Origin of the sequence: Blattabacterium punctulatus, from assembly GCF_003226695.1 — a bacterium.
GTDB lineage: Bacteria > Bacteroidota > Bacteroidia > Flavobacteriales > Blattabacteriaceae > Blattabacterium > Blattabacterium punctulatus.
On sequence record NZ_CP029808.1, the window covers coordinates 173,015 to 230,685 of the forward strand.

At 22.9% G+C, this 57,671-nt stretch carries 55 protein-coding genes and 1 tRNA gene (2 of these 56 running past the window's edge); 32 read left to right on the forward strand and 24 right to left on the reverse strand.

Features of this window, described 5'->3' with window-relative positions:
- Positions 1-3,303 carry the 3' portion of a DNA-directed RNA polymerase subunit beta gene (rpoB, locus tag DM780_RS00860; protein WP_110548943.1) on the forward strand. 507 nt of this gene lie to the left of the window's left edge, so only the last 3,303 of its 3,810 coding nucleotides appear in the window; its start codon lies off the left edge, out of view; its stop codon occupies positions 3,301-3,303.
- A 66-nt stretch (positions 3,304-3,369) separates the two neighbouring features.
- The gene (rpoC, locus tag DM780_RS00865; protein ID WP_110548944.1) at positions 3,370-7,605 is read left to right on the forward strand and encodes a DNA-directed RNA polymerase subunit beta'; all 4,236 of its coding nucleotides are present in this window, start codon (positions 3,370-3,372) and stop codon (positions 7,603-7,605) included.
- On the opposite strand, the gene glnS is transcribed toward rpoC, so the two are convergent.
- Positions 7,600-9,291, reverse strand: a complete 1,692-nt coding sequence (gene glnS / locus DM780_RS00870; protein WP_110548606.1) for a glutamine--tRNA ligase — start codon at positions 9,289-9,291, stop codon at positions 7,600-7,602. The two genes, rpoC and glnS, sit on opposite strands and share 6 nt — an antisense overlap.
- 79 nt (positions 9,292-9,370) lie before the next feature.
- Between glnS and DM780_RS00875 the strand changes: the two genes are divergently transcribed.
- On the forward strand, positions 9,371-10,630 hold the full coding sequence (locus DM780_RS00875) for a bifunctional folylpolyglutamate synthase/dihydrofolate synthase (RefSeq protein ID WP_110548607.1): 1,260 nt from the start codon (positions 9,371-9,373) through the stop codon (positions 10,628-10,630).
- A gap of 20 nt (positions 10,631-10,650) precedes the next feature.
- Positions 10,651-10,726, forward strand: a tRNA-Val gene (locus DM780_RS00880).
- Here DM780_RS00880 and miaA read toward each other — a convergent pair.
- The 7 genes from miaA to DM780_RS00915 form a co-directional block, all read right to left on the reverse strand.
- Positions 10,686-11,621 carry a tRNA (adenosine(37)-N6)-dimethylallyltransferase MiaA gene (gene miaA, locus DM780_RS00885; RefSeq protein WP_110548945.1) on the reverse strand — a complete coding sequence of 312 codons (936 nt, stop codon included), beginning with the start codon at positions 11,619-11,621 and terminating at the stop codon, positions 10,686-10,688. The genes DM780_RS00880 and miaA overlap by 41 nt on opposite strands.
- Entirely contained in the window at positions 11,618-12,703 is a 1,086-nt protein-coding gene (aroC, locus tag DM780_RS00890; RefSeq protein WP_110548608.1) for a chorismate synthase, read from the reverse strand. The genes miaA and aroC overlap by 4 nt, the downstream gene beginning before the upstream one ends.
- Before the next feature lie 27 nt (positions 12,704-12,730).
- A complete protein-coding gene (locus DM780_RS00895) occupies positions 12,731-14,416 on the reverse strand; it encodes a DEAD/DEAH box helicase (protein WP_110548609.1) in 1,686 nt (561 codons plus the stop codon).
- A gap of 105 nt (positions 14,417-14,521) precedes the next feature.
- On the reverse strand, positions 14,522-15,796 hold the full coding sequence (locus tag DM780_RS00900; RefSeq protein ID WP_235611997.1) for an MATE family efflux transporter: 1,275 nt from the start codon (positions 15,794-15,796) through the stop codon (positions 14,522-14,524).
- A gap of 107 nt (positions 15,797-15,903) precedes the next feature.
- Complete coding sequence (gene gcvT / locus DM780_RS00905; protein WP_394336188.1) at positions 15,904-17,004, reverse strand: glycine cleavage system aminomethyltransferase GcvT; 1,101 nt, start codon at positions 17,002-17,004, stop codon at positions 15,904-15,906.
- Positions 16,991-17,401 carry a 6-pyruvoyl trahydropterin synthase family protein gene (locus DM780_RS00910; protein WP_110548611.1) on the reverse strand — a complete coding sequence of 137 codons (411 nt, stop codon included), beginning with the start codon at positions 17,399-17,401 and terminating at the stop codon, positions 16,991-16,993. The genes gcvT and DM780_RS00910 overlap by 14 nt, the downstream gene beginning before the upstream one ends.
- 15 nt (positions 17,402-17,416) lie before the next feature.
- Entirely contained in the window at positions 17,417-17,959 is a 543-nt protein-coding gene (locus DM780_RS00915) for an isopentenyl-diphosphate Delta-isomerase (protein ID WP_172540212.1), read from the reverse strand.
- A gap of 263 nt (positions 17,960-18,222) precedes the next feature.
- Here DM780_RS00915 and DM780_RS00920 point away from each other — a divergent pair, with 263 nt between their 5' ends.
- Complete coding sequence (locus DM780_RS00920) at positions 18,223-18,591, forward strand: PaaI family thioesterase (protein WP_110548613.1); 369 nt, start codon at positions 18,223-18,225, stop codon at positions 18,589-18,591.
- A complete protein-coding gene (locus DM780_RS00925) occupies positions 18,588-19,670 on the forward strand; it encodes a chorismate-binding protein (RefSeq protein ID WP_110548614.1) in 1,083 nt (360 codons plus the stop codon). The genes DM780_RS00920 and DM780_RS00925 overlap by 4 nt, the downstream gene beginning before the upstream one ends.
- Here the strand turns inward: DM780_RS00925 and DM780_RS00930 are convergent.
- On the reverse strand, positions 19,663-20,955 hold the full coding sequence (locus DM780_RS00930; RefSeq protein WP_110548615.1) for an NAD(P)/FAD-dependent oxidoreductase: 1,293 nt from the start codon (positions 20,953-20,955) through the stop codon (positions 19,663-19,665). The genes DM780_RS00925 and DM780_RS00930 overlap by 8 nt on opposite strands.
- 101 nt (positions 20,956-21,056) lie before the next feature.
- On the opposite strand from DM780_RS00930, the gene DM780_RS00935 reads away from it, so the two are divergent.
- Entirely contained in the window at positions 21,057-21,752 is a 696-nt protein-coding gene (locus DM780_RS00935; protein WP_110548616.1) for a zinc metallopeptidase, read from the forward strand.
- 5 nt (positions 21,753-21,757) lie between these two features.
- Here the strand turns inward: DM780_RS00935 and DM780_RS00940 are convergent, their stop codons facing one another.
- From DM780_RS00940 to nusB, 4 genes are read right to left on the reverse strand one after another with little or no spacing between them, the layout of a single operon-like run.
- Entirely contained in the window at positions 21,758-21,859 is a 102-nt protein-coding gene (locus DM780_RS00940; RefSeq protein ID WP_110548617.1) for a 30S ribosomal protein THX, read from the reverse strand.
- Positions 21,852-22,457, reverse strand: a complete 606-nt coding sequence (gene coaE / locus DM780_RS00945; protein ID WP_110548618.1) for a dephospho-CoA kinase — start codon at positions 22,455-22,457, stop codon at positions 21,852-21,854. The genes DM780_RS00940 and coaE overlap by 8 nt, the downstream gene beginning before the upstream one ends.
- A complete protein-coding gene (gene yajC, locus DM780_RS00950; RefSeq protein ID WP_110548947.1) occupies positions 22,454-22,813 on the reverse strand; it encodes a preprotein translocase subunit YajC in 360 nt (119 codons plus the stop codon). The genes coaE and yajC overlap by 4 nt, the downstream gene beginning before the upstream one ends.
- 54 nt (positions 22,814-22,867) lie before the next feature.
- On the reverse strand, positions 22,868-23,806 hold the full coding sequence (gene nusB / locus DM780_RS00955) for a transcription antitermination factor NusB (protein WP_110548619.1): 939 nt from the start codon (positions 23,804-23,806) through the stop codon (positions 22,868-22,870).
- An 82-nt stretch (positions 23,807-23,888) separates the two neighbouring features.
- Between nusB and DM780_RS00960 the strand changes: the two genes are divergently transcribed.
- The 3 genes from DM780_RS00960 to DM780_RS00970 all read left to right on the forward strand — a co-directional run bounded on the left by DM780_RS00960 (position 23,889) and on the right by DM780_RS00970 (position 26,697).
- Positions 23,889-25,643, forward strand: a complete 1,755-nt coding sequence (locus DM780_RS00960; protein WP_110548620.1) for an ABC transporter ATP-binding protein — start codon at positions 23,889-23,891, stop codon at positions 25,641-25,643.
- A 72-nt stretch (positions 25,644-25,715) separates the two neighbouring features.
- Entirely contained in the window at positions 25,716-26,105 is a 390-nt protein-coding gene (locus tag DM780_RS00965; protein ID WP_110548621.1) for a DUF3276 family protein, read from the forward strand.
- A gap of 91 nt (positions 26,106-26,196) precedes the next feature.
- Positions 26,197-26,697, forward strand: coding sequence for a KdsC family phosphatase (locus DM780_RS00970; RefSeq protein ID WP_110548622.1), 501 nt, complete (start codon positions 26,197-26,199; stop codon positions 26,695-26,697).
- 72 nt (positions 26,698-26,769) lie between these two features.
- Here the strand turns inward: DM780_RS00970 and groL are convergent, their stop codons facing one another.
- From groL to pncB, 7 genes are all read right to left on the reverse strand, one after another.
- Positions 26,770-28,410 (reverse strand): chaperonin GroEL, encoded by a 1,641-nt coding sequence (groL, locus tag DM780_RS00975; RefSeq protein WP_110548623.1) that lies wholly within the window; start codon positions 28,408-28,410, stop codon positions 26,770-26,772.
- A 69-nt stretch (positions 28,411-28,479) separates the two neighbouring features.
- Positions 28,480-28,758: a co-chaperone GroES gene (locus DM780_RS00980; protein WP_014246136.1), complete on the reverse strand. Its 279-nt coding sequence runs from the start codon at positions 28,756-28,758 to the stop codon at positions 28,480-28,482.
- Positions 28,759-28,878: 120 nt separating this feature from the next.
- Positions 28,879-29,118, reverse strand: a complete 240-nt coding sequence (secG, locus tag DM780_RS00985) for a preprotein translocase subunit SecG (RefSeq protein ID WP_110548624.1) — start codon at positions 29,116-29,118, stop codon at positions 28,879-28,881.
- 10 nt (positions 29,119-29,128) lie between these two features.
- Positions 29,129-29,611 (reverse strand): hypothetical protein, encoded by a 483-nt coding sequence (locus DM780_RS00990; protein WP_110548625.1) that lies wholly within the window; start codon positions 29,609-29,611, stop codon positions 29,129-29,131.
- A complete protein-coding gene (locus tag DM780_RS00995; protein ID WP_110548626.1) occupies positions 29,601-30,875 on the reverse strand; it encodes a sigma 54-interacting transcriptional regulator in 1,275 nt (424 codons plus the stop codon). The genes DM780_RS00990 and DM780_RS00995 overlap by 11 nt, the downstream gene beginning before the upstream one ends.
- 17 nt (positions 30,876-30,892) lie before the next feature.
- Positions 30,893-32,284 (reverse strand): tRNA (N6-isopentenyl adenosine(37)-C2)-methylthiotransferase MiaB, encoded by a 1,392-nt coding sequence (gene miaB, locus DM780_RS01000; RefSeq protein WP_110548627.1) that lies wholly within the window; start codon positions 32,282-32,284, stop codon positions 30,893-30,895.
- Positions 32,285-32,371: 87 nt separating this feature from the next.
- On the reverse strand, positions 32,372-33,547 hold the full coding sequence (pncB, locus tag DM780_RS01005) for a nicotinate phosphoribosyltransferase (protein WP_110548628.1): 1,176 nt from the start codon (positions 33,545-33,547) through the stop codon (positions 32,372-32,374).
- 167 nt (positions 33,548-33,714) lie between these two features.
- Between pncB and DM780_RS01010 the strand changes: the two genes are divergently transcribed.
- From DM780_RS01010 to DM780_RS01030, 5 genes are all read left to right on the forward strand, one after another.
- The gene (locus DM780_RS01010; protein WP_014246142.1) at positions 33,715-33,984 is read left to right on the forward strand and encodes an RNA recognition motif domain-containing protein; all 270 of its coding nucleotides are present in this window, start codon (positions 33,715-33,717) and stop codon (positions 33,982-33,984) included.
- Between the two features lie 103 nt (positions 33,985-34,087).
- Entirely contained in the window at positions 34,088-34,960 is an 873-nt protein-coding gene (gene dapA, locus DM780_RS01015; protein ID WP_110548948.1) for a 4-hydroxy-tetrahydrodipicolinate synthase, read from the forward strand.
- Positions 34,961-34,982: 22 nt separating this feature from the next.
- Entirely contained in the window at positions 34,983-35,510 is a 528-nt protein-coding gene (locus tag DM780_RS01020; RefSeq protein ID WP_110548629.1) for a ferritin, read from the forward strand.
- A 6-nt stretch (positions 35,511-35,516) separates the two neighbouring features.
- Positions 35,517-36,164, forward strand: a complete 648-nt coding sequence (gene bamD / locus DM780_RS01025; RefSeq protein WP_110548630.1) for an outer membrane protein assembly factor BamD — start codon at positions 35,517-35,519, stop codon at positions 36,162-36,164.
- Positions 36,164-36,475: a hypothetical protein gene (locus DM780_RS01030; protein WP_110548631.1), complete on the forward strand. Its 312-nt coding sequence runs from the start codon at positions 36,164-36,166 to the stop codon at positions 36,473-36,475. Before bamD ends, DM780_RS01030 begins: the two co-directional genes overlap by 1 nt.
- Here DM780_RS01030 and fsa read toward each other — a convergent pair.
- The gene (gene fsa / locus DM780_RS01035; protein WP_110548632.1) at positions 36,468-37,130 is read right to left on the reverse strand and encodes a fructose-6-phosphate aldolase; all 663 of its coding nucleotides are present in this window, start codon (positions 37,128-37,130) and stop codon (positions 36,468-36,470) included. The genes DM780_RS01030 and fsa overlap by 8 nt on opposite strands.
- Positions 37,131-37,228: 98 nt before the next feature.
- On the opposite strand from fsa, the gene lpdA reads away from it, so the two are divergent.
- From lpdA to obgE, 3 genes are all read left to right on the forward strand, one after another.
- The gene (gene lpdA, locus DM780_RS01040) at positions 37,229-38,611 is read left to right on the forward strand and encodes a dihydrolipoyl dehydrogenase (RefSeq protein WP_110548633.1); all 1,383 of its coding nucleotides are present in this window, start codon (positions 37,229-37,231) and stop codon (positions 38,609-38,611) included.
- Between the two features lie 122 nt (positions 38,612-38,733).
- Entirely contained in the window at positions 38,734-39,315 is a 582-nt protein-coding gene (locus DM780_RS01045; protein ID WP_110548634.1) for an adenylate kinase family protein, read from the forward strand.
- 15 nt (positions 39,316-39,330) lie between these two features.
- On the forward strand, positions 39,331-40,329 hold the full coding sequence (gene obgE / locus DM780_RS01050; protein WP_110548635.1) for a GTPase ObgE: 999 nt from the start codon (positions 39,331-39,333) through the stop codon (positions 40,327-40,329).
- On the opposite strand, the gene clpX is transcribed toward obgE, so the two are convergent.
- Complete coding sequence (clpX, locus tag DM780_RS01055) at positions 40,315-41,535, reverse strand: ATP-dependent Clp protease ATP-binding subunit ClpX (RefSeq protein ID WP_110548636.1); 1,221 nt, start codon at positions 41,533-41,535, stop codon at positions 40,315-40,317. The two genes, obgE and clpX, sit on opposite strands and share 15 nt — an antisense overlap.
- Before the next feature lie 238 nt (positions 41,536-41,773).
- Between clpX and DM780_RS01060 the strand changes: the two genes are divergently transcribed.
- Both DM780_RS01060 and yidC read left to right on the forward strand, forming a co-directional pair.
- Entirely contained in the window at positions 41,774-43,399 is a 1,626-nt protein-coding gene (locus DM780_RS01060; protein WP_110548637.1) for a CTP synthase, read from the forward strand.
- Positions 43,400-43,413: 14 nt separating this feature from the next.
- A complete protein-coding gene (gene yidC, locus DM780_RS01065) occupies positions 43,414-45,243 on the forward strand; it encodes a membrane protein insertase YidC (protein ID WP_110548638.1) in 1,830 nt (609 codons plus the stop codon).
- Here yidC and DM780_RS01070 read toward each other — a convergent pair.
- Positions 45,240-46,004 (reverse strand): biotin--[acetyl-CoA-carboxylase] ligase, encoded by a 765-nt coding sequence (locus DM780_RS01070; protein ID WP_110548639.1) that lies wholly within the window; start codon positions 46,002-46,004, stop codon positions 45,240-45,242. The two genes, yidC and DM780_RS01070, sit on opposite strands and share 4 nt — an antisense overlap.
- 93 nt (positions 46,005-46,097) lie before the next feature.
- On the opposite strand from DM780_RS01070, the gene rsfS reads away from it, so the two are divergent.
- The 4 genes from rsfS to DM780_RS01090 are packed head-to-tail and all read left to right on the forward strand — an operon-like array spanning position 46,098 to position 49,920.
- Positions 46,098-46,421: a ribosome silencing factor gene (gene rsfS / locus DM780_RS01075; protein ID WP_262494726.1), complete on the forward strand. Its 324-nt coding sequence runs from the start codon at positions 46,098-46,100 to the stop codon at positions 46,419-46,421.
- Positions 46,422-46,461: 40 nt separating this feature from the next.
- The gene (gene ftsH, locus DM780_RS01080) at positions 46,462-48,408 is read left to right on the forward strand and encodes an ATP-dependent zinc metalloprotease FtsH (protein WP_110548640.1); all 1,947 of its coding nucleotides are present in this window, start codon (positions 46,462-46,464) and stop codon (positions 48,406-48,408) included.
- 14 nt (positions 48,409-48,422) lie between these two features.
- Positions 48,423-49,229, forward strand: coding sequence for a phosphatidate cytidylyltransferase (locus DM780_RS01085; protein WP_110548950.1), 807 nt, complete (start codon positions 48,423-48,425; stop codon positions 49,227-49,229).
- 13 nt (positions 49,230-49,242) lie between these two features.
- On the forward strand, positions 49,243-49,920 hold the full coding sequence (locus DM780_RS01090; protein ID WP_110548641.1) for a phosphatidylserine decarboxylase family protein: 678 nt from the start codon (positions 49,243-49,245) through the stop codon (positions 49,918-49,920).
- Between the two features lie 38 nt (positions 49,921-49,958).
- Here DM780_RS01090 and dnaK read toward each other — a convergent pair whose 3' ends face one another.
- A complete protein-coding gene (dnaK, locus tag DM780_RS01095) occupies positions 49,959-51,866 on the reverse strand; it encodes a molecular chaperone DnaK (RefSeq protein ID WP_110548642.1) in 1,908 nt (635 codons plus the stop codon).
- A 190-nt stretch (positions 51,867-52,056) separates the two neighbouring features.
- Between dnaK and rplM the strand changes: the two genes are divergently transcribed.
- The 8 genes from rplM to rpsG all read left to right on the forward strand — a co-directional run.
- The gene (rplM, locus tag DM780_RS01100; RefSeq protein WP_110548643.1) at positions 52,057-52,497 is read left to right on the forward strand and encodes a 50S ribosomal protein L13; all 441 of its coding nucleotides are present in this window, start codon (positions 52,057-52,059) and stop codon (positions 52,495-52,497) included.
- A 6-nt stretch (positions 52,498-52,503) separates the two neighbouring features.
- Positions 52,504-52,878, forward strand: a complete 375-nt coding sequence (rpsI, locus tag DM780_RS01105) for a 30S ribosomal protein S9 (protein ID WP_110477482.1) — start codon at positions 52,504-52,506, stop codon at positions 52,876-52,878.
- A 28-nt stretch (positions 52,879-52,906) separates the two neighbouring features.
- Positions 52,907-53,629: a 30S ribosomal protein S2 gene (rpsB, locus tag DM780_RS01110; protein ID WP_110548644.1), complete on the forward strand. Its 723-nt coding sequence runs from the start codon at positions 52,907-52,909 to the stop codon at positions 53,627-53,629.
- The gene (tsf, locus tag DM780_RS01115) at positions 53,626-54,441 is read left to right on the forward strand and encodes a translation elongation factor Ts (protein ID WP_110548645.1); all 816 of its coding nucleotides are present in this window, start codon (positions 53,626-53,628) and stop codon (positions 54,439-54,441) included. Before rpsB ends, tsf begins: the two co-directional genes overlap by 4 nt.
- On the forward strand, positions 54,442-56,013 hold the full coding sequence (gpmI, locus tag DM780_RS01120; protein WP_110548646.1) for a 2,3-bisphosphoglycerate-independent phosphoglycerate mutase: 1,572 nt from the start codon (positions 54,442-54,444) through the stop codon (positions 56,011-56,013).
- 4 nt (positions 56,014-56,017) lie between these two features.
- A complete protein-coding gene (map, locus tag DM780_RS01125; RefSeq protein ID WP_110548647.1) occupies positions 56,018-56,839 on the forward strand; it encodes a type I methionyl aminopeptidase in 822 nt (273 codons plus the stop codon).
- Positions 56,840-56,927: 88 nt separating this feature from the next.
- On the forward strand, positions 56,928-57,308 hold the full coding sequence (gene rpsL, locus DM780_RS01130; RefSeq protein WP_110548648.1) for a 30S ribosomal protein S12: 381 nt from the start codon (positions 56,928-56,930) through the stop codon (positions 57,306-57,308).
- 12 nt (positions 57,309-57,320) lie between these two features.
- Positions 57,321-57,671 carry the 5' portion of a 30S ribosomal protein S7 gene (gene rpsG, locus DM780_RS01135; protein ID WP_110548649.1) on the forward strand. 126 nt of this gene lie beyond the right edge of the window, so the window shows 351 of its 477 coding nt (coding positions 1-351); it begins with the start codon at positions 57,321-57,323; the stop codon falls past the right edge of the window.

The following is a 57,671-nucleotide window of genomic DNA, read 5'->3' on the forward strand; positions in this document are numbered from 1 at the left end:
ATTATTCCTTTTAAAGGATCTTGGATTGAATTTGCTACAGATATCAATAATATTATGTATGCGTATATTGATAGAAAGAAAAAATTACCAATGACGACTTTACTTCGTGCTATTGGATATGAAAGAGATAAAGATATATTAGAAATATTTAATCTTGCGGAAGAAGTTAAAATAATAGAAAATAATCAGAATATTTTAGATAGAACTATTGCTGCTAGAATATTAAAAATATGGCATGAAGATTTTGTAGATGAAGATACAGGTGAAGTAGTATCCATAGAAAAAAATGAAATTTTAATAGATAGAGATATTATTATAAAACAAGAGCATATAGATCTCATTATTCAACATGAAATAAAAACAATTCTTTTGCATAAAGAAGGAGGAAAAAAAAAAGATTATTCTATTATTTACAATACTTTGCAAAAAGATCCTACTAATTCTGAAAAAGAAGCTGTAGAATATATATATAGACAACTTAGAAATACTGAACCACCTGATGAAGAAACTGCTAGGGGAATTATAGATAAACTTTTTTTTTCAGATTCTAGATATAGTTTAGGACCTGTAGGAAGATATCGTTTAAATAAACGTCTTAGTTTAGATATAGATCCCAATTATTTAGTTTTAACTAAAGAAGATATTATTGCTATAGTTGAACATTTGAATGCATTGTTTAATTCTAAAAAAGAAGTCGATGATATCGATCATCTATCTAATAGACGTGTAAAAACTGTCGGAGAACAACTTTATACTCAATTTAGTATTGGATTATCTAGGATGGCTAGAACTATTAGAGAAAGAATGAATGTTCGAGATAATGAAGTTTTTATGCCTATAGATTTAATTAATTCTAAAACATTATCTTCCGTTATAAATGTTTTTTTTGGAACTAACCAATTATCTCAATTTATGGATCAAACAAATCCATTATCTGAAATAACTCATAAAAGAAGATTATCAGCTTTAGGTCCAGGAGGATTATCTAGAGAAAGAGCAGGATTTGAGGTCAGAGATGTAAATTATTCTCATTATGGAAGATTATGTCCAATTGAAACTCCAGAAGGTCCTAATATTGGTTTAATTTCTTCTCTTTCTGTTTTTGCAAAAATTAATAATATGGGATTTGTAGAAACTCCTTATAGATTTACCAATAATGGAAAAGTAAATTTAAAATCTAAAATTAAATATTTAAGTGCAGAAGAAGAAGAAGGTAAAGTAATTGCACAAGCTAATTCTATAGATAAATATGGAAATTTTATATCTGACCGAATTATTGCTCGTAAAGATGGGGATTTTCCAATAGTAAAATCAAAACAAGTAGATTATATAGATGTAGCACCTAATCAAATAGCTTCTATTTCAGCTTCTTTAATTCCTTTTTTGGAACATGATGATGCTAATAGAGCACTTATGGGATCTAATATGATGCGTCAAGCCGTTCCATTATTAAATCCTGAATCACCTATTGTTGGAACTGGATTGGAAAAACAAATTGCCAGAGATTCTAGAATTTTAATTAATGCAGAAAAAAATGGAATAGTAGAATATATTGATGCAAGAAAAATAATTATTCGTTATGATCAAACGGAAAAAGAAAAATTAGTAAGCTTTAATTCCGAAATTAAAGTTTATGATTTGATAAAATTTAGAAAAACAAATCAAAATACATGTATTACTTTAAAACCTATTGTTAAAAAAGGAATGAGAATAGTAAAAGGGGAAATTTTATGTGAAGGATATGCGACTGAAAATGGAGAATTAGCATTAGGAAGAAATTTGAGAGCGGCTTTTATTCCTTGCAATGGATATAATTTTGAAGATGCTGTACTAATTTCAGAAAAAGTAGTTAGTGAAGATTGGTTCACATCAATACATATAGATGAATATTCTTTAGATGTACGGGATACAAAATTAGGGATGGAAGAATTAACAAATGATATTCCAAATGTTAGTGAGGAAGCTACTAAAGATTTGGATGAAAATGGAATTATTCGTGTTGGAGCTGAAGTTAAACCTGGAGATATTCTTATTGGAAAAATAACTCCAAAAGGAGAATCTGATCCAACACCAGAGGAAAAATTATTAAGAGCTATTTTTGGAGATAAAGCTGGAAATGTAAAAGATGCTTCTTTAAGGGCTGAACCTTCTTTATTTGGTATTGTAATTGATACAAAATTATTTACTAGAAGTATAAAAGATAAAAAATCTAGAGCTCAAGATAAAATAAAAATAGATTGTCTAGAAAAAGAATACGATAAAAAATTTTTAGATTTAAAAAATAATTTTTTAAAAAAATTATATACTGTTTTACATGGAAAAGTTTCTAAAAAAATTTTTTTAGATGAAAAAAAAGAGAAATTTATAGAAAAAGGTACCAAATTTAGTCTAAAATTATTAAATAGTATATCTGATTATATAAATATATCTCCAGATAATTGGACTTTTGATATAGAAATTAATAATATTATATCAGAAATATTGCATAATTATAAAATATCATTTAACGATTTAAATAGTATTATGAAACATAAAAAATTTTCTATTACTATTGGAGATGAATTACCTTCTGGAATTATTAAAATGGCTAAAGTTTATATTGCAAAAAAAAGAAAATTAAAAGTAGGAGATAAAATGGCTGGTAGACATGGTAATAAAGGAGTTGTAGCACGTATTCTTCGTGAAGAAGATATGCCATTTTTAGAAGATGGAAGTCCAGTAGATATTGTCCTAAATCCATTAGGAGTTCCGTCTAGAATGAATATTGGCCAAATATATGAAACAGTATTAGGTTGGGCAGGATATAAATTAGGTATTAAATTTTCTACCCCTATATTTGATGGAGCTAGTATAGAAAAAATAACAGAATATACAAAAAAAGCGGGTCTCCCAAATTTTGGAACTACTTATTTATTTGATGGAGGGACAGGGGAAAGATTTGATCAACCTGCAACAGTTGGTATTATATATATGTTAAAATTAGGTCATATGGTAGATGATAAAATGCATGCTCGTTCTATAGGTCCTTATTCACTTATAACTCAACAACCTTTAGGAGGAAAAGCTCAATTTGGAGGTCAACGTTTTGGAGAAATGGAAGTTTGGGCTTTAGAAGCTTTTGGGGCATCTAATATTTTACGTGAAATATTAACTGTAAAATCAGATGATGTAATAGGAAGAGCTAAAACTTATGAATCGATCGTTAAAGGAGATTCAATTCCAGAACCAAATAATCCAGAGTCTTTTAATGTTTTATGCTATGAATTAAAAGGATTAGGTTTGGATATTAATTTAGAAGAGTGACAATTTATTATTGTATTGTTTTTGACTTTTATTTTATTAGATATATATATATATGATACATTAAAAATGAATAGAAAAAATAGTAGATTCAGTAAAATTACAATTCGATTAGCTTCTCCAGAAACTATATTAAAAGAATCTAATGGAGAAGTTTTAAAACCGGAAACAATTAATTATAGAACTCATAAACCAGAAAGAGATGGACTTTTTTGTGAACGTATTTTTGGTCCAGTAAAAGATTATGAGTGTGCTTGTGGTAAATATAAAAGGATACGTTATAAAGGAATTGTTTGTGATAGATGTGGAGTAGAGGTTACTGAAAAAAAAGTTAGGAGAGAAAGAATGGGTCATATTAGTCTTGTTGTTCCCGTTGTACATATTTGGTGTTTTAGAACTTCTCCTAATAAAATAGGATATTTATTGGGATTACCATCTAAAAAACTTGAAATGATCATTTATTATGAACGATATGTAGTAATACAAGGAGGTATAGCTAATCGTTTAGATGGATCAAATTTAAAAAAAGGTGATTTTCTTACAGAAGAAGAATATTTATATATTTTATATAAATTACCGAAAGGTAATCAGTTATTAGATGATACGGATCTTAATAAATTTATAGCTAAAATGGGGGCTGAATGTATAGGAGATCTTTTAAATCGTTTAGATTTAGATCTTTTATCTATTGAATTAAGAAATCAGGCTAACAACGAAACATCTAAACAAAGAAGAACTGAAGCTTTAAAACGGTTACAAGTAGTGGAATCTTTTAGAGAGGGGAAAAAAAATGGAGGAAATATTTCATGGATGATTATTCATGTTTTATCTGTTATTCCACCTGAATTACGTCCTTTAGTCCCTCTAGATGGAGGTCGTTATGCAGCTTCTGATATGACCGATTTATATCGTCGTGTACTTATAAGAAATAACCGTTTGAAACGACTGATGGAAATTAAAGCTCCTGAAGTTATTTTAAGAAATGAAAAAAGGATGCTTCAAGAAGCTGTAGATTCTCTTTTTGATAATTCAAGAAAGGTTTCTGCAGTAAAAACTGAAGGTAATCGCCCTTTAAAATCATTATCCGATTCTTTAAAAGGGAAACAAGGAAGATTTAGACAGAATCTTCTGGGAAAAAGAGTAGATTATTCGGCCCGTTCAGTTATTGTAGTAGGTCCTCATTTGAAATTACATGAATGTGGACTACCTAAAGATATGGCAGCAGAATTATATAAACCTTTTATTATAAGAAAATTGATTGAAAGAGGAATAGTAAAAACTGTAAAATCTTCCAAAAAAATTATTGATAAAAGAGAACCAATGATATGGGATATTTTGGAAAATGTATTGCGAGGACATCCCGTACTATTAAATAGAGCACCAACTTTACATAGATTAGGTATTCAAGCATTTCAGCCTAAATTAATAGAAGGTAAAGCAATCCAATTACATCCTTTAGTTTGTGCGGCTTTTAATGCAGATTTTGATGGAGATCAAATGGCCGTACATTTACCTTTATCTCCGGGAGCAATTTTAGAATCTCAACTTCTTATGTTAGCATCTCAAAATATTTTGAATCCAGCTAATGGATCTCCCATTACGGTCCCATCTCAAGATATGGTATTAGGATTATATTATATGACTAAACCATTATATTTATCAAAAAATAAAAAATTTAAAAAAAAGGTTTTTATTTTTTATTCTTCAGAAGAGGTAAAAATAGCCTATTATCAAAATATAGTAAAGTTGCATACTTCGATTAAGGTAAAAGTGAATATTCGAAAAAATGATAATTTATTATATAATCAATTAATAGAAACTACTGTAGGTAGAGTTTTATTTAATCAAGTTGTTCCTAAACAAGTAGGATTTATTAATGAATCCCTTACAAAAAAATCTTTAAGAGAGATTATTGGAAAAATTTTACATCTTACTAATGTACCTACTACTGCAAAATTTTTAGATGATATTAAAGAATTAGGTTTTTATAATGCATTTAAAGGTGGTCTATCTTTTGGATTAGGGGATATTATTATTCCAAAAGATAAAAATAATATGGTAGATGATGCTATAGAACAAGTTGATAATGTAAAAATAAATTATAATATGGGGTTAATTACAAATAACGAACGTTATAATCAAGTTATTGATATTTGGACTAATACAAATGCAATGCTTACAGAAAAAGTAATGAAACATATGCGTGAGGATAGAAATGGTTTTAATCCAGTTTATATGATGTTAGATTCTGGTGCTAGAGGTTCTAAAGAACAAATTCGTCAACTTTCTGGTATGCGAGGATTAATGGCAAAACCCCAAAAAGCTGGATCTTCTGGTGGAGAAATTATTGAAAATCCAATTTTATCAAATTTTAGAGAAGGTCTATCTATTTTAGAATATTTTATATCAACTCATGGAGCTCGTAAAGGATTAGCAGATACTGCTTTAAAAACGGCAGATGCTGGGTATCTTACTCGACGTTTAGTTGATGCTGCGCAGGATGTTATTATAAAAATAGAAGATTGTAAAACTATACGTGGTTTAGAAATATCTGCTTTAAAAAAAAATGAAGAAATAGTGGATACATTATTTAATAGAATTTTAGGAAGAGTATCTTTAAATGATGTTTATCATCCTAAAAAAAATCAATTATTAGTTTCTTCTGGAGAAATGATAAATGAAAAAATTGCGTATTTAATTGAAAAAGTTGGGATTGAATTTGTAGAAGTTCGTTCTCCTCTTACTTGTGAATCTAAAATGGGGATTTGTTCTCAATGTTATGGTAGAAATTTATCTACTGGAAATATAGTTCAAAAAGGAGATGCTGTAGGAGTTATTGCAGCTCAATCTATTGGAGAGCCAGGTACACAATTAACTCTTAGAACTTTTCATGTTGGAGGTACAGCTGGAAATATAGCTGAATCTTCTCAAATAAGAGCAAAATATGATGGGATTATAGAATTTGAAGATTTAAAAATTGTAAAAATAAAAAATGATTACGGAAAAAAATTAAAAATAGTTGTTTCTCGTTCTACAGAAATGAAACTTTTTAATGAAAAAAAATCTTCTATTTTAATGGTTCATAATATTCCTTATGGAGCAACTTTATATGTTAAACATGGTGATCAATTAAAAGAAGGAGATCAAATCTGTAAATGGGATTTATATAATGCAGTTATTGTTTCAGAATATACTGGAATAATATCTTATCAGAATTTAGAACAAGGTATATCTTTTCAAGTAGAAATTGATGAACAAACTGGATTTCAGGAAAAAGTTATTACAGAAGTAAGAAATAAAAATTTAATACCAACATTAAAAATTATTGATAATAACAATAAAGAATTGAAATTTTATAACCTACCGGTAGGTGCTCATTTAATGGTAGAAGATGAAGAAAAAATAGAAGTAGGTAAAATTTTAGTTAAAGTTCCTAGAAAAACTGCTAAATCTGGTGATATTACAGGAGGATTACCTCGATTATCAGAATTATTTGAGGCACGTAATCCATCTAATCCAGCAGTAGTATCAGAAATGGATGGAATAGTGAGTCATGGAAAAATAAAAAGAGGAAATAGAGAAATTATTGTTGAATCTAAAACAGGTGATATAAAAAAATACCTTGTAAAACTTTCTAATCAAATTCTTGTTCAAGATAATGATTATGTTAAAGCGGGTATGGCTTTATCTGATGGTGCTATAACACCTAATGATATTTTAAATATAAGAGGACCTAGAGCAGTTCAAGAATATTTAATTAGAGAAATACAGGAAGTATATCGATTACAAGGTGTAAAAATTAATGATAAACATTTTGAAATTATTGTTTTACAAATGATGCGAAAAATAGAAGTTATAGATATAGGAGATACTAGATTTTTAGAAGGAAATATTGAGTATAAAGATGATTTTATAGAAGAAAATGATAGAATTTTTCAAATGAGAGTTATTGAAAATTCGGGGGATTCCGAAAATTTTAAATCTGGAGATATAATTAGTTATAGAGATTTTAGAAATGAAAATGCAGTTTTAAAATATAAAAAAAAGAAATTGATAAAAACTAGAAATGCTATTCCTGCTACTGGAAGACCTATATTACAAGGAATTACAAGATCTGCATTACAAACTAAATCTTTTATATCTGCAGCATCTTTTCAGGAAACTACTAAGGTATTAAGTGAAGCGGCTATAAGTAGTAAAACAGATTATTTATTTGGATTAAAAGAAAATGTTATTGTAGGGCATAAAATACCTGCAGGAACTGGATTAAAAGAATATGAAAATATTTTATCAGAAATTTTATAATTCAATTTTTTTATTATTATCATTTATTTTTTTCCATTGATCTTTTATGGATACTGTTTTATGAAAAATTAATTTTTTATTGTATTTATTCGTTGTATTTACATAAAAATATCCAATTCTTTGGAATTGAAAATGATCTCCTTTTTTAGCATTATGAAGAAATGGTTCTGCATAAGCTATAATTTTATCTATTGATTTTGGATTGATATATTTATTTAAATTTTTATCTATTTTTTTTATTAAAAAAAGAGAGTTATATATATGTATTTTTATAGGAATAGAATGTTTTATAGAAACCCAATGTAAAGTACTTTTTATTTTTCTTTTTTTTTGATTTTTTTTATTTTCATTAGATTTACTTGTAGGATCGTATGTACAGTGTATTTCTATTATTTCTCCCTTAAAATTTTTTATTATGGAATTTGCTTTAATAATGTAAGCATTTTTAAGTCTTACTTCACAACCAATGGAAAGTCTAAAAAATTTTTTTATTTTTTTTTCTAAAAAATCATTTTTTTCAATATATAAATATTTGGAAAAAGGAATTTTTCTATATCCAAATTTTGGATTTTCTGGATTATTTTCTGCATTAACCCATTCTATTTTTTTTGAAGAATAATTATCAATAATTAATTTAATTGGATTTAAAACAACCATTACTCTAGTAGATATTTTATTTAAATGTTCTCGAATTTTAAATTCTAAAAGAGATATATCAATAAGATTATTTCTTTTGGAAATTCCTATTTTTTGGATAAAATTTTTTATTGCTATAGCTGTATAACCTCTATTACGTAATCCAGATATTGTAAAAATTCGAGGATCTTCCCAAGATTTTATTATTTTTTTATTTATTAAAAATTGTATTTTTCTTTTACTAGTTATAGAATAGCTTAAATTTAATCTTGAAAATTCTATTTGTTTAGGTCTTATTTTATTTTTTTCAACGATTTGATCCAGATACCAATTATATAAAGGTCTCCTATTTTCAAATTCTAATGTGCATAAAGAATGTGATATTTGTTCAATATAATCACATAATCCATGTGTCCAATCATAAGTAGGATAAATACACCATTTATTTTTGGTACGATGATGTGTTTTTTTCAAAATTCTATACATAATTGGATCTCGCATATTCATATTTGAGGAATTCATGTCTATTTTTGCTCTTAGTACACATGTTTTTTCTTCAAAAAATCCTTTTTTCATTTTTTCAAATAAATATAAATTTTCATTTATAGATCTATTTCTATAATTACTATTTATTCCGGATTCAAAAGGAGTTTTTCTTTGAAATTGAATAATATTTTTAGGTAGATTATCTACATAAGCTTTATTATTTTTAATAAGTTTTATAGCCCATTCATAAAGTTGTTGAAAATAGTTTGAAGAATAATATTCCTGATCCCATTCAAAACCTAAAAATTTTATATCTTTTTTTATAGAATCTATAAATTTTATTTTTTCTTCAATTGGATTGGTATCATCAAATCTCAAATTTACTGGGGCATTATACTTTTTCCCTAATTCAAAATTGAGATAAATAGCTTTAACATGTCCTATATGAAGATATCCATTTGGTTCTGGTGGAAATCTAAATTTTATATTTTCAGTAGAAAATCCATTTTTTATATCTTCTTCTATAATTTTTTCAATAAAATGTAATTGTGATTCTATTATCAATAATAATTAAATATTTAATAAATTTAATTTTTTTTTTCTAAAAAATCTATTTTTGTAATATAAATAAAATTTTATACTAGTGAATTATTATGAAACTATTAAATGGATTTTTAATCGTCTTCCAAGTTATCAAAATATTGGATTAAAATCATATAAACCAGGTTTAAAAAGAATAAAAACTTTTTGTTCTTATTTAGGAAATCCTCAATGTTATTTTAAAAGTATTCATGTAGGAGGAACAAATGGAAAAGGATCTACAGTACATATGTTATCTTCTATTTTACAAGAAGAAAAATATAATATAGGATTATTTACTTCACCTCATTTAATAGATTTTAGAGAGAGAATATGCTATAATGGATATCTTATAGAAAAAGATTTTATTATAGATTTTATTAAAGAAAATAAAAAAATTATTGAAAAAGAACAAATATCATTTTTTGAAATGAATACTGCTTTGGCTTTTCAATATTTTAAAGAAAAAAAAGTTTATATAGCTATAATTGAAGTAGGAATGGGTGGACGTTTAGATTCTACTAATATAATAGATCCTGAAATATCAGTGATTACTAATATTAGTGAAGATCATACAGAATTTCTTGGAGAAAATCGATTAAAAATTTCTTTAGAAAAAGCAGGTATTATAAAAAAAAATAAATCAGTTATAATTGGAAATAAAATATCAAATGACCTACGATTTATTTTTTTACAAGAATCATTCAAAAAAAATTCTCCTATATATTTTTCAGAAAATATAAAAGATTATTCCAAATATAAAATTCCATTTGAAGCAAAATATCAAAATTTAAATAAAATCATTGTATTAAAAATTATAGATATTTTAAATAAGAGAAAAAATATCATTATTTCGAATAAATCTATAAAAAATGGATTAAAAAATATTATTAAAAATACTTCTTTTAAAGGACGTTGGCATATATTACAGTATAATCCAAAAATTATCTGTGATATTGCTCATAATGAAGGTGGATTTATTATGATAAAAAATCAATTAAAAAAAGAATCATACAAAAATTTACATTTAATATTAGGTTTTGTAAAAGAAAAAAAAGTAGAAAAATTATTAAAATATTTTTCTAATGAAGCTTTTTATTATTTTTGTCAACCAAATATAGAAAGAAAATTCCCTATTGATAACTTAAAAAAGTTGGTAAAAAAAAATTTTAAAAATTATAGAAAAATATATTTTTTTTCTTCTGTAAAAAATGCTTATTCATATGCTAAATTGAAAGCAAAAAAAAAAGATTTAATTTTAATATGTGGGAGTACTTTTATTGTTTCTGAAGCTTTAATTATAAATTTTTCTTTAAATTTGTAAAAAAAGTAGTAATTATATAAGGGCAATTAGCTCAGTTTGGTTTAGAGCATCTGTTTTACAAGCAGGGGGTCACTGGTTCAAATCCAGTATTGCCCACTTTATTTAAAATAAAAGATAATATTTTATCTTTTTCTTTTGGATTAAACCATGTTATGGAAGTATCTTTTTTATACCATGTTAATTGTCTTTTTGCATATTTTCGGGTATTTTTTTTTATTTCTTCTGAAATTTCTGAAATGGAATATTTTTTTTTAGAAAAAAAATTATAAATTTCTTTATATCCTATAGTATTTAAGCTATTTAGATATCTATAAGGATAATATTTTTTTGCTTCTTCTAATAATCCATTTTTAATCATTTTTTCTACTCTATTGTTTATTCGAAAATAAATTTCATCTTTTGATAAAATTAATCCTATTTTTAAAACCGTAAAATTGTTTAAATATTTTTTTTTGAAGAAAAAAATAGGAGAATTACCTGTAGATTGAAATATTTCTAAATATCGTATCAAACGTCTTGGATTATTAATATCTAAATAATTAGGTATTTTTCCATATTCTTTAACTTTTTTTTGTAAAAAAAGGATTCCTTTTTTTTTAAAGTTAAAAATTAAATTATTTCTAATATTTAAATCAATATTTGGAATATCAGATAATCCATTTATTACTGCTTTTTCATATAACCCCGATCCTCCTACCATGATTAAAATAGAATATTTATTAAATAATTTTTTTATTTTTTGACGAGATTCTATCTCAAAATATTTTGCATTATAAATTTGATGAATAGTTAAATGTCCTATGAAATGATGAGGAATTAATTTAAGATCTTCCATTTTTGGCATAGAAGTTCCGATTTTTAATTCTTTATAAAATTGTCTAGAATCACAAGATAAAATTTCGGTTTTTAATTTTTTTGCTAAAAAAATGGAAATAGATGTTTTTCCAATACTTGTTGGACCTAAAATAAAAATGATAAAACGATTTTTCAAGTTTTTATTTCAGAATATTTAGATAATTTTTTTAACATCCAATAATCTACTATAACTAAAGCTGTCATGGATTCTACAATAGGAACTGCACGAGGGAGTACACAAGGATCATGTCTTCCTTTTCCTTCTATAATTGAAAAATTTCCATATTTATCTATAGTTTTTTGTTTTTTCATAATTGTTGCTACAGGTTTAAAAGCAATTTTAAAATAAATATCCATTCCATTTGATATTCCACCTTGAATTCCTCCAGATAAATTAGTTTTAGTAGTCCCATCAATATTAAATAAATCATTATGTTTAGATCCAGTTAGTTTAGAACCAAAAAAACCACTACCATATTCAAATCCTTTTACAGCATTAATTGAAAGCATCGCTTTAGCTAATTCTGCATGTAATTTATCAAAAATAGGTTCTCCAATTCCTGATGAAATATTCTTTATTACACAAGTAATAGTTCCTCCTAAAGTATCCCCTATTTTTTTGGTTTGATGAATTAATGATAACATTTTTTTTTCAGTATATGTATCTGGACATCTGATAGGTGATTTTTCTATATTTTTTTCAGATAAATCAAGATCTTGATAAGATTTATTTATTTCAATATTTCCTACAGAAGAAACATAAGATATTATTTTAATGTCTTTTATTAATTGTTTAGCAATAGATCCAGCTACAACTCTACATATCGTTTCCCGGGCAGAAGATCTTCCACCACCTCTATAATCTCTTATTCCATACTTTTTTTCATATGTAAAATCTGAATGAGAAGGACGATATATATTTTTTATATGTTTATAATCTTCAGATTTATGATCTTTATTATCAATAATAAAACCGATAGGAGTCCCTGTAGTTATTTCATCTAAGATACCTGAAAGAAAATTTACTTGATCAGGTTCATTTCTTTGAGTTACAATAGATGATTGACCTGGTCTTCTACGATTTAATTCTTTTTGAATTTTTTCAAAATTCAATTTTAATCCAGCTGGACATCCATCAATAATTCCTCCTAAAGAATTTCCATGGCTTTCTCCAAAAGTAGTAATTCGAAATATATTTCCAAAAATATTACCAGCCATAAATTAATGTAATTATTTAAAAAAATTTTAATTTTTTATTTCTATAGAAAGTGGTCTACCAAAATGATTTATTCTACTCATTCCTGTTAATATTTTATTTTGATAACGTTTTTCTACTTCAAATAAAGAAAAATTTGATAAAATTTCTATATGTCCAATATTAATACGTGAATTTTTATTCACTATTTGATTAATTAAATTAATTAATCTTAATTTCGTTAAATTATCTTTGGATCCTATATTTAAAAAAAGTTTAGAAAAAGAATCTTTTTTAAATTTTTTAGGTTTAGAAAAAGAATCTTTTTTAAATTTTTTAGGTTTAGAAAAAGAATCTTTTTTAAATTTTTTTGTATAAAATAAAGAGGAATTAGATTTAGAAGAAAAAATAATATTAAGATCTTTAGCATTTTTATAGGAATAAATAAAACGATTAAATTCTATCCAAGAAAAACGTTTTATTAATTCTTCTTTATCAAAAGATTCTAATTTTTTTTTTATTTCCGGAAAAAAAGGTATCATTGATTGTTCATCAACTACTACTTTTTTTACTTTTTCTATAAAATAGAGGAATTGTTTTTCACAAATTTCTTTTCCAGAAGGTATCATAGTTCTTTCAAAAGTTTTTCCAATTTTTTTTTCGAATTCTCGTAAATTTTTTATTTCATTAGAATGAATAATACAAACGGAAATACCTGAATTTCCAGCTCTTCCCGTTCGACCACTTCTATGCACATAAATTTCATTTTCATCAGGAAGATTATAGTTTATAACATGAGTAATATCATTTACATCTATTCCTCTAGCAGCAACATCTGTTGCTACAAGTAATTGTAATTTTTTTTTTCTAAATTTATTCATCACAGACTCACGTTGTGCTTGTGATAAATCTCCATAAATAGCATCTGTATTATAACCATCTTGTATTAAAGATTCTGCTATTTCTTTAGTATTTTTTCTAGTTCTACAAAATATAATTCCATAAATTTCGGGATGGATATCTACAATACGTTTTAATGCTAAATATTTATTTGAATTACTTACTATGTAGTAAATATGTTTTACATCATCAGAACAAATATTCCGTTTACCTGTAATAATTTCTTTAGGTTCTATTAAATAAGAATGTGCTATAACATTCATATATTTAGACATTGTAGCCGAAAATAATAAACTTTGTCTTTTTTTTGGTAATTTTAAAATAATGGAATCTAATTCTTCTTTAAATCCCATATTTAGCATTTCATCTGCTTCATCAAGTATTAAATACTTAATATTAGATAAATATAATTTATTTCTTCGAATTAAATCAATAATTCTACCTGGTGTACCTACAATTATATGATTACTTTTTTTAAGTAATTTTATTTGATTATCAATGCTAACGCCACCATATAATGAAATAATTTTTATTAGTAAAATATATTTTGAAAAACTTAATAGATCACGTGTAATCTGAATACATAATTCTCTTGTTGGACATAATATCAATGCTTGTGCGTAACGAATCTCTAAATTTATTTTTTGTATAATAGGTAATCCAAAAGCTGCAGTTTTTCCAGTTCCTGTTTGTGCTAATGCTATTATATCTTTTTCAGATTCTAATAAAAATGGAATTACTTTTTTTTGTATAAGAGTAGGATATTTGAATCCAATATCTTCTATTGCTTTAATGATTTTATCGTTTAAAAAATTGTATTCTTTAAAAGTTTTCATAAACGAAATCAATTAATAAAAATAAATACATTATTATTTTTTTTTTATATCACAAATATAGATATTTAATTGTTAATGATTACTTAATCTTAATGAGTTTATTATTTAATAATGTAGATTAAAAGTTTTATATTTTTTTTGTTTTTTTATAAGTTTTTTAGTTATAATTTCATATCTTATTATTAAAAGTATAGATGATAAAGTGATACCTAATCCTAATCCTATCCATACACCTTGACCCCCCATTTTAAAATATATGGAAAATAACCATTCTATGGGTAATGCAATAATCCAATAAGAAAAAAAACTTATGTACATAGGAATATTAACATCATGTATTCCTCTTAATGCTCCAATGATTATTCCTTGTATTCCATCAGATATTTGAAAAATACTAGCAATTATAATCATTTTTTTTGCTAAATAAATTACTTCATAATCATTTTTAATATATAAATAAGGAATATAATTACGAAAAAATAAAAATATAAGACTACATATTAACATAAATATTATTCCCATAATTATAATTGACCATCCTATTTTTCTTAATTCAGAATAATTTTTTAAAGCTAGTTGATTTCCTATTCTAATTGTTGCAGATACGGAGAATCCTGTACTAAGAAGAAAAGTTGATGAGACAAGATTAAGAACTATTTGATGTGCTGCTAATTCTTTTATTCCACATTTTCCAGATATAAAAGAAGAGATTGAAAAAGCACCTATTTCAAATAACATATGTAATCCAGATGGAATACCTATTTTTAGAATTTTTTTCAAATATATTTTTTTTAAAAAAAAATATTTGAAATGATTATAATAATTACGAACTTTTTTATATCTATATAATAAAAAATAAATACCTATTAACATTATAATTCTAGAAATTAAAGTTGCATAAGCTATTCCAGAAACTCCTAATTTTGGAATTCCATATAAACCATTAATGAATAAATAATTTAGAATAATATTAATAAAGGCTGATATCCATGTAATGATTAGACTAGGAAAAACTAAAGATAATCCTTCTGAAAATTTTCTAAAAACTTCAAAAATCATCCATGGAATAAAAGTAATAGCTGTAATTCTTAAAAAAGATATTGTATCATTTAAAATTTCTTTAGGTTGTCCTAAATATGGAAGAATATAAAAAAAAATATGTATAAAAATATACATGAATATTGATAAAAAAAAATTCAGTATCAATCCATGATAGAAAATAATAGCCCCTTTTTGATACTCATTTTTTGCATCTACTAATGCTATTAAAGGAGATATTGCAGTAGATATTCCCAATCCAAAAATAACAAGAACAAGAAAAATAGAATTAGCTAATGAAACTGAGGCTAAAGCTTTTTTACCTAAAAATCCTACCATCATATTATCAGATAATCCAACAATTATAACTCCTAATTGTGTAAAAGATATAGGAATGGCTAATAAAAGGTTTTTTTTAAAATATTGTAAATATGTTATATATTTTTTTCTTATATTTTTATAAATGGAAATTTTACAATATTAACAGGAATTTTTTTTTCTCTTATTGAAATAAAAATAGATTTTTTATTTAATTTATTTTTTGTAATAAAACCTAATCCTATCCCTTTTTTTAGAATTGGAGAAAAACATCCAGATGTTACTTTTCCAATAATAGAATTTTTTTTATTTTTTAATAAATTACCTTGTCGAGGTATTTTACTTTCTTCTATAAAAAAAGAAAAAAATTTTTTATATGTACCTTCAATTTTTTGTTTTTTTAATATTTTTTTTGCAATAAATTTTTTATTAAATTTTGTAATCCAAGATAATCCAGCTTCTATAGGAGTAATTTCTTCAGTTATATCTTGACCATATAAACGATATCCCATTTCTATTCTTAATGAATTTCTACTTGCTATTCCACAAGGTATCATATTTGAAAGAATACCTACATTTAAAATATTATTCCATATATATTCCGTATACTTATTATGAATATAAATTTCTACCCCTTTAGATCCAGTATATCCTGTTCTTGAGATCAAAATTTCATCTATATCTGAAAATTTTCCTATTTCAAAATGATAAAATGGAATTTTAGATAATGGAATATTTGTCAATTTTTGAATAGAAGATATAGATTTTGGTCCTTGTATGGATAAAAGCGAATATTCTTGAGATAAATCTAAAAATTTTAATTTTTTATTTTTTATATAATTATTGATCCATTTTTTATCTTTTTCAATATTTATTGCATTAACTATGAGTAAAAATTCTATTTTTGAAATTTTGTAAATAATTAAATCATCAATAATACCTCCTAAAGTATTAACTAAACAAGTATATTGAGCTTGTCCAGATTTTATATTAGATAAATTATTTATAGTTAAGTATTGAAGTAGATTATGAGAATCTTTTCCTTTTAAAATAAATTTTCCCATATGACTAATATCAAATAGACCTACCGATTTTCTTACAGCCATATGTTCTTTTAATGAAGAGATATATTGAAGTGGCATAGAAAACCCAGAATAAGGGATCATTTTTGCTCCTAATTGTATATGATTATTATATAATATTGTTTTTTTTAATACATTAAGATCCATCATATTCTGCAAAATTATTTTTAGTTTCGTACAAAGTTATTTTTAAATTTAAATTAGAAGATATTTTTTTTTTAATTTTATTCCAAAGAAAAATAACAATATTTTCCATTGTAGGATTAACATCATAAAATTCTTCAATATCTACATTAATATTTTTATGATCAAAAAAAATATCTATTTCTTTATGAATAAGGTTTTTTAATTTTTGGATATTAAAAACAAATCCAGTTTTTGAATTTATTTCTCCTGTAATACTAACAATATATTCATAATTATGTCCATGATAATTAATATATGCACATTTTCCAAATTCTTTAATATTTTTATTATGATCCCAATGAGGATTATAAAGTCTATGTGCAGCACTAAAATGACCTTTTCTACTTATAGTTACTTTCATCATAATAATTATTTATTAAAAAAAATTTAATTTTTTTAAATATTTATTTATAATAATTTTAAACCATATAGTATAAGAATTTGGGTATAAATGCATATCTATAATCAATTTTTTTAATGTAATCCATTTCCATTTATCAACTTCTTTAGAATTAATTATAGGTGGATATGCATAATATCCTATAAAAACATGATCTAATTCATATTCTATTAACCCATTATTTAATAATTCATAATAAGTAAAATAAAATTTTTTTTTTAAAAAACAATCAAATCCCATTTCTTCTATTAAACATCGATGTGCAGCTTTTAAAATAGATTCGTTTTTTTTAGGATGACTACAACATGTATTGGTCCAAAGTAATGAAGAATGATATTTTTCTGAAGATCTTTTTTGTAACATTAATAATTTATTATTATCCTTTGGATTATATTTAAATATAAATACTGATACTGCACTATGTAATAATCCTTTTATATGAACTTTTTCTTTCTTTTCAAAACCAATAATTTTATTTTTTTTTCCTATTAAAGGGATAAAAATATCTTTTTTTTTCATTATAATTTATTTTTTTGAATTTAGAATTTATAATATCATCTTTTTGATATAAAAAAAATTTTTTATTAAAAATAATTTATTAGTTTTATTTGATAAAAATTATAATTTTTAAAAAATCTTTTTTTTATATATTTTTTTTTAAATTAATTTTTTCTATTAAAATAAAAATTGTATTTATTAGAAATTTATTTCAAAAATTTTAAAAAAATGAAAAAAAAAAATTATTATTAAATGAATTAAATAATTTAAGAAAAAACACTTTAATGTATACTTTAAATATAAAATATATTGATATAGGAATAAATACTTTAGTAGCAAAAATGTTAGTAAGTAAAAAAGTACTTCAACCTATGGGATATCTTCACGGTGGTGCAACAATTGCTTTAGCAGAAAGTGTTGGAAGTGCATTATCTATAATAAATTTAAATCAAAATATTTCAAATATTTTTAACATAGAAATCTCTGCAAATCATATACGAAATGTTAGAAATGGAATTATTTTTGCTAAATCAAAAATTATTCATAAAGGGAAAAAAATTCATTTTATAAAAATAAATATTTATAATGAACATAAAAATATTATTAGTTTTTGTAAAATGACTAATATAATAATTCCTAAAAAAAAAATATGAAATTTATAGAAATAAGTATCATTAATTTATACAAAAAAATAATAAAAAAATATTATAATAATGAGAGTTTTGTTTTATTTAAAAAACCTTATGAAAATAAAATTTATTTTTATTCTCATGGTAATAATAGAAAAATTAAAATAAAAGAAAATTTTTTTTTAATTGGAAGTTTCAATCATAAAAATATCGTAAAAATTTATACTAACGAAATTTATTTTATAGATATAAAAAAAATTATATCTTCTAATAAATTAATTACTATTCCTTATTCTTTTTTAGATATCAATTTTTCTCATTTAATTTATTCATATGAATATCAAAATTTACTTAAAAAAGCTATTAGATTTATTAAAAATAATTATTTTAAAAAAGTAGTTTTATCTAGATTAATAAAAATACCATTTCAAAATTTTTATTTAAAAAAAACTTTTCAAAAATTAATTTTTTCTTATCCTAATTCTTTTATAAGTTTATGGTATGATTTTTCTCATGGTTTTTGGATAGGAGCTTCTCCAGAATTATTAATAAAATGTAATGATAAAAAATTAAAAACTGTAGCATTAGCTGGAACTATTTCAGCTTTAGAAAATAAAAATAAATGGACAAAAAAAGAAATAGAAGAACATAAAATCGTAATAAAATATATTACTACTTTTTTAAAAAAATATTATTCAGGAATTTTATCTATAGGAAAAACAAAAATTATAAATTTAGGTACTATAAAACATTTAGAAACTCCAATTAATTTTTCATTTTTTAAAAAACCAAATTTTTATGAAATTTTGGAAAATATGTATCCAACTCCTTCAATATGTGGTTATCCTAAAAAAAAATCTTTAGATTTTATACAAAAATATGAAGGTTATAATCGAAATTTTTATACCGGATATTTTGGTCCTGTTGATAAAATTAATATGGAATTATATCTTAATTTAAGATGTGCAAAAATACAAATGGATAAAAAAGAAATTAATTTATATGCAGGAAGTGGAATAACTATACATAGTAATGTAGATCAAGAATATTTAGAAACAGAAAATAAAATAAAAAATATTTTTTCTAAATTTATTTTTAATTAATTTTTTTTTTTCTATAAAATTTTTTTATAATAATACGTACACTTTTATTATAATGAAAATATTGAATAATCCAATTTGTTAAAGCTATTACTTTATTTCTAAATCCAACTAGACCAATTAAATGAACCAGCATCCAAATAATCCATGCTAAAAAACCTTTTAATCTAAAATAAGGAAAATCACATACAGCTTTATTTCTTCCAATAGTAGCCATACTTCCTAAATTTTTATATTTAAAAGGAGGTCCTAATTTATTATCCAATAAAAAATAATTAAAATTTTTAGCAAGCCAAATTCCTTGTTGAATAGCAGGTTGTGCTGTCATAGGATGACCATTTGGATAATGTTTATTTTTAATTATATAAGCTATATCTCCAATAGCAAAAATATTTGGATATCTTAAAGTTTTAAGATAATTATCTACTAAAATTCTTTGTCCATTCATTATATCTTCTTTTATAAATCCTTTAATTATAGCACCTTTTACTCCTGCTGCCCATATAACATTAGCAGATTCTATTTTTCTATTTTTATCCATAAAAACAATTTCACCATCGTAATCTTTAACTAAACAATTTAACCAAATATTTACTCCTAATTCTTTTAAATTTTTAAAAGCTTGTTTTGCAGATTTTTCAGACATCCCATCTAATAATCTAGAAGATGCTTGTAATAAATGAATATTCATACGTTGAATATTTAAATCTGGATAATCGTTTTGCAATACATATTTTTTCATTTCTGCCAAAGCTCCAGCTAGTTCTACTCCAGTAGGACCACCTCCAACAATAACAAAAGTCATTAATCTTTCTCTTTCTTTAGAATTTTTTGTAAGTAATGCATATTCAAAATCTTGTAATATAAGACTTCTTAGATTTAATGCTTCTGGAATTGATTTCATTGGTAGAGAAAAAAATTCTATATTTTTATTTCCGAAATAATTAGTTATAGATCCAGTAGCTATAATTAAATAATCATAAGATAAAATTCCTACATTTGTATGTATTTTTTTTTCTTTTATATTGATAAAATGAACATTAGCTAATCTAAAAAAAAAATTTTTTGTTTTTTTTATAATTATTCTAATAGCATGTGCAATAGAATCTGGTTCTAATCCTGCCGTTGCGACTTGATATAATAAAGGTTGAAAAGTATGATAATTATTTTTATCAATAAGGACTACTTGAAATTTATCTCTTTTCAATTTTTTAGCAACTTGTAAACCGGCAAATCCAGCTCCAATTATTACGACTCTTTTTAAATTATTTTTTATTGGAATATTCATAGTCAAAAGTTTGACGTATAAATTTATTATAAAAATTATATTTTCATTTTAATTAATAAATTAATAATTTTGTTAATTAAAGATAAAGATTATATAATTTTATGATTTATTATTTTATTATAGGAATAACATTTTTTATTAGTGTTATAGTAAGTAAAATTTTAAAAGATAAAATTCAAACTTATTCTGAATTTTATTTACAAAATCATATGAGTGGAAAAGAAATAGCAGAAAAAATGTTAACAGATAACGGTATTTATGATGTAAATATTATATCTGTAGAAGGAGAATTAACTGATCATTATAATCCATTAAATAAAACAGTTAATTTAAGTGAAAAAGTTTATTATGAAAATTCTGCTGCTTCTGCTGCTATTGCAGCTCATGAATGTGGTCATGTTTTACAACATAAATGGGGTTATAATTTATTAAAATTACGAAATGGATTAATTCCTATTTTGAATTTTAGTTCTAAATTTACACATTTAGCTATTATGATTGGACTTACAATATTTTATAGTTCAGAAGGAAAAAATTCTTTTATTCTTAAATTAGGTATAGGTTTATTTTCTTTAGCAGTTTTTTTTTCTTTTATTACTCTTCCAATAGAATTTGATGCTAGTAAAAGAGCTTTAACTTGGTTGAAAAATAAAAATATGGTAACATTTCAGGAATATGAAAAAGCAAAAGATTCTTTAAAATGGGCTTCAATGACTTATGTTATTTCAGCCTTAGGGAGTTTAGCTCAATTAATATATTTTTTATCTATTTTTAATTTTAACAAAAAAGATGAATAATCTGATTATTTTTTATTTTTTTTAGAATTTCTAGGATTTTTACGAATATTACCATATGTTTTATTTTTTATTTTTCCTTTTTTAGTTTTTTTATCTCCTTTACCCATTTTTTAAAATTTTTTGAATAATTTGATTATGTATTTCTTTTGTTTTTTTTTGTAAAAAAAAAATATCCTGAGTATTTTCAATAATTATATTAGAATATTTAATTTTTTTTTTATTAGAAATTTGAAATTTAATACGATTCATAATTTTTTTTTCACTTATATGATCTCTTTTAATGATTCGTTCAATCATTTTCTCTATAGGAGAAATAATAGTAATAATTAAATCACAATTTTTATAAGATCCACTTTCAAATAAGATAGCAGATTCTTTTATAGAATAAAAAGTTTTTTGTGAAAAAATCCAATTTTTAAAATCTAAAAAAATCCATGGATGAACAATAGAACATAATAATTTTAAATAAATAGGATTTTTAAATACTATTTTAGATAAAAATTTTGTATTGACTTTATTATTTTTATATGATTTTTTACCAAAAAATTTTATAATATTATTTTTTAATAATTTTATTTTATTCATTAAAATTTTACTTCTTTTATCTGATGAATATACAGGAATTCCATTATTTTTAAAAAAAGAAGAAAATAAACTTTTTCCAGATCCCATATTTCCAGTAATTCCTATCAAAAATGATCTCATTTTTTTTTAATATTTTCTTTAAATTCTATTTCTTTTTTATTATTATGATTTTTATTTTTTTTCAATAAATTTTCATAACGTAACTGGGTTAATTCTTTAGATATAGAGTTTTTTTCAAATTTTATTTTACCTGTAATAGTTTCTAATATACAGAAATGATTTGTAATTTCTATAATCTTTCCATGTAATCCAGAATTTGTTACTATATAAATTCCTTTTCTTAAATTTTCTTGAAATTTTTTTTCTATTTTTTGTTTTCGTATTTGAGGACGTATCATAAAAAAATAAAATACAATGAATATTAATACAAACATCCAAATAGTGTTTGTTATAGAATTTTGTAATATAGAAAACATAAAATTTAACATTTTTTTTGAATATATATAATAAATAAAATGAGTAAAAAATAATTATATTAATTTTTTTTCAATTTTAAATATTTTATTTTGTTTATATAATAATTTGAATACTTTATCTAGAATACCATTAATGAAAATTTTACTTTTTTCCATACAAAATATTTTTGTAATTTCTATATATTCATTTATAGTTGCTTTTGGAGGAATATTTGGAAAATATAAAAATTCACAAATAGCCATTTGTAATATGATTAAATCTACAGTAGCTATTCTATTTATAGACCAATTTTTGGATATATATTCAATTAGTTTATTAAATTCATCTTTATGATAAATTGTATTTCTATATAAATCAATAATAAATTTTTTATTTTCATTATTTTTATAAATATTATATAATTTAAAATTTTTAGGGGTAGATAATTTTATAGATTGTAAAGTTTTACAAACTATTATGTGTGCAATATATAAATTTTCGGATCCATTTATTACATATCTATCTTCAATATAATCAATTAATTTTTTATTAGGGATTATACTATTTTTATAATATTTTATAATAAAATTTTTTTCTTCTTCAAAAGAAGAATTAAATTTTTGTATAGAATTTTTAAAAATTTGTGATTTTTGCATTTCTTTTATTAATAAAAAAAGAATAGATTCATCCTGTTTTATCCATAATTTTTTTTCATAATATTTTAAATATTTATATTTTAATAAATATTTATTATTAGATAATATTTTAATTATGGAATTATATGCTATTTTTTGTATAGAATTTATTTTTTTTTTAGTTGAAATTTCATTTATATTTTTGATGGCTTTATCTCTAATTTTTAATATTAAATAGAGTAGAAAAATATATAATTCATGTAATTCTTCAATATTTTGAAGCATATTTTTTTCTACTTTTTTAAAATTTATTTTAGATAAATGTTGGGCATATAAAAATTGCAAACTTCTTATTCTGAAGTATCGCCTAATTAACATTTCTTTATGGTATTAATTTTTTATAGTTTACAATTATATAGATAAAATTTTAAACTAAAAAGTTTGTATTTTTATATTTTGTATGGTTGGTTTATTTATTTTTAGTAAAAAATATTTTTTTAAATATAAATTTCGTTTATGTATAGGTTTTTTATTAATTTTAATATCCAACATTTTAACTATACTACCCATTCCTTATATAGGAAAATCTATTAATACAATAAAAAATATTTTTATATATTTTTCAAAATATAATTCTTATTATTATAATTATTTTAATAATTTAAAAATAAAAATACTTATTTATACAAGTATAATATTATTAGTTCCAATTATAGGAGGAATTGTTAAATATTATATGAGACAATGTATTATTACAACGTCCAGAATGATAGAGTATGATATAAAAAATGAAATTTTTTTACATTATCAAAAATTGAATTTATCTTTTTATAAAAAAAATTCAACCGGGGATTTAATGAATCGTCTTACAGAAGACGTTTCTTTTATTCGACAATATATAGGTCCAGGAGTTATGTATTTTGTTAATCTTATAGTTTTATTTTTAATGGTTTTTATACAAATGTTACGATTAGATAAAATATTGACTTTTTATATAGTAATTCCTATTCCTATACTATTCATTTTTATTTATCATATTGGTATTTTTATTACAAAAAAAAGTAAAGATGTACAAAATTATCAATCTTTTATTTCATCTTTTATACAAGAAACTTTTTCTGGAATTAATGTTATTAAATCATTTGTATCTGAATTTTTTTTTCAAGAAAAATATAAAAAAATTATATTAGAATATCAAAAAAAAAATATAGAATTAGCTAAAATAGATATTATTTTATCTTCTATTATTGTTTTTTTTATTGGAATGATTTATTTATTAATTATTTTTTTTGGAGGTAAAAAATATTTTAAAGGAGAAATAAAAGAAATAGGAATTCTTGCAGAATTTTTTACGTATGTAAATGTATTAGTTTTTCCTTTTATTATTTTAGGTTGGGTAATTTCTATAATAGAAAGAGCAAAAGTATCACAAAATCGTATAAATAAATTTTTAAAAGAAATACCTGAAATTTTTAATACTAATTTATTAAAAACAGAAATTATCGGAAAAATTAAATTTAAAAATGTTAGTTTTATTTATAATTCTAATTTAAAAAATCAATCTAATATTATAGATAAGGTATCTTTTACTATTAATAAAGGAAAAACATTGATTTTAACTGGAGAAACAGGATCTGGAAAAACAACGATTGGAAGATTAATTTCTCGTCTTTATGATCCAAATAAAGGAAAAATTTTTATAGACAATATTTCTTTAAAAGATCATAATCTTTTTAATTTTAGAAGTAAAATTGGTTATGTTCCTCAGGAATCTTTTCTTTTTTCAGATTCTATTTATAATAATATAGCTTTAGGAAATATTAAAAAAGAAAATTCATATAAAGTTTATGAAGCTGCAAGAAAAGTAATGATAGAAGAGGAAATTCTTAATTTTAAAAGTGGATATGAAACAATTATAGGAGAGAGAGGGGTAACCTTATCTGGAGGTCAAAAACAAAAAATATGTATTGCAAGAGCAATTATAAGAAATCCAAAAATACTTATATTTGATGATAGTTTTTCTTCTATAGATCAAAAAACTAGAAAATTAATAATTCTTTCTATAAAAAAAAAATTGAAAAATAGTACTATAATTATTATTACTCATGATATATCTTATATATCTAATTTTGATCTTATTATTGTATTAAAAAATGGAAAAATATTTCAAATAGGTAATCAAAATTCTTTTTTTTATAAAAAAAATATTGAATAATTTTAGGAAAAGTAGGATGGACCGTTTTTTTTATTTAGATTTGCCTAATTAGGATTTATAATTTTGTTTGAAATGGACGAAAAAGAAAATATTAAAGAAAGAAATGAAATTTGTTCACGTACTTTAAAAACCGGCAGTCGTACGTATTTTTTTGATGCTAGGGAAACAAGAGCAGGGGATTATTATTTAACTATTACTGAAAGTAAAAAAAAATTTTCTGAAAGTGGAGAAATTACTTATAAAAAACATAAAATTTATTTATATAAAGAAGATTTTTCTAAATTTCAGAGTATACTTGATGATATGATTCGATTTATTATAAATGAAAAAGGGAGAGAAGTAATTTCAGAACGTCATCAAAAAGATTTCAAAAATCATACATTCAATCAAGAAATTAAAGAAATTCATAAAAAACCATTAGAAAAAAAAGACCTTACAAATATTAATTTTGAGGATATATAAATAAGTATATTTAAGTATTAATAAATTGCATATTATAATAATATTTTTAGTATATATTTCAAATATAATTGATAAATAATGTTTTTATATTATGGAAAATTATAGAAATATAATGAAAAATATTAATACTTTTATTTTTGATATTGATGGAGTATTAACAAATTGTACTTTAAATTTATTTCCTGATGGTAATATAGTACGTCAAATGTTTGTTAAAGATGGATTTGCTATACAATTAGCGAAAGATAGAGGATATAATTTATGTATTATTACAAGATGTGTAGATTTAATGGTTTTTCGTCGTTTAAGAGATTTTAATATTCAATATATTTATCAAGGTATTAATAATAAAAAAAAGTATTTGGATGAATATTGTAATATTTTAAATATTACGAGAAATAAAATATTATATATGGGGGATGATATACCGGATATTGAAATTATGAAATCTGTAGCTTTACCTTGTTCTCCAATAGATGCGGTACCAGAAGTAAAAAAGGTATCTAAATATATTTCTCCTAAAAAAGGAGGTAGAGGATGTGTAAGAGATGTAATAGAACAAACTTTAAAAATTCAAAAAAATTGGTTATAAAAAAAAATAGTGTCAATTGACACTATTTTTTTTTATTATCTTTTCTTATTTTTATGTAAAATTATTCCACATTTACATCATTCCACCCATACCACCACCACCAGCTCCAGGCATTGGTGGAGAATTTGGTTCATCTTTTTTTATTTCTGTAACAACACATTCAGTAGTTAATAACATTCCAGAAACTGATGCTGCATTTTCTAATGCAACTCTCGCTACTTTAGTAGGATCTATAATTCCTTCAACTATCATATTTTTATATTCTCCAATTTTTGCATCATAACCAAAATCACCTTTTCCCTCAGCTACTTTAGCAACTACTACAGACCCTTCTCCACCTGCATTAGCTACAATTTGACGTAAAGGTTCTTCTAATGATCTTCTTACTATTTGTATTCCGGTATCTTGATCAGAATTATCCCCTATAACGTTTTCTAATGATTTTATTGCTCGAACTAATGCAACACCACCACCAGCTACAATACCTTCTTCAACTGCAGCACGAGTAGCATTTAAAGCATCATCTACACGATCTTTTTTTTCTTTCATTTCTACCTCAGATGCAGCTCCTACATAAAGGACAGCAACTCCACCAGCTAATTTAGCAAGACGTTCTTGTAATTTTTCTTTATCATAATCAGATGTAGTAGATTCTATTTGAGCTTTTATTTGATCTACACGTGCTCTTATATCTTTTTTACTACCTCCACCATTAATAATGGTAGTATTATCTTTATCAATAATAACTCTTTCTGCTTTTCCAAGCATTTTTAATTTAACATCTTCTAATTTACTTCCAGTTTCCTCTGAAATTACAGTACCACCTGTAAGAATAGCAATATCTTCTAACATAGCTTTTCTTCTATCTCCAAATCCCGGAGCTTTTATAGCTGCTACTTTTAATGTTCCTCGAATTTTATTTACTACTAAAGTAGCTAATGCTTCACCTTCTACTTCTTCAGAAATAATAAGTAAAGGCTTTCCTGATTGAGCTACAGGTTCTAATATAGGTAACAAATCCTTCATTGCAGCAATTTTTTTATCAGATAGTAGAATTTGGGGTTGATCAAATTCTGTTATCATTTTTTCAGTATTTGTTACAAAATAAGGGGATTGATAACCTCTATCAAATTGCATACCTTCTACTACATCTACTGATGTATCTGTTCCTTTTGCTTCTTCTACAGTAATTACTCCTTCTTTTCCAACTTTTTCAAAAGCATCTGCTATTAATGCGCCAGTTTTTTCATCATTATTTGCAGATATAGAAGCTACTTGTTTTATTTTATCGGTATTTCCTCCAACTTCTCTAGATTGTTTTCTTAAATCTAAAATTACGACTTCTAATGCTTTATCTATTCCTCTTTTTAAATCCATTGGATTTGCTCCCGCTGCTACATTTTTTAACCCTTCTCTAACGATAGCTTGTGCTAATACAGTTGCAGTTGTTGTCCCATCTCCAGCTACATCATTAGTCTTTGAAGCTACTTCTTTAACCATTTGAGCTCCTAGATTTTCTATTGAATCTTCTAGTTCTATTTCTTTAGCTACAGTAACTCCATCTTTAGTTACTTGAGGACCTCCAAAAGATTTTTGTAATACTACATTACGTCCTTTTGGTCCTAAAGTTACTTTAACAGCATTAGCCAATGCATCTACTCCTTTTTTTAATTTATCTCTTGCTTCAATATCAAATTTAATATCTTTTGCCATAATTTTTATATTTTTTAAATTACAAGTTATGGATTATTCATAATTATTTATTATTTCAATAATTAATTATTATATAACTGCTATTACATCAGATTCCCGCATAATAAGATATTCTTCTCCTTCCCATTTTAATTCAGTTCCAGAATATTTTCCATATAAAATTCTATCTCCTTTTTTTAGAATCATAGGTTCATTTTTTTTCCCATTTCCAATAGATATCACGGTTCCTTTTTGTGGTTTTTCCTTTGCAGTATCAGGAATTATTATACCTGATGCTGTTTTTGTTTCAGCAGGATCAGGTTTTACTAGTACTCGATCTGCTAAAGGTTTAATCTTTACTTCCATCATATTTAAAATAATTTTTAAAGTTAATGATACTATTCCCGTTCAAAGCCAAAAACATGCCAAATAAAAAATATTTAAATTTTTTGTATTTAACTAATATTATATGCCATAATGACATATTTTTTATAAATTATGTTTTAATAAATAATTAAAAAATAAAATCAAAAAAAATATAAAAATAGATAATATCCAAGTTATTTTTTCTAAAAGATTATTTGTTCTTTTAATTCCAAAAAGTCTAAAATTTTTATCCATGAAAGATTGATAAAAAATTCCTTTTTTAGGATTTTGTATTAAAATTATTATAATAAGAAGAAAACATATTAAAATAATGAATATTCCTATAAATATAATTGAATACATACATAATTAATTACCAATTATTAAATATTTTATTGTATAGTTGAGAAACTAAATTATTAATAATTTTTTCTGTTATAAGATAATTTTCTAATGGGAAATTATCTTGTTGAGAAAAAGATTCTACAATATCAAAATATTTTTCCCAATTTTTTTCTGGATTTAAATTATCTTTACAGTAAATTTTTACTGTCATTTTAATCAATTTTAATTTTGGATTTCTTTTTTTAATTATTTTATAGTCTATAAAATCTCCAGATAAATGAATATTCCCACCTTTTTTTACAAAATTCCAAGGAGTATGTTTTAAAATAAAATTTTCAAATTTTTTTTTAAATTCAAAAGAAATAGATTTTCCTGAAATATTTATATTATTATCTGAGAAATTCCCAATTTCTATTGTTTTTTTATCCAATAAAAAAGGTGCATAATGACAATGACTATTATTTAAAAAAACGTAAAAAAGAAATATAATAAAAATATTTTTATAAACCATATTGTTTAATTTTTCTATATAATGTTCTTTCTGAAATACCTAATTCTATTGCAGTTTTTTTTCTTTTTCCATTATTTTTTTTTAAAGCTTTTTGAATAAATTCAATTTCTTTTTTTTGTAATGAAAAAGAATTATATTCTTTTTTTGAAAAATCTTCTTCTATTTCTTCATAATCAAAATCATATCTTGATAAAGATTTTGAAGAATTTTCTAATTGAAATATTGAATCTTTTACTATAGATTTAATAGAATTATTGGAAGGTTTAATTATTTTTCCAAATACTTTTTCCATAAGTTCTTGATTTTTTTTTATAAATTTATTATCATTGTTGCTTTTTATTAATTGTAATGTTAAATTTTTGAGATGATTTAAACTTTTTTTCATATCAAATAAAATTTTATATATAAAATCTCTTTCGTTAGAAAAATTTTTAAAAAAATACTCATTATTTGTTGAATGAGAAAATGATAACGAAGGAATATTTTCTGGAATATATTCTTTTAATTTTTCTGATGAGATTTCACGTTTTTTTTCTATTACTGACATTTGTTCTATAAGATTTTTTAATTGTCTTATATTTCCAGGCCAAGGATATTTTTCTAAATATATTATAGCATCTTCAGTTAATTTCATTGAAGGAATATGATATTTATCTGAAAAATCATTAGAAAATTTTTTAAATAACAATTTAATATCATTTTTACGAAAACGTAAAGGAGGAAGATTTATTTGAACTGTATTAAGACGATAATATAAATCTTCTCTAAATTTTCCTTTTTGAATAGATTCTAAAATATTTAAATTAGTTGCAGCTACAATTCGTATATTAGTTTTTTGTATTTGAGAAGAACCAACTTTTATAAATTCACCTGTTTCTAAAATTCGAAGTAAACGAACTTGTGTAGTTAAAGGTAATTCACCAACTTCATCCAAAAATATAGTTCCTCCATTTGCCCCTTCAAAATATCCTTTTCGCATACTTGTAGCTCCTGTAAAAGATCCTTTTTCATGTCCAAATAATTCACTATCAATAGTTCCTTCTGGAATTGCACCACAATTTACAGCAATATAAGAATGATGTTTTCTATAGGAAAATTGATGAATTATTTTAGGAATAAATTCTTTTCCCACTCCACTTTCTCCAAGAACTAGAACAGAAATATCTGTTGGTGCAACCTGAATAGTTTTTTCTAAAGCTCTATGTAAAGCATAATCGTTCCCAATAATGGAAAATTTTTTTTTTATGTTATGGATAGATTCCATATATGGATTTTACTTATTTATTTTTTTTTTATTCCTATTCCCATTAATGTTGCAGATGTATAATCCATTATTTTTATAAAAACAGTTTCTCCTATTTTATAAGTTTTTTTTGGAAAAACTATTACAATATTTTGGGTATTTTTTCCATACCAATATTGATTATTTTTTTTAGATTCTCCTTCTATTAAAACTTCTTGAATTTTTCCTATATATTTTTTCATTTGAAAAATAGAATGATCTCTTTGAAGGTTAATAATTTCTTGTAATCGTTTTTTTTTTATAAATTCTGGAACATTATCTTCTAATTTATTATAAGAATAAGTTCCCGGTCTAGGAGAATATGCAAACATATAACCATAATTATATTTTATTTCATTCATTAAACTAATTGTTTCTTGATGATCTTTTTCATCTTCATTACAAAATCCAGTCATAATATCATGAGATATAGAACATTCTGGAATTATAGATTTAATTTTTTTGATTAAATACAAATATTGTTTACGAGTATATTTTCTATTCATTAATTTTAATATTTTATCGCTACCAGATTGAACTGGTAAATGAATATGTTTACATATATTGGAATGTTTTGATATTACTTCTATTACTTTATTAGACATATCATGTGGATTAGAAGTAGAAAAACGAATTCTCATAAAAGGTATTTCGATAGCTAATAAATCTAAAAGATTAGAAAAATCTATGATTTTTTTATTTTCAGTGTATATTTTTTTATAAATTCTTTTTTTTAATCCATCACTCCCAAACCATAAATAAGAATCTACATTTTGACCTAAAAGTGTTACTTCTTTAAATCCTTTTTTATATAAAGTTTCACATTCTTTAATTATAGAATATGGATCACGACTAGTTTCTCTTCCTCTTGTAAAGGGTACTATACAAAAAGTACACATGTTATCACATCCTCTTGTTATACTCAAAAATGCGGTTATTTTATTTTTTTTTCTAAATGGCTTTATATCGTCATAAGTTTCTTTTTTAGATGAAAAAATATGAGAAATTTTTTCTCCTTTCATAGATAAACGAATTATACTAGGTATTTTTTTATATAAATCTGGTCCAATTATAAAATTGATCAAATTATTATCTAAAAATTTTTTTTTCATTGAATTTGATAAACAACCCAAAATACCGAATAATATAGGTTTTTCTTTTTTTAAATACTTTAATTTTTGTAATCTATTTTTTATAGATAATTCTACTTTAGTTCTTATAGAACAAGAATTTAATAAAATTATATTTGCTATTTTCAAATTTTCTGTTAAAAAAAATCCATTATTTAATAATATAGAAATAACTATTTCATTATCAGAAATATTCATTTGACATCCATAACTTTCTATATAAAAAAAATTTTTTTTTAAAACACTAATTTTTTTTTCCATTCATTATTAATTAATTTCTTTAAATTTAAAGATAAAAAAAATGTCATTATGTCATATATAATGTAAAATTAAATTAATTAATAAAATTTATGGAATTTGAAGTATTCTTTTAGCGTAAAGAATCATTTTTTTATCTCCTGTAGATTTTTCTTTTACATTAGAAAGTTTAATAACAGATATCCATTTTTTTTTTGGAATAGCTTTTACCATTTTAATAACTATATTCATTGATGGAGGCCCAACATCATTGGTAAAATTCGTTCCTATACAAAAAAATGGAGTAATCTTATTTTTACAAAAAGAGGAAATATAAGCTATTTTATACGGATTAAGATTATCGGAAAAAATAATTTTTTTTTGTAATGGATTTATTTTTAATTTTTTATAATGTTTTATAGTTTCCTCAGTAAAAAAAATTGGATCTCCACTATCATGTCTAATACCTTCAAAAATATTGGCTAAGTTTTGATCAAAATTTTTAAAAAAAATAGGAGTAGTATATGTATCAGATAAAGCTATACCTAAATTTTTTCCATATATATTTAACCAATTTTTCATAGCAATTTTATCTGCCATATTAAATCCATATTTAGCTGCATGAAACATTACCCATTCATGTCCATGAGTACCAATAGGTTTTATTGATAAAATATGGGATAAATGTACGTTACTACTACCTATAAAAAAAGATGGAGCTTCTTTTTTTACGAATTTTAAAACTAATTTATGTATTTGATATGAAAATCTTCTTCTAGTTCCGTATTCTCCAATTTTTATATTTAATTTTTTATATTTATTTAATTTTTTTTTCGTTAAAAGAAGAATTTTTTTATCTGAAATTCGTTTTGCATCTGTTAATTGATAATATAATTCAGATATTATTGCCATTAAAGGCACTTCCCATAAAATAGTTCTATGCCATAATCCTTCTATATGCATTTGTATATTTTTTCCTTTTTGAGATATATTAACTTCTTTTGGATTATATTGATATTTATTTAAAAAATCAAGATAAGTAGAATCTAAATAAGGACAATTTTTTTCTAAAAAAATCCTTTCTTCATTTGATAATTTTAGATCAGACATTTTATCAAGATTTTCTTTTAAAAGATTAGCAAAATTTTTGGGGAAAGAATGTTTTCCACGATTTATAAATTCATATTTAGTTTTTACTAAAGGAAATAATTTAATTATAGCATTTTGCATAGTAAATTTATAAAAATCATTATCTAATAAAGACGATACAATAGAAAATTCATTCATTATATTCAATATATTCTTTGATAATTATTAAAAAATTATTATTTGGAATATCTGAAAATAAATTTTTTTTTTATATATGAAGTTAAAAAACTTCTTCAAGAAGAATATTTTTCTTTTAGAAAAAATATTTCTCTAAATTTGCTTTTAAAACAATTTATTTTTATAATATGGATTATACGAAATTATACGTTGGCAATTTATCTTATGATATGACAGAACAAGAATTAAAAGAATATTTTGAATCTATAGGAGAAGTTATTAACGCAAAAATTATTTTTGACGAATCTACTTCTAATAAAAGAAGTAAAGGATTTGGATTTATAGAGATGTCTAATGAAGAAAATGCAAAACAAGCTATAGAAAAATTAAATGGAACAGAATTTATGGGAAGAAATATTATTGTTTCTGTAGCTAGACCAAGGATAAAAAGAGATTAATTCTTTTTTCTTTTTCTATACGTCTACATCTGTTTATAAATGAAAATGAAAAAAATACTGAAATATTAATAATAATGTTAGTGAATTAATTATTATGTATTTTATGAAAAAATTATATGGAACAGGTGTAGCGTTAGTTACTCCTTTTAAAAAAAATAGAAAAATTGATTTTAATGGACTTGAAAATCTTTTAAAATATATAGAAGATAAAGTGGATTATTTAATAATATTAGGTACTACAGCAGAAACTTCTACTTTAGAAGAAAATGAAAAAAAAGATATAATTGAATGTATTAAAAATTGCAATTATAAAAAAATACCTTTAATATTAGGAATAGGAGGTAATAATACAGAAAATGTTATCAAAAAAATAAAAAGTATCAATTTATCAGATTTTTTGGCAATTCTTTCTATTTCTCCTTATTATAATAATCCATCTCAAGAAGGAATATATCAACATTTTAAATCTATTGTTAATAATACAGATGCCAATTTAATCGTTTATAATGTTCCTAAGAGAACAGGATCTAATGTTTTTCCGGAAACAATTATTCGTTTAGCTAATGATTTTAATAGAATTATAGGAGTAAAAGAAGCATCTGGTAATATTTTACAATCTTATAAAATTATAAAAGAAAAACCAAAAAATTTTAGTGTGATAGCAGGAGATGATTTTATTTCTTTACCTTTAATACTAGGAGGAGGAAATGGAATTATATCTGTGATAGCTCAAGGATTTCCAGATAAAATATCTAAAATGATTTCTTTAGCGAAAAATAATAAAGTAAAAGAAGCATTTTCAATTTTTTATGAAATTTTTAATATGATTTATCTTATTTATGAAGAAGGAAATCCTACTGGGATAAAAACTTTTTTAGAGATTATAGGTATATGTAGTTCATATGTAAGATTACCATTATTAAGTGGAACTCCTAATTTAAAAAAAAAAATGCAATTATTATTAAAAAAACTATAAATAAATTAATTATTTAATTTTTATGTTTAGTAAAAAAATACAAATAGAATTAAAAAAACAATTAAATAGAGAATTAGAATCTTCTCAATTATATTTATCTATGGCTTCTTGGGTTGAATATAAATATGGTGGTCTTGATGGAATATATAATTTTTTATATGATCATTCAGATGAAGAAAGAAAACATATGTTGAAGTTAATAAAGTATATTAATAAAAGAGGAGGATATGTAGATAATTTTAATAAAAGTGAATATTATATTTTTGAAAAAATTTCATATAATTCTTTGATGAATTTATTTCATAAATTATTTAAACATGAAAAAAAAATTTCTTTAGAAATTAATTTTTTAGTTGAGTTATCATTACAGGAAAAAGATTTTTTTACATATAATTTTTTACAATGGTATGTCGAAGAACAAATAGAAGAAGAAGTTTTAATAAAAAAAATATTGGATAAAATTGAATTAATTGGAGAAGATAAAGGTGGTTTATATTTATTTAATCATGATATTAAAAATTTTTATCAAAAAAATGTGGAAAAAAATTAGATAATTATGAATTATACAAAAATTATTTTTTTTTTATTATTTATAATAACTGGATGTTATGATGGAAAACATTTATCAAAATGGAATCCTAATTTTTATAATAAAAAAAATGAAATTTATATATTAGAAAATATTTTACGAAAATTGAATCTTTTTTCAAAAAAAAAGTATTTAAAAAATAATTATGAGGAAAATGAATCATTTAAACGTGGATTAACTTATTATTTTAAATCTTTAAATTTCGATTTAGATCAAAATAAAACTAAAGAAGCAATTGAAATCTTAAATAAATTTATTAAAGCATATCCAAATAGTTCAAAATTAGAAGAAATTAATGAAATTTTAAGTAAATTATCAAAAAGACTTGAAAAAAAAGATTATTATATTGCTAATACATATTTTTTTATGAAAAAATATCAATCATCTTTAATTTATTTTCAAAATTTTTTAAATAATTTTCCAAAAAGTAATTTTAAAGAAGATGTTTTATACAAAATTTGTTTAATTACATATAAACTTTCTATTAATAAAAAGGAAAATCAAAAAAATAAAATTTCAAATTTTATTGAGGCATATTATAGATATGTAAAATTATATCCAAATTCTAATAATATAAAAAAATTAAAAATTTTTTATGAAAAATTATTAAAATAATGAATTTTAAAGAAATTAAAGCTCCAATAAATACAGAAACAATAGATTGTGAAGAATTAGAAAAAAAATCCGGAAAAAATATTTATGGAACTATTTGTATTCTAGAAAAAATTAGTCAAAAAATTAGTCAAAAAATTAAAGAAAATTTAGATAAAAAATTAGAAGAATTTAATTTTATCAACAAAAATAATTTAGAAGAAATTTTTGAAAATAAGGAACAAATAGATTTATCTAAATTTTATGAAAAACTTCCAAAATCTACATCTATTTCCATTCAATATTTATTAGATAATAAAATAAAAATTAATTAATAATATTTTCATAATCTTCTAAAAATTTTTTCAATCCTATTTCTGTTAATGGATGGTTAAATAAAGATAGAATTATTTTTAATGGAGATGTTACTGCATATATTCCTATTTTAGAACATTCTATAATTTGTAATGGATTACGTATTGATGCTGCTAAAATTTTTGTATCAAAGTGGTAATTATCATAGATATTTTTAATTTCCTTTATTAAATTTAATCCATTATATGATAAATCTTCTAATCTTCCTAAAAATGGAGAAATATAATTAGATCCTGATTTTGCAGCTAAAATAGCTTGACCAGAGGAAAATACTAAAGTACAATTAGTTTTAATATTTTTTTTTGATAAATATTTTATTGCTTTAATTCCATCTTTAATCATCGGGATTTTTACTACTATTTTTGGATGTAAAAGTGAAAGTTTTTCGCCTTCTTGAATCATATCTATATAATTTGTACTTATTAATTCTGCACTTACATTTCCTTCTTCATCATCTAATAATTGACAAATAGATATATAATGATTATTAATATTTTTTTTTGGGATAAATTCTTTTGATATTAAAGTTGGATTTGTAGTTACTCCATCTAATACCCCTAATTTTTTTGCCTTTTTTATTTCAGCTAAATTAGCTGTATCTATAAAAAATTTCATATATTTTTTTTCTTATTAAGTAATAATAAATAAAAACAAATTTATAAAAAAATTAAGAATAAAAATTTGTAAATTTATATTTATCAAAAATTATAGTTATGAATTTTGATGTTATTGTTTTAGGTAGTGGACCAGGTGGTTATATTGCATCTATACGATCTGCACAACTCGGAATGAAAACAGCTGTAATAGAAAAAGATTCTTTAGGTGGTGTATGTTTAAATTGGGGTTGTATACCCACAAAATCTATTTTAAATAGTGCTAAAATTTTACAAGAAATAAAAAAAAATAAAAAATTATTTGGTATAAATCAAATAAAAGTTGACTTTTCTCAAATACTTTTTAAAAGTAGAAATATAGTGGATAAAATGAGAAAAAGAGTTTCATTTTTAATGAAAAAAAATGGAATACATGTTATTCATGGTGAAGCAAAATTAAAAAAAGGAAAAAAAATTGAAATTTTTAGAGATAAAAAAAAAATTGAGGAATGTTATGCTTCGCATATTATTATAGCTACAGGTGGAAAACCAAAAATTGAAAAAAAATTTCAACAAAATAAAAAAAGAATAATAGGATATAAAGAAGCACTATCTCTTTCAAAATTACCTAAAAAAATGATTATTATCGGTTCCGGTTCTATTGGATTGGAATTTTCTTATTTTTATCATTCTATGGGAACAGAAGTTATCCTTATAGAGCTTTTTCCTAAACTTTTTCCAAGTGGAGATGAAGAAATATCTGATCAAATAAAATCAATTTTTAATAAGATAGGAATTAAAAGTTATGTTTCATCTTTTATAAAAAAAATCAATTATACTGATCAAGGAATTATAGTTGATATTAAAAATTCTAAAAAAAATATTACTCTGGAAGCAGAAATAGTACTTTCTGCAATTGGAACTATTCCAAATATTAATATAGGATTGGAAGAAATTGGAATTCAAACTAAAAATGGTTTCATAGTAGTAGATAAAAAATATAGAACAAATATAGAAGGTTATTATGCTATTGGAGATGTAATTGAAGGTCCTTCATTAGCACATGTAGCTTCGAATGAAGCAATTTCATGTATTGAAAATATCAAAGAATTAAATCCTCAAAAAATAGATTATGGAAATATTCCCAAATGTGTTTATTGTTCTCCAGAAATTGCATCAGTAGGTTATACTGAAAAACAAGCTAAAGAAAAAGGATATAAAATTAAAGTTGGAAAATTTCCTTTTCATTCTATTGGAAAATCAATTTGTGATGAAAATATTGAAGGTTTTGTTAAAGTTATTTTTGACGAAAAATATGATGAATGGTTAGGTTGTCATATGATTGGAAATAATGTTTCGGAATTAATTTCTGAAGTTGTAGTTGCTAGAAAATTAGAAGCAACTAATTATGAAATAATGGGAAGTATTCATCCACATCCTTCATTAAGTGAATCAATTCTTGAATCTATTTTTCATGCTTATGGAAAATCAATTCATTTGTAATTATTTTTTTCATAAAAAATAAATTATAATTATTATTAGTATCAAGAGTACTGATCGGAATTATTTATTCTCTTTTATCATAATTTCTATATATTTTTTATGTTATTTATCATTATTTTTTTATGATACACATTATATTATTTGGCCCACCAGGATGTGGAAAGGGAACTCAAGCAAAAATTTTAGAAAAAAAATTCAGATTAGTTCACTTATCTACTGGAATGATATTTAGACATCATATAAAAAATAAGACAAGTTTAGGTAAACTTTCTCATTATTATATTAATAAGGGAATATTAGTTCCTGATCAGATTACAACAAATATGTTGAATATAGAAATAAAAAAACATACTCAATCTAAAGGAATTATTTACGACGGATATCCTAGGACAAAAAATCAGGTTTTTTCTTTAGAAAAGATATTAAAATCTTTATTTTTAGGTAGGATAAATATAATTTTTTCTTTTGAAATAAAGAAAAAATTATTAATCAATAGATTATTAAAAAGAGGTAAGATTAGTCATCGTGATGATGATTCGGATATTATTACAGTTAAAAGAAGAATAGAAGAATATAATAAAGAAACTTTTTTTATTTGGAATGAAAAAAAATGGAAAAATAATTTTATAAAAATCAATGCTTCTTCTTCTATAAATGAAATTTCTTTTTTTATAGAAAAAAAAATTTCAAATTTAAATATTTAAATAATAATTTTTTTTATGAAAAATAATTTTATAGATTTTATAAAAATTTATTGTAAAAGTGGTGATGGAGGGAAAGGATGTATTCATTTTCATAAAAAAAAATATATAAAAAAGGGGATTCCTGATGGAGGATCAGGTGGTCAAGGAGGTAATATTATTATACGAGGAAATTCTAATATTCATACTTTTATTCATTTAAAATATAATAAACATTGGATTGCTGGATCTGGAAATTCAGGAAAAAAAAATAATATTACCGGAAAAAGTGGTAAAAATTTATTGATAGAAGTACCTATAGGAACTATAATTAAAAATATTAATGATACTATTTTAGTAGAAATAATTAAAAATGATCAAAAAAAAATTTTATTTAAAGGTGGAAAAGGAGGAAAAGGAAATGTTTTTTTTAAAAATTCGAAATATCGATCCCCATTTTATGCACAATCCGGGATAAAAACTACAGGTAATTGGATATCTTTAGAATTAAAAATTTTAGCAGATGTTGGTTTAATTGGATTTCCAAATTCCGGAAAATCAACTTTACTTTCTATAATTACAAAAGCAAAACCAAAAATAGGAAATTTTCCTTTTACAACTAAAATACCTAATTTAGGAATAGTTAAAATGAATTATGATACTTTTTTAGTAGCCGATATTCCTGGTATTATAGAAAAAGCTTCACAAGGTAAAGGATTAGGGTTTACTTTTCTAAGACATATAGAACGTAATCTAGTTCTATTATTTTTAATTTCTTCAGAAAAAAAAAATAATAAAATGGAATATTTCATATTATTGAATGAATTAAAACAATTTAATCGAAAATTATTAAATAAAAAACGTTTATTAGTTATTTCTAAATCAGATTTAATTGATAATGAAATAAAAAAAAATATAAAAAATTTTTTTCTAAAATTAGGAGAAAATATCATTTTTATTTCTTCTTTTACCAAAGAAGGAATAAGTCAATTAAAAAATAAATTATGGTATTTAATTCAAGAATTACGAGTAAAATAATTTTTTAATAACCATATTTTTGTCTATATTTAAAATTTTGTTAGATTCTTTCATTTCAAATATATAATCTACAAATATTTTTTCACAAAAGGTACGTAATCCTCTAGCACCTAATCCTAATTGAATGGTTTTATCTACAATAATATCCAAAGCCTCATCCGTAATATTCATGGATATTTTATCCATATTAAATAATTTTTTATATTGTTTTATTAAAGCATTTTTTGGTTCAATTAAAATTTTTTTTAATGTAATTTTATTTAATGGATCTAAATAGGTAATAATAGGAAATCTACCAATAAGTTCTGGAATTAATCCGAATTTTCTAAGATCATTAGCAATGATATTTTTTAAAAAATTTTTTTTTTCTTTTTTTCTTTTTTTTATAATAAATCCAATAGAAAATTGATTAATTCTATCGTATATAATTTTTTCTATTCCATCAAATGTACCTCCAGCAATAAACAATATATTCTCGGTATTAATTTGAATCATTTTTTGATCTGGATGTTTACGACCTCCTTGTGGTGGAACATTAATAATAGTCCCTTCTAATAACTTTAGCAAAGATTGTTGTACACCTTCACCGGATACATCTCTAGTAATAGATGGATTATTTTTTTTTCTAGAAATTTTATCAATTTCATCTATAAAAACAATTCCTTTTTCAGCATGATTTATATCATAATTTACAGATTGTAATAATCTTGTTAAGATAGATTCTACATCTTCTCCAACATATCCTGCTTCCGTTAAAGTAGTTGCATCTGCTATAGTAAAAGGAACTTTTAATAGTTTAGAAATACTTTTAGCAAGTAAAGTTTTTCCGGTCCCTGTATTTCCAATTAATAAAATATTGGATTTTTCTATTTCTATATCATCTTTATTTTTATTTTTTTCGTATTGTATACGTTTATAATGATTATATACAGCAACAGAAATAATTTTTTTGGCTTCATTTTGTCCTATAATATATTTATCTAAAAAATCTTTTATTTCTTTAGGTTTTTTTATTTGTATTTTTTGATTTTTTACATTATATATTTTTTCTTCAAAATCTTTTTTTTCCGTAGAAAATTTTTTATGAATTATAGAATATGTTTTTTCTATACAAAAATTACAAATATGGCCATTAATACCTGATATTAAAAATGTTATTTCATCTTTTTTTCTACCACAAAAGTTACATTTTAAAAAATTTTCCATAAAAATATTTAGGATAGAGAATATATGGAGCAAGCAAAGCTATATCATATCGCTACAACCTTAATTACCTTTGCTGTGTTCCCACCCTGGAGGATTTATAGGGAGCTGATTATATAGAGCTTGCTCCAAGTTTGGCAAATATAAAAAAAAATTATAAATTCTTTATTTTTTAATATATAATTTATTTTTATTTAATAATTAATAAACAGATTATCAAGTAATAATAAAAAATTATTTCATGGTTATTAAATATATTTTTGTTACTGGTGGTGTAACTTCTTCATTAGGTAAAGGAATTATTTCGGCTTCCTTAGGAATGTTATTGAAAAGTAGAGGATATAAAATTACAATTCAAAAATTAGATCCTTATTTTAATGTAGACCCAGGTACATTAAACCCTTATGAACATGGAGAATGTTTCGTAACTCAAGATGGAGCTGAAACGGATTTAGATTTAGGTCATTATGAGCGATTTTTAGATCAGCCTACTACAAAAGATAATAATGTGACTTCTGGTCTTATATATAAAACGGTTATTGATAATGAACGAAAGGGCTATTATTTAGGAAAAACTGTACAAGTTATTCCTCATATTACAAATGAAATTAAAAGACGTATTAAAATGTTGGGATCATCCAATAATTATGATATTATTATTACTGAAATAGGAGGTACCGTTGGAGATATAGAATGTCTTCCATATATTGAATCTGTTCGTCAATTAAAATGGGAATTAGGAGAATTAAATAGTTTAGTAATTCATTTAACTTTATTACCATATATATCAGTTACTGGAGAAATAAAAACAAAGCCAACACAACATTCTGTTCGTAATTTAATGGAAAATGGGATTCAAGCAGATATTCTAGTATGTAGAACAGAAAAACACATATCTAAAAATATTCGAAATAAATTAGCATTATTTTGTAATGTAAAACCAGAACATGTAATTGAATCTATTAATACAAAAGTTATATATGATATTCCATATTTATTACATTTACAAAATTTTGATAAATCTGTTTTAGATCATTTAAATTTATCTACTTTTACATCCCCCAATTTGCATAAGTGGAAAATATTTCTAAAAAAATATAAAAATCCTAAATATGAAATTAAAATCGCATTAGTTGGAAAATATGTTTCTCTACATGATTCTTATAAATCAATCATTGAAGCATTAATTCATGCAGGAACAGAAAATGAAATTTATGTTAATATAAAATGGATTTATTCAGAAAAAATAAAAGAAAATAATATAAAAAAATATTTTAATGAAATCTCAGGAATTTTAATTGCTCCTGGATTTGGAATTAGAGGAATAGAGGGGAAAATACTTGCAACAAAATATGCAAGAGAAAAAAAAATACCTTTTTTAGGTATATGTTTAGGTATGCAAATAGCAGTAATAGAATTTGCTAGAAATGTATTAGAAATACGAGATGCGGAAAGTAATGAAACTAATCCATATGCTTCTTATCCAGTGATTAGTTTAATGAAAGAACAAAAAAATATTACAAAAAAAGGGGGAACTATGCGTTTAGGAAATTGGAAATGTTCTTTAATAAAAGGATCGAAAATTTTTTCTATTTATGGAGGAAAAAAAGAAATTATTGAAAGACATCGTCATAGGTATGAATTTAATAATGAATATTTAGAATATTTTTCTAATGCTGGAATGAAAATTGTAGGAATAAATCCTGATACAGGATTGGTAGAAGCCATAGAATTAGATAATCATATTTTTTTTTTAGGAGTTCAGTTTCATCCTGAATATAAAAGTACAGTTTATAATCCTCATCCTTTATTTAATTATTTTGTCCAAATTTCTAAAAATTATAAATCATTTGTTTATCATGGATAGAACTATTTTTAGTTATGAAGGATAAAAAATTAGATTATCAATCCACTATTGGACTATTACTTATATTGTTTATTTTAACAATTTTTACATATTTTAATGTATCTGAGGATAAAAAATATTCTTCAGAAAAAATTATTAAAAGGGATCCTTTTTTTTTAAAAACATCATTTTCTAAAACAAAAAAAAAAATAAATAATTATTTTAATTTAGAAAATGATGTTTTAAAACTTAAAATTTCTAGTTTAGGAGGATCAATTAACGAAGTTTTTTTAAAAAAATATAAAGCTTATGATCCTATTCATTTATCACATAATAAAAATCTTTATTTAATAAAAAACTCTAGTTTTTTATATAATATGATTTTTTTTAAAAAAGAAAATTTAAAAAATAATAATAAAATTATAAATACTAGTTCTCTGTATTTTTATCCTTTTTTTTTAAAAAAAGAAGGAAGTAATAATAGAGTACTTATAATGAGAGCTAAAAATCCTTATGGAAAAGGATTTATAGAATATATATATACTATAAAGAAAAAAAATCAATATAATATTGATTTTTTTATTCGTACAGTAGGCTTTTCTTCTTATTTAATCGATAAGACTATTTATATTGATTTAGAACAAAAAATTTTTTCTTTAGAAAAAGATAGAAATTGGGAAAATACTTATACTCAGGTCTATTATTCTTATAATAAAAATTATAAATCCAAAATAGATTATTTATCAGAAAAAAATTCAGAAGAAAAAAATATAAATAATTTAAATTGGATTGCTAATAAACAACAATTTTTTACTTCTATTTTTTTTTCAAAAAATCCTTTGAAAAATATTTTTATTCGTTCTGAAAATTTTTCTTCTGGAAATTTTTTAAAAAAAATTCAATCAAGATCTTTTTTAAAAATAAAAAATAATGAGAATTTGAATCTTTCTTTTCAGTTATATTTTGGTCCATTAGATTTTTCTTTATTAAAAAAATATGAAAAAAATATTGAAAACATTATTCCATTTGGTTGGGGTTTTTTAAAATGGATCAATAAATATTTTTTTTTAATCATTTTTCAATTTTTGGAAAAAACAAATTTAAATTATGGAATTATTATTATTTTAATGACTATTGTTGTAAAGTTAATACTATCACCAATAACTTATAAACAATATAAATTAAGTGCTATGATGAAATTAATTCGTCCTGAAATAGACGAATTAAATAATAAATTTAAAAATTCAGATCCATTAAAAAAACAAAGGGCTACAATGGAATTATATCGAAAAGCAGGAATAAATCCTATGTCTGGTTGTATTTCTACTTTATTTCAAATTCCTATTTTTTATTCATTATTCAAATTTTTTCCTACTCTCATTAATCTTAGAGGAAAATCTTTTTTTTGGGTAGAAGATCTTACCTCATATGATTCCATTTTTGAGTTACCATTTTCTATTCCATTTTATGGAAATCATATAAGTTTACTTACTTTATTGTATTCACTAGCTCTTTTAATTTATACAAAATTAAGTAGTGATGGAAGAAATGATTATTCCAATAAAAATAATATTCCAGATATGCATTTTATGTTATATTTAATGCCTATAATCATGTTGTTTTTCATAAATAGTTATGCTTCTGGTCTTTCTCTTTATTATTTTACATCCAATGTAATCAATATTGGTTTGATTTTTTTTATTAAAAAATTTATGTTAGATGAAAATAAAATTCATCAAAAAATTCAAGAAAATAAAAAAAAACCAATAAAACATAATTATTGGAATCGTAAAATAAAAGAAATGATTGAAAAAAATAGAAAAGAATACTTTTATAAGTATAAAGGAAATAATAATCTTAATTAAAAGATGAGTTTTATTTTTTTTTGAGAAAAAGAATATAATTTATTATCGTTTTTAAATTCTATAATCAAATTTCCTTTTTTAGTTATATTTCGTATTACTCCTTGAGTAAATTTTTTATGTTTATAATTATTATTAATAATCTCAAAAAAAGATATCTTATCTTTCATATAAAGGTGATTTATGTAATAATTTCTTATAAATTTTTCTCCATAAGTCATAAAAAGAAAACATTCTTTTTGAATGAAATAAATTAATTCATAAAAAAGTTTTTCTAATTGAAAATTTTTTTTAAGAATTTTTTTTAAAGAAGAAGCTTGAAATTTTTCATCAAATTTTATTTGATTTACATTCAATCCTATTCCAATAATAATTGCATATATTTTTTTATATAAAACATTATTTTCAATTAAAATTCCTCCTATTTTTTTATTCAATAAAATGATATCATTAGGCCATTTAATCCATATATTTTTATTATAAATAAATAATGTTTTATGAATAGCATTGCTTATAATAAAATTGATAATATATCCTTTATTAATAGGAAAAATTATTGATTTAAAAAAAATACTAAAAGTTAAATTTTTTCCTTTTTCTGTATTCCAATGGTTTTTCCCTACACCTTTTCCATTCATTTGATTTATAGCCCAAACTATAGTCCAATTTTTCATATATTTTAATGTAATTCTTTTTATATACTGATTAGTAGAATCTACTTTTTGTAAAAAAATTAAATATATTGGCCAAATGAATTTTTTCAAAATATTTTATATTGAAAAATTTAAATTCTTTAGAATGAAAACCTTATTTTTGTTTTTTGAAATTAAAAAAAATAATATAATAAAAATTTCGTTTTGTTATTATTAAATAAAATTATAGAAGGTATAAAAATGGTAAATGAAAAAGATATTTCTATTTTAAACTTTAAAAATAGAAAAAATTTTTTTTGTGATTATTTTGTTATTTGTGATGGAAAATCTAAAAGTCAAGTTTATGCTATTTTTAAATATATAGAAAAAATAACAATTGAAAAATTAAAAACAAAACCTTGGCATATCGAAGGATCGGAAAATGGAGAATGGATATTGATGGATTATGTTTCTATTGTTGTACATATTTTCCAAAAAAAACTGAGATTATATTATAATTTAGAAAATATTTGGAATGAAAAATTATAATCATGCTTAGTTTATATATTTAGATAAATGAAGAAAATTTATGATAGATAAAAAAGTGAAAAGAAAAAATAACTTTTTTTGGATATATGCAGTTATATTAATTATATTTCTGGGAATATTTTTTTTTAAATCTTCTTTTTATAATCCTAGAAAAATTGATCAAGATACCTTTTTTGAAATCCTCATGAAAGGGGAAATACAAAAAATTATCATAAAACATAGAGAAATTGTACATGTTTATTTGAAGAAAAAGTATTTATCTTCTAATAATCATATCAATCAATATGATATAAAAAATAAAAATCATCAAAAATTTATTATACATCCTTTACAATATGAATTTGAAATAGGAGATTTACAATTTTTTCAAAAAAAATTTGAAGAATACAAAAATAAATATAATCTAGATACAATTATTGATTTTAAAAATCAACAGGAATATACTATAACAAAATTTTTCTTTGATTATGGTATATTTCTGATATTGTTAATTATTTTTTGGATTTTTATATTTAGAAAAATTGGGTCTTCTGCAGCTGGTCCAGGGAGTCAAATATTTAATATTGGAAAATCTAGAGCTAAATTGTTTGATGAAAATGATAATGTTAAAATAACATTTAAGGAAGTCGCTGGTTTAGAAGAAGCTAAAGAAGAAGTACAAGAAATTGTAGAATTTTTAAAAAGTCCTCATAAATATACTAAATTAGGAGGTAAAATCCCGAAAGGTGTACTATTAATAGGTCCTCCTGGTACTGGAAAAACTTTATTAGCAAAAGCTGTAGCTGGTGAAGCTAAGGTTCCGTTTTTTTCCATTTCTGGTTCTGATTTCGTAGAAATGTTTGTTGGTGTAGGAGCTTCTAGAGTGAGAGATTTATTTGAAAAAGCAAAAGAAAAATCACCTTGTATAATATTTATTGATGAAATTGATGCTATAGGAAGAGCAAGAGGAAAAAGTAATATAGCTGGATCTAATGATGAAAGAGAAAATACATTAAATCAATTACTTACAGAAATGGATGGATTTGGAACACATACAAATGTAATTGTTTTAGCAGCTACTAATAGATCTGATATTTTAGATAAAGCATTACTTAGGCCTGGTCGTTTTGATAGAACTATATTAGTAGATCCTCCTGAATTAAATGAAAGAAAAGAGATATTTAAGGTACATCTTCAAAAACTTATATTATCTGATAAAGTAGATATTAATTTTTTAGCTAGGCAAACTCCAGGTTTTAGTGGAGCTGATATAGCAAATATTTGTAATGAATCTGCACTTATTGCAGCAAGAAAAAATAGATCTAAAATAGAAAATAAAGATTTTTTAGATGCTATAGATCGTATTATAGGTGGTTTAGAAAAAAAAAATAAGATTATTAAACCAAATGAAAAAAAAAGAATTGCTTATCATGAAGCGGGTCATGCTGCAATAAGTTGGTTATTAGAACATGCTTCTCCATTAGTTAAAGTAACAATTGTCCCAAGAGGAAAATCTTTAGGATCGGCATGGTATCTTCCAGAGGAAAGACAATTAACAACTCCAGAACAAATGAAAGATGAAATCTGTGCTTTACTTGCAGGTAGATCTGCAGAAGAAATTATTTTTAATAATATTTCAACAGGTGCCTTAAATGATTTGGAAAAAGTAACTAAACAAGCTCAATCTATGGTAGCAATTTTTGGATTGAATGATAAAATTGGAAATATTTCTTATTATGATTCTACAGGACAAAATGAATTTTCTTTTTCTAAACCTTATAGTGAAAAAACTGCTCAAATTATAGATGAAGAAATATCAAAAATTATTACAGAACAATATAAAAGAGCTAAAAATATATTAAAAAATAATGAAAAAAAATTATCTATACTTGCTAATGAATTATTAGAAAAAGAAGTTATTTTTAGAGAAGATTTAAAAAAAATATTTGGAGAAAGACCTTTTTCTGATGATATCGGAGATATGTTAACTACAGTCAATCATTTTTAATGAAAATAGAATTAATGAAAAAAAAAAATGATTTTAGGATAAGATTTTTTACCGGATTTATTTATGTTTTTATGATTATTTTTTCAATTGAAAAAGGAGAAAAGATTTTTAGAATGGTAATGATGATATTATCTTTTTTTTGTTTATTTGAATTTTTAGTTATTTTAAAAACAAATACAATTTTAATAAAAATAAATTCATTCTTTTTTTTATTTTCGATATTTTTAGATTTCCTTTTAGAAAAGGATATATTTTTATATATTATATGTTTTATTCCATATTCTATAATATTTTTTATTATTCAATTGTTTTCTAAAGGTTTTTCTCATCAAGAGAAAATAAGACAAATAAGTCATTTAACTTTTGGATTAGTATATGTTTTAATTCCATTTTTTTTAGCATCTTATATATATTCTAAATATGGAAAAGAATTGATTTTAGGTATATTTTTTCTTATATGGACAAATGATACTTTATCCTATTTGATAGGAATAAAATGGGGAAAAAGAAAAATAGATATATCTATATCTCCTAAAAAATCTATAGAAGGATTTATTGGGGGTTTATTTTTTTGTTTAATATTGGGAATATTATTATCTAACATTTGGGGAAAAAAATATTGGTTTATTCTTTCTTTTATCATACCTATTTTTTCTACTATTGGAGATCTTGTAGAATCTACTATTAAAAGATCTTATAATGTAAAAAATTCAGGAGTATGGTTTCCTGGACATGGTGGGTTTTTAGATAGATTAGATAGTTTTATATTTGTCATACCAATTATAGCTACTATTGCTACTGGAATAGTATATTTTTTTTAAATATAAAATATAGATGATCCATAAAGAAGGATTTCCATTTTTAATATATTTATTAATATTAATATTGATAGGATTTTTTATTTCTATTTTTATATTTTCTAGAGTTTTTAACTTATTTTTAATATTCTTTTTAATTATATTTTATGCATTTTTCCTTTTTTTTTTCAGAAATCCAAAAAAAAATTTATCTAAAAAAAAATTTAAAAATGATAATGAAATTATTTCTCCTTCTGATGGAAAAATATTAGAAATAAAAAAAATTTTTGAAAGTGAATTTTTACAAAAAAATTGTATATGTATATCTATATTTATGTCTCCATTTGATGTACATGTCAATAGATTTCCAGTATCTGGAAAAATAATTTATGTTAAATATCATCCAGGTAAATATTGGTTAGCATGGAATAAAAAATCATCGTTAAATAACGAACGAACAACTATAGTTATAGAAACAATAAATACAAAACAAAAAATACTATTTCGACAAATAGCTGGATTTTTAGCTCGTCGTATTATTCTTTATGCTAAAGAAAATTATTTAGCTAAAAAAGGAGAAGAATTTGGATTTATTAAATTTGGATCTAGAATAGATATTTATCTACCATTAGATTCTATTATTTTTATAAAAAAAGGAGAAAAAGTTATTGGTGGAGAAACTATAATTTCTATGATTCCATATAAAAAAAAATAATAAAAAAACTAATCCCACTAAGGGGATTAGTTTTTTTATTATTTGACTTCTTCATAATCTACATCTTGAACATTTTCATTTCCTTTATTATTTTTTTCTTCATTATTTTTTTTATTAGAATCATTTGAATTATTATTTTTTTTATTGGAAGAATAAAGTTCTTGTGATGCATTAGCCCAAACTTCGTTTAATTTTTTCATATAAATATCAATAGATGAAAAATCTTTTTTACTGTGTGCCTGTCTTAATTCTTCTAAATATTTTTTTATATTTTCTTTATTATTTTCAGATAATTTATCTCCATAATCCTTTAACTGTTTTTCAGATTGAAAAATCTGATTATCTGCGGAATTTAATTTATCTATTTCTCTTTTTATTTTTTCATCTTTTTTTGCATTTTCTTCCGCTTCTCTTTTCATTTTTTCAATTTCCTCTTGATTTAACCCTGAAGAAGTTTCAATTCGTATAGATTGTTCTTTTCCGGTTCCTTTATCTTTTGCAGAAACATTAAGTATTCCATTAGCATCAATATCAAAACTAACCTCAATTTGAGGAATTCCTCTAGGTGAAGGTGGGATATCAATGAGATCAAATCTTCCTATTTCTTTGTTATCATTGAACATAGGTCTTTCTCCTTGTCCAACTCTTATAGTTACTGCAGATTGATTATCTGATGCTGTAGAAAAAATTTCTGATTTTTTAGTAGGAATAGTAGTATTGGATTCTATAAGTTTTGTAAAAACACCTCCCAAAGTTTCTATTCCTAAAGATAAAGGAGTTACATCAAGCAATAAAACATCTTGTACATCCCCTGTTAAAACTCCTCCTTGTATAGCAGCACCAATAGCTACAACTTCATCTGGATTTACTCCTTTAGATGGTTTTTTTTTAAAAAAATCTTCAACTCTTTCTTGTACTTTTGGAATTCGTGTAGAACCTCCTACTAAAATAACTTCGTCAATATCTTTAGTAGATAATCCAGCTGATTCTAATGCTTTAGAACATGGATTAATAGATCTAAATATTAAATTTTCAGATAATTGTTCAAATTTAGATCGAGTTAATGTAAGAACCATATGTTTTGGACCTGATTCTGTAGCAGTAATATATGGTAAATTGATTTCTGTTTTAGTAGAAGAAGATAATTCTATTTTAGCTTTTTCAGAAGCTTCTTTTAAACGTTGTAAAGCCATAGGATCATTTCTAAGATCTATTCCTCCTTCTTTATATTTAAATTCATTGGATAAATAATCAATTATAACTTGATCGAAATTATCTCCTCCTAAATGTGTATCTCCATTAGTAGAAAGTACTTCGAAAACTCCATCTCCTAATTCTAAAATGGAAACATCGAATGTTCCACCACCTAAATCATATACTACTATTTTTTTATTTTGATTTTTTTTATCTAAACCATAAGCTAATGCTGCAGCTGTTGGCTCATTAATAATTCTTTCTACTTTCAATCCGGCAATCTCACCAGCTTCTTTAGTAGCTTGTCTTTGTGCATCATTAAAATATGCAGGAACAGTAATAACTGCTCTATTTACTTTTTTTCCTAGATAATCTTCAGCTGTTTTTTTCATTTTTTGAAGTATCATAGCAGATATTTCTTGAGGTGCATATAATCTATTTTCTATATTAACACGTGGTGTATTATTTTCCCCTTTGACAATTTTATAAGGAATATGTTTTGATTCTTCTGTTACTTCAGAAAACATTCTACCCATAAAACGTTTAATTGAAAAAATAGTTTTTTGTGGATTCGTAACTGCTTGTCTTTTTGCAGGATCTCCTATTTTTCTTTCTCCATCTTCTATAAAAGCCACTATTGATGGAGTAGTCCTTTTACCTTCTGAATTAGGTATGACAACAGGATCATTTATTTCCATTACTGCAACACAAGAATTTGTTGTCCCTAAATCTATTCCTATAATTTTACTCATTTTTATTACTTTTTTTCATACTGTCATTCAATAGACAGTTCAATCATTATGCCATAATAAAGTTATAGAATGAATTACCATAATATTCTTTTAATAAAAAAAAATTGGAATAATAGTATGACAAAAAGTCATTAATATTCAAATTTTATTTTAAAATATCTTATATTTCTTACAAATTAATTTTATGATTATGGATTTTTTAAGTTTTAAAACTATTAATAAAAATGATTCAAAAAATTGGATTATTATGGATGCAAAAAATCAATATTTAGGTAGATTTTCTACTAAGATTGCTTTAATAATAAGAGGAAAACATAAAACTAATTTTTCTCCAAATTTAGATTGTGGAGATTATGTGATTGTAATAAATTCTAAAAAAATTAAACTTACAGGAAAAAAATGGATTAATAAAAAATATATTCGTTATACTGGATATCCAGGAGGAAAAAAAATAATCTTTGCTAAAGATCTTTTGATTAAAGATTCAACAAAAATAATATATAAAGCTGTTAAAGGAATGCTTCCTAAAAATCGTTTAGGGAATAAAATTATAAAAAATCTTCATATTTATCCAAGTTCTGAACATAAACATCAAGCCCAAAAACCAATTCAATTATATATAAAAAATTAATAAAAAATGATCCATTCTATAGGAAGAAGAAAACGTTCTCTTGCACGTATTTATTTAAAACCTGGAAATAAAATTATTACGATTAATTCTAAAAAATTAGAAAAATATTTTCCAGAAAATATCCATGGAAAAATTTTATATCCTTTTCAATTAATAAATAATAATAAATTTGATATAAAAATAAAAGTTTGTGGAGGTGGATTTAATGGTCAAGCAGAAGCTATTTGTTTAGCTATATCTAGAGCTCTTTGTAAATTAGACCCAGAAAATAGAAAAATATTAAAATTTAATGGATTGTTAACTAGAGATTCTAGAAAAGTAGAAAGAAAAAAATTTGGTCAAAAAAAAGCAAGAAAAAAGTTTCAATTTTCAAAACGTTAGAGAATTGATTCAAAATTAAATAAAAAAAATGAAAGCTAATACTCAAGATTTATTAAAAGCAGGTGTACATTTTGGACATATTTCTCGAAAATGGAATCCAAAAATGCGTCCTTATATTTTCATGAAAAAAGGAGGATTTCATATTATAGATTTATCAAAAACGGTAATTAAACTAGATAAAGCCTGTCAAGAATTAAAAAAAATTGTAACCTTGGGTAAAAAAATTTTATTAGTAGGAACAAAAGCTCAGGCTAAAAAAAAAGTTTTTTTTTATGCAAAAAGTGTAAATATGCCTTGTGTAACGGAAAGATGGTTAGGTGGATTATTAACAAACTTTACTACTATTCGAAAATCAGTAAAGAAAATGAATAGTATAGAAAAAATGAAAAAAAATGGCACTTTCGATGCATTATCTAAAAAAGAACGATTATTAATAAATAGGTTATATGCAAAATTATATAGAAATTTAGGAAGTATTTCTTTTATGAATCATCTTCCAGGAGGTGTTTTTTTGATAGATCCATTTAAAGAAAAAATAGCTTTATCAGAATCTATAAAATTAAATATTCCTATTTTTGCTATGGTAGATACAAATACAGATCCAAATGGTATAGATTATCCAATCCCATCTAATGATGATTCATCTAAATCTATTGATATCATTTTACAATTTATTACAAAAGCAATCCAAAAAGGTCTTTTAAAAAAAAATGAACGTGAAGAAAAAAAATATATAAATGAAAAATCATGAAAATTTCAATTTCTCAAATTTATAAACTAAGAAAAATTACTGGTATTGGAATAATGGATTGCAAGATAGCTTTAACTAAAACAAATGGAAACTTTGAAAAAGCAATCGATTTTTTAAGAAAAAAAGGAGAAAAAATAGCTATAAATCGTGCTTCTTTAAAAATTAAAGAAGGTGCAATTATATCTTGTATAAATGTTGATCAAACATCTGGTATTATTATTGGTTTAAGTTGTGAAACAGATTTTCTTTCCAAAAGTTCAGATTTTTTAAATTTTTTATCCAAATTATCTGATAAATCATTTTTATACAATACAAAAGAAGATTTTTTATCTAGTTCATATCATGGAAAAAGTATTCGAGAAATGATCTTTGAAAAAATTAGTGTTTTTAATGAAAAATTAGAATTAAAAATATTTGAGAAAATAAATTCTCCATTTGTGATAAATTATACGCATAATCATAAAATAGCTTCTTTAGTTGGATTTTCTTCTAAAATTCAAAAATCAATTGCAAAAAATATTGCTATGCATATTACAGCTATGAATCCAATAGCTATAGATAAAAAAGAAATACCAGAAAATTTAATGCAAAAAGAATTAGAAATTATTCGATTTCAGATAGAAAAAGAAAAAAAAACAGATCAAATCAAGGAAAAAATGATTTTTGGAAAAATAAAAAAATTTATAATGGAGAATACTTTATTGAATCAAAAATATATAAAAGATAACAATATAACTATTCAAGAATATATGAATAGATCATTTTCGAAAAAAATAAAAATAAATTCTTATAAAAGAATAAGTATTTTTTAAATGAAAAAATTGATATTGATAATTTTAGATGGATGGGGTTTATCTTCTCCTAAAAAATCTTATAGATCGGCTATTCATATTGCTAAAACTCCATTTATAGATTATTGTTATAAACATTATCCATTTAGTAAATTACAAGCATCTGGTTTATCTGTAGGATTACCAAAAGGACAAATGGGAAATTCAGAAGTAGGTCATATAAATTTAGGATCTGGTAGAAAAGTAATTCAAAGTTTAGAAGAAATAAATAATTCTATTCAAAATAAACTTTTTCAAAAAAAAGTAAATTCTATTTTTGATTATATTTTTTATACTAAAAAAAGAATTCATTTTATTGGTTTATTATCAGATGGAGGGGTACATTCACATATAAATCATCTTTTTTATTTACTTAAAATAGCTCATAAAAAAAAGATTAATAATGTTTTTGTACATGCATTTACAGATGGACGTGATACTTCTCCTAAGAAAGGAATTTTTTATTTAAAAAATCTTTTTTCTTTTATGAAAAAAAATATTGGAAAATTATCTTCTATTATTGGAAGATATTATTCCATGGATCGAGATAAACGATGGGAAAGAACTCAAATAGCATATAATGCTATCGTTCATTCAAAAGGATATTATTGTAAATCCGATAATATATTGAAATATATAGAATATTCTTATAATAAAGGTATTACTGATGAATTTTTAAAACCTATAATAAGTATTGATAATTTTGGAAATCCTATTTCTAAAATAGAAAAAGAAGATGTAGTTTTTTGTTTTAATTTTCGTTCAGATCGATCAAGACAATTAACCGAATTTTTAACAAATAATCTTGAAAAAAATACGAAGAGTAATTCACTTTTTAAAATAGATAAATTAAATTTATATTATATAACTATGACTTGTTATAATCCTAAATATAAAAATATTAATGTTATTTTCAAGAAAAAAAATTTATCAAATACTTTAGGAGAAATCTTAGAAAAAGAAGGTAAAAAACAAATTCGTATAGCTGAAACCGAAAAATATCCACATGTTACTTTTTTTTTCTCAGGAGGACGTGAAATTCCCTTTTTTGGAGAAACTCGTATTTTATGTAAATCTCCTAAAGTTAGTACATATGATCAAAAACCTGAAATGAATGCAAAACAAATTGTAAATAAAATTATTCCTGAATTAAAAAAAAAAAAGGTTGATTTTATTTGTTTAAACTTTGCAAATCCGGATATGGTAGGTCATACTGGAAAAATGAAAGAAACAATAAAAGCATGTGAATTTGTTGATTATTGTACAAAAATTTGTTCCGAAGAAGCTATAAAAAATTCATATACAGTTATTATAGTTGGAGATCATGGAAATGCCGATTATATGATTAATTCAGATGGCAGTCCAAATACTTCTCATTCTAGTTCTTTTGTTCCTTTTATTCTTTTGGATCAAATATATAAAAATAATAAAAATATTATTTTAAAAAAAATTGCATCTTTATCAGATGTTACTCCTACTATTCTTCAATTAATGAATTTACCGAAACCTAATATTATGAACGGAATATCTATAATAAAAAAAATAAGTGAATAGATATATGGTTAAAACAATTGAAGAAATAATTCTTATAAAGAAAAGTGCTTTTTTAGCATCAAAAACATTAGGAATGTTAACTAAAGAAATAAAACCAGGTATAAATACACTTTATTTAGATAAACTTGCTGAAACTTTTATTCGTGATCATGGAGGTACTCCTGCATTTTTAGGATTATATGATTTTCCAAATACTTTATGTGTTTCTCCTAATTACCAAGTTGTACATGGAGTTCCAAATAAAAATACCTTATATGAAGGAGATATTTTATCTATAGATTGTGGTGTATATATGAATGGATTTTATGGAGAACATGCTTATACCTTTGAAGTTGGAAATGTTTCTAGTAAAATAAAAAAATTTCTTAATTGTTCAAAAAAATCTCTTTATATTGGATTATCTAAATGTAAAAAAGGAAATTATGTTGGTGATATAGGATCTTCTATACAATCTTATATTGAAAATTATGGATATAGTGTGATAAAAAATCTTGTAGGTCATGGATTAGGAAAAAAAATGCACGAAAATCCTCAAATACCTAATTTTGGAAAAAAAGGGGAAGGTATAAAATTAAAGGAAGGTTTTGTTCTTTCTATAGAACCAATGGTTAATAAAGGAACTCCTGAAATTATTTTTCATAAAGATGGTTGGACTATTACAACTTTAGATAAAGATCTTTCTGCACATTTTGAACATAATGTAGCTATTGTTGATGGACTTCCTTGTTTACTTTCTACTTACCGCTATATTTATAATGAACTTAATATTCGTTCTTTAGAAGAAGAATCCTTTCAAAATGAAAAAATTTATATTGATAATTTTTAATTAAATTTTTGAATTTTAATTGTAATTTGTTATTAATTAATATATAATTTGTTCCCTTTGTATATTCTAAAAAAAATTGAAATAAAACATGCCTACTATACAACAATTAATTAGAAAAGGAAGATCATCAATTTCTAAAAAAAGAAAATCTGTTGCATTAGGATTGTGTCCTCAACGAAGAGGGGTTTGTACACGTGTTTATACAACTACTCCAAAAAAACCTAATTCTGCTATGCGTAAAGTTGCTCGTGTACGTTTTACAAATGGAAAAGAAGTTATTTGTTATATAACTGGAGAAGGTCATAATCTTCAAGAACATTCTATAGTATTAGTAAAAGGTGGTAGAGTAAAGGATTTACCAGGAGTAAAATATAAAATTGTACGAGGAGCTCGTGATACTGCTGGGGTAAATGGAAGAAAAAAGAGCAGAAGTAAGTATGGAGCTAAAATTTCTAAAAAAGAAAAATAATTTCTATCTAAAATGAGAAAAATAAAGAAAAAAAGAAAAATATATTTTCCTGATCCAAAATTTAATGATCCTCTAGTTTCTCGTTTTATTAATCATTTAATGAAAAATGGAAAAAAAAATTTAGCATATAAAATATTTTATGATGCTATGAAAGAAATAGAAAAGATTAAAGAAAAAGAAGAAAAATCCGCATTAGAAATATGGAAAAATGGATTAAAAAATGTAATGCCTCATGTAGAGGTAAAAAGTCGTCGTATGGGAGGATCTAATATTCAAATTCCTATTCCTATTTCTTCCAATAGTAAAATAACAAAAGCTATGAAATTACTTATATCTTGTGCTTCGATTAGAAGTGAAAAAAGA

What these genes read in the sequence shown, in the direction of transcription:
- rpoC (WP_110548944.1), top strand. Translation starts at nt 3,370, where the DNA reads ATGAATAGAAAAAATAGTAGATTCAGTAAAATTACAATTCGATTAGCT.
- aroC (WP_110548608.1), bottom strand. Translation starts at nt 12,703, where the DNA reads ATGGCTGGTAATATTTTTGGAAATATATTTCGAATTACTACTTTTGGA.
- DM780_RS00895 (WP_110548609.1), bottom strand. Translation starts at nt 14,416, where the DNA reads ATGAAAACTTTTAAAGAATACAATTTTTTAAACGATAAAATCATTAAA.
- DM780_RS00900 (WP_235611997.1), bottom strand. Translation starts at nt 15,796, where the DNA reads ATGATGGTAGGATTTTTAGGTAAAAAAGCTTTAGCCTCAGTTTCATTA.
- gcvT (WP_394336188.1), bottom strand. Translation starts at nt 17,004, where the DNA reads ATGATGGATCTTAATGTATTAAAAAAAACAATATTATATAATAATCAT.
- DM780_RS00910 (WP_110548611.1), bottom strand. Translation starts at nt 17,401, where the DNA reads ATGAAAGTAACTATAAGTAGAAAAGGTCATTTTAGTGCTGCACATAGA.
- DM780_RS00915 (WP_172540212.1), bottom strand. Translation starts at nt 17,959, where the DNA reads ATGAAAAAAAAAGATATTTTTATCCCTTTAATAGGAAAAAAAAATAAA.
- DM780_RS00920 (WP_110548613.1), top strand. Translation starts at nt 18,223, where the DNA reads ATGTATACTTTAAATATAAAATATATTGATATAGGAATAAATACTTTA.
- DM780_RS00925 (WP_110548614.1), top strand. Translation starts at nt 18,588, where the DNA reads ATGAAATTTATAGAAATAAGTATCATTAATTTATACAAAAAAATAATA.
- DM780_RS00930 (WP_110548615.1), bottom strand. Translation starts at nt 20,955, where the DNA reads ATGAATATTCCAATAAAAAATAATTTAAAAAGAGTCGTAATAATTGGA.
- DM780_RS00935 (WP_110548616.1), top strand. Translation starts at nt 21,057, where the DNA reads ATGATTTATTATTTTATTATAGGAATAACATTTTTTATTAGTGTTATA.
- DM780_RS00940 (WP_110548617.1), bottom strand. Translation starts at nt 21,859, where the DNA reads ATGGGTAAAGGAGATAAAAAAACTAAAAAAGGAAAAATAAAAAATAAA.
- coaE (WP_110548618.1), bottom strand. Translation starts at nt 22,457, where the DNA reads ATGAGATCATTTTTGATAGGAATTACTGGAAATATGGGATCTGGAAAA.
- yajC (WP_110548947.1), bottom strand. Translation starts at nt 22,813, where the DNA reads ATGTTTTCTATATTACAAAATTCTATAACAAACACTATTTGGATGTTT.
- nusB (WP_110548619.1), bottom strand. Translation starts at nt 23,806, where the DNA reads ATGTTAATTAGGCGATACTTCAGAATAAGAAGTTTGCAATTTTTATAT.
- DM780_RS00960 (WP_110548620.1), top strand. Translation starts at nt 23,889, where the DNA reads ATGGTTGGTTTATTTATTTTTAGTAAAAAATATTTTTTTAAATATAAA.
- DM780_RS00965 (WP_110548621.1), top strand. Translation starts at nt 25,716, where the DNA reads ATGGACGAAAAAGAAAATATTAAAGAAAGAAATGAAATTTGTTCACGT.
- DM780_RS00970 (WP_110548622.1), top strand. Translation starts at nt 26,197, where the DNA reads ATGGAAAATTATAGAAATATAATGAAAAATATTAATACTTTTATTTTT.
- groL (WP_110548623.1), bottom strand. Translation starts at nt 28,410, where the DNA reads ATGGCAAAAGATATTAAATTTGATATTGAAGCAAGAGATAAATTAAAA.
- DM780_RS00980 (WP_014246136.1), bottom strand. Translation starts at nt 28,758, where the DNA reads ATGATGGAAGTAAAGATTAAACCTTTAGCAGATCGAGTACTAGTAAAA.
- secG (WP_110548624.1), bottom strand. Translation starts at nt 29,118, where the DNA reads ATGTATTCAATTATATTTATAGGAATATTCATTATTTTAATATGTTTT.
- DM780_RS00990 (WP_110548625.1), bottom strand. Translation starts at nt 29,611, where the DNA reads ATGGTTTATAAAAATATTTTTATTATATTTCTTTTTTACGTTTTTTTA.
- DM780_RS00995 (WP_110548626.1), bottom strand. Translation starts at nt 30,875, where the DNA reads ATGGAATCTATCCATAACATAAAAAAAAAATTTTCCATTATTGGGAAC.
- miaB (WP_110548627.1), bottom strand. Translation starts at nt 32,284, where the DNA reads ATGGAAAAAAAAATTAGTGTTTTAAAAAAAAATTTTTTTTATATAGAA.
- pncB (WP_110548628.1), bottom strand. Translation starts at nt 33,547, where the DNA reads ATGAATGAATTTTCTATTGTATCGTCTTTATTAGATAATGATTTTTAT.
- DM780_RS01010 (WP_014246142.1), top strand. Translation starts at nt 33,715, where the DNA reads ATGGATTATACGAAATTATACGTTGGCAATTTATCTTATGATATGACA.
- dapA (WP_110548948.1), top strand. Translation starts at nt 34,088, where the DNA reads ATGAAAAAATTATATGGAACAGGTGTAGCGTTAGTTACTCCTTTTAAA.
- DM780_RS01020 (WP_110548629.1), top strand. Translation starts at nt 34,983, where the DNA reads ATGTTTAGTAAAAAAATACAAATAGAATTAAAAAAACAATTAAATAGA.
- bamD (WP_110548630.1), top strand. Translation starts at nt 35,517, where the DNA reads ATGAATTATACAAAAATTATTTTTTTTTTATTATTTATAATAACTGGA.
- DM780_RS01030 (WP_110548631.1), top strand. Translation starts at nt 36,164, where the DNA reads ATGAATTTTAAAGAAATTAAAGCTCCAATAAATACAGAAACAATAGAT.
- fsa (WP_110548632.1), bottom strand. Translation starts at nt 37,130, where the DNA reads ATGAAATTTTTTATAGATACAGCTAATTTAGCTGAAATAAAAAAGGCA.
- lpdA (WP_110548633.1), top strand. Translation starts at nt 37,229, where the DNA reads ATGAATTTTGATGTTATTGTTTTAGGTAGTGGACCAGGTGGTTATATT.
- DM780_RS01045 (WP_110548634.1), top strand. Translation starts at nt 38,734, where the DNA reads ATGATACACATTATATTATTTGGCCCACCAGGATGTGGAAAGGGAACT.
- obgE (WP_110548635.1), top strand. Translation starts at nt 39,331, where the DNA reads ATGAAAAATAATTTTATAGATTTTATAAAAATTTATTGTAAAAGTGGT.
- clpX (WP_110548636.1), bottom strand. Translation starts at nt 41,535, where the DNA reads ATGGAAAATTTTTTAAAATGTAACTTTTGTGGTAGAAAAAAAGATGAA.
- DM780_RS01060 (WP_110548637.1), top strand. Translation starts at nt 41,774, where the DNA reads ATGGTTATTAAATATATTTTTGTTACTGGTGGTGTAACTTCTTCATTA.
- yidC (WP_110548638.1), top strand. Translation starts at nt 43,414, where the DNA reads ATGAAGGATAAAAAATTAGATTATCAATCCACTATTGGACTATTACTT.
- ftsH (WP_110548640.1), top strand. Translation starts at nt 46,462, where the DNA reads ATGATAGATAAAAAAGTGAAAAGAAAAAATAACTTTTTTTGGATATAT.
- DM780_RS01085 (WP_110548950.1), top strand. Translation starts at nt 48,423, where the DNA reads ATGAAAAAAAAAAATGATTTTAGGATAAGATTTTTTACCGGATTTATT.
- DM780_RS01090 (WP_110548641.1), top strand. Translation starts at nt 49,243, where the DNA reads ATGATCCATAAAGAAGGATTTCCATTTTTAATATATTTATTAATATTA.
- dnaK (WP_110548642.1), bottom strand. Translation starts at nt 51,866, where the DNA reads ATGAGTAAAATTATAGGAATAGATTTAGGGACAACAAATTCTTGTGTT.
- rplM (WP_110548643.1), top strand. Translation starts at nt 52,057, where the DNA reads ATGGATTTTTTAAGTTTTAAAACTATTAATAAAAATGATTCAAAAAAT.
- rpsI (WP_110477482.1), top strand. Translation starts at nt 52,504, where the DNA reads ATGATCCATTCTATAGGAAGAAGAAAACGTTCTCTTGCACGTATTTAT.
- rpsB (WP_110548644.1), top strand. Translation starts at nt 52,907, where the DNA reads ATGAAAGCTAATACTCAAGATTTATTAAAAGCAGGTGTACATTTTGGA.
- tsf (WP_110548645.1), top strand. Translation starts at nt 53,626, where the DNA reads ATGAAAATTTCAATTTCTCAAATTTATAAACTAAGAAAAATTACTGGT.
- gpmI (WP_110548646.1), top strand. Translation starts at nt 54,442, where the DNA reads ATGAAAAAATTGATATTGATAATTTTAGATGGATGGGGTTTATCTTCT.
- map (WP_110548647.1), top strand. Translation starts at nt 56,018, where the DNA reads ATGGTTAAAACAATTGAAGAAATAATTCTTATAAAGAAAAGTGCTTTT.
- rpsL (WP_110548648.1), top strand. Translation starts at nt 56,928, where the DNA reads ATGCCTACTATACAACAATTAATTAGAAAAGGAAGATCATCAATTTCT.